This window comes from Actinopolyspora mortivallis (assembly GCF_003001495.1).
Lineage (GTDB): Bacteria > Actinomycetota > Actinomycetes > Mycobacteriales > Pseudonocardiaceae > Actinopolyspora > Actinopolyspora mortivallis_A.
In genome coordinates, this window is the sequence record NZ_PVSR01000003.1 from 1 (window position 1) to 56925 (window position 56925).

At 68.6% G+C, this 56925-nt stretch carries 56 protein-coding genes, 2 tRNA genes and 1 pseudogene; 18 read left to right on the forward strand and 41 right to left on the reverse strand.

All coding sequences use genetic code 11. The features are described from left to right. Positions 1 to 260 precede the first annotated feature (260 nt). The 8 genes from CEP50_RS03770 to CEP50_RS03805 form a co-directional block, all read right to left on the reverse strand. The gene (locus tag CEP50_RS03770) at positions 261 to 1154 is read right to left on the reverse strand and encodes a DegV family protein (protein ID WP_106112533.1); all 894 of its coding nucleotides are present in this window, start codon (positions 1152 to 1154) and stop codon (positions 261 to 263) included. A gap of 67 nt (positions 1155 to 1221) precedes the next feature. Beyond that, entirely contained in the window at positions 1222 to 1836 is a 615-nt protein-coding gene (locus tag CEP50_RS03775) for a histidine phosphatase family protein (protein WP_106112534.1), read from the reverse strand. Beyond that, positions 1833 to 2243: a ribosome silencing factor gene (gene rsfS / locus CEP50_RS03780; protein WP_106112724.1), complete on the reverse strand. Its 411-nt coding sequence runs from the start codon at positions 2241 to 2243 to the stop codon at positions 1833 to 1835. The genes CEP50_RS03775 and rsfS overlap by 4 nt, the downstream gene beginning before the upstream one ends. Positions 2244 to 2400: 157 nt before the next feature. Continuing rightward, complete coding sequence (gene nadD, locus CEP50_RS03785; protein WP_106112535.1) at positions 2401 to 3027, reverse strand: nicotinate-nucleotide adenylyltransferase; 627 nt, start codon at positions 3025 to 3027, stop codon at positions 2401 to 2403. Between the two features lie 135 nt (positions 3028 to 3162). Then, positions 3163 to 3384, reverse strand: a complete 222-nt coding sequence (locus tag CEP50_RS03790; protein WP_106112536.1) for a ferredoxin — start codon at positions 3382 to 3384, stop codon at positions 3163 to 3165. A gap of 36 nt (positions 3385 to 3420) precedes the next feature. Next, positions 3421 to 4623: a cytochrome P450 gene (locus CEP50_RS03795; RefSeq protein ID WP_106112537.1), complete on the reverse strand. Its 1203-nt coding sequence runs from the start codon at positions 4621 to 4623 to the stop codon at positions 3421 to 3423. Positions 4624 to 4730: 107 nt separating this feature from the next. Beyond that, positions 4731 to 5327, reverse strand: coding sequence for a TetR/AcrR family transcriptional regulator (locus tag CEP50_RS03800; RefSeq protein WP_106112538.1), 597 nt, complete (start codon positions 5325 to 5327; stop codon positions 4731 to 4733). Between the two features lie 116 nt (positions 5328 to 5443). Beyond that, positions 5444 to 6739: a glutamate-5-semialdehyde dehydrogenase gene (locus tag CEP50_RS03805; protein WP_106112725.1), complete on the reverse strand. Its 1296-nt coding sequence runs from the start codon at positions 6737 to 6739 to the stop codon at positions 5444 to 5446. A 191-nt stretch (positions 6740 to 6930) separates the two neighbouring features. On the opposite strand from CEP50_RS03805, the gene CEP50_RS03810 reads away from it, so the two are divergent. Next, positions 6931 to 9021: a RecQ family ATP-dependent DNA helicase gene (locus tag CEP50_RS03810; RefSeq protein WP_106112726.1), complete on the forward strand. Its 2091-nt coding sequence runs from the start codon at positions 6931 to 6933 to the stop codon at positions 9019 to 9021. A 33-nt stretch (positions 9022 to 9054) separates the two neighbouring features. On the opposite strand, the gene proB is transcribed toward CEP50_RS03810, so the two are convergent. The 9 genes from proB to CEP50_RS03855 all read right to left on the reverse strand — a co-directional run bounded on the left by proB (position 9055) and on the right by CEP50_RS03855 (position 16973). Further along, complete coding sequence (proB, locus tag CEP50_RS03815; RefSeq protein WP_106112539.1) at positions 9055 to 10194, reverse strand: glutamate 5-kinase; 1140 nt, start codon at positions 10192 to 10194, stop codon at positions 9055 to 9057. Beyond that, a complete protein-coding gene (gene obgE / locus CEP50_RS03820) occupies positions 10191 to 11681 on the reverse strand; it encodes a GTPase ObgE (RefSeq protein WP_181188200.1) in 1491 nt (496 codons plus the stop codon). Before obgE ends, proB begins: the two co-directional genes overlap by 4 nt. Before the next feature lie 86 nt (positions 11682 to 11767). Then, complete coding sequence (gene rpmA, locus CEP50_RS03825) at positions 11768 to 12025, reverse strand: 50S ribosomal protein L27 (RefSeq protein WP_106112541.1); 258 nt, start codon at positions 12023 to 12025, stop codon at positions 11768 to 11770. A gap of 14 nt (positions 12026 to 12039) precedes the next feature. Then, the gene (gene rplU / locus CEP50_RS03830; protein WP_019855067.1) at positions 12040 to 12348 is read right to left on the reverse strand and encodes a 50S ribosomal protein L21; all 309 of its coding nucleotides are present in this window, start codon (positions 12346 to 12348) and stop codon (positions 12040 to 12042) included. Positions 12349 to 12638: 290 nt separating this feature from the next. Next, on the reverse strand, positions 12639 to 13493 hold the full coding sequence (locus tag CEP50_RS20290; RefSeq protein WP_219905305.1) for a hypothetical protein: 855 nt from the start codon (positions 13491 to 13493) through the stop codon (positions 12639 to 12641). After that, the gene (locus CEP50_RS03840; protein ID WP_106112542.1) at positions 13490 to 14047 is read right to left on the reverse strand and encodes a DUF6114 domain-containing protein; all 558 of its coding nucleotides are present in this window, start codon (positions 14045 to 14047) and stop codon (positions 13490 to 13492) included. The genes CEP50_RS20290 and CEP50_RS03840 overlap by 4 nt, the downstream gene beginning before the upstream one ends. A gap of 48 nt (positions 14048 to 14095) precedes the next feature. Continuing rightward, positions 14096 to 14725, reverse strand: coding sequence for a DUF6230 family protein (locus CEP50_RS03845; RefSeq protein ID WP_106112543.1), 630 nt, complete (start codon positions 14723 to 14725; stop codon positions 14096 to 14098). Between the two features lie 1067 nt (positions 14726 to 15792). After that, positions 15793 to 16005 (reverse strand): DUF397 domain-containing protein, encoded by a 213-nt coding sequence (locus tag CEP50_RS03850; protein WP_106112544.1) that lies wholly within the window; start codon positions 16003 to 16005, stop codon positions 15793 to 15795. Further along, positions 16002 to 16973: a helix-turn-helix domain-containing protein gene (locus CEP50_RS03855; protein ID WP_181188201.1), complete on the reverse strand. Its 972-nt coding sequence runs from the start codon at positions 16971 to 16973 to the stop codon at positions 16002 to 16004. The genes CEP50_RS03850 and CEP50_RS03855 overlap by 4 nt, the downstream gene beginning before the upstream one ends. Between CEP50_RS03855 and CEP50_RS19765 the strand changes: the two genes are divergently transcribed. The 3 genes from CEP50_RS19765 to CEP50_RS03865 are packed head-to-tail and all read left to right on the forward strand — an operon-like array spanning position 16947 to position 18879. Continuing rightward, complete coding sequence (locus tag CEP50_RS19765) at positions 16947 to 17390, forward strand: hypothetical protein (protein WP_181188202.1); 444 nt, start codon at positions 16947 to 16949, stop codon at positions 17388 to 17390. The two genes, CEP50_RS03855 and CEP50_RS19765, sit on opposite strands and share 27 nt — an antisense overlap. Beyond that, a complete protein-coding gene (locus tag CEP50_RS03860; protein ID WP_106112546.1) occupies positions 17387 to 18124 on the forward strand; it encodes a coenzyme F420-0:L-glutamate ligase in 738 nt (245 codons plus the stop codon). Before CEP50_RS19765 ends, CEP50_RS03860 begins: the two co-directional genes overlap by 4 nt. Continuing rightward, the gene (locus CEP50_RS03865; RefSeq protein ID WP_106112547.1) at positions 18121 to 18879 is read left to right on the forward strand and encodes an NAD-dependent epimerase/dehydratase family protein; all 759 of its coding nucleotides are present in this window, start codon (positions 18121 to 18123) and stop codon (positions 18877 to 18879) included. Before CEP50_RS03860 ends, CEP50_RS03865 begins: the two co-directional genes overlap by 4 nt. A 308-nt stretch (positions 18880 to 19187) precedes the next feature. Here CEP50_RS03865 and CEP50_RS03870 read toward each other — a convergent pair whose 3' ends face one another. From CEP50_RS03870 to ndk, 5 genes are all read right to left on the reverse strand, one after another. After that, on the reverse strand, positions 19188 to 22187 hold the full coding sequence (locus tag CEP50_RS03870; protein ID WP_219905318.1) for a translation initiation factor IF-2 N-terminal domain-containing protein: 3000 nt from the start codon (positions 22185 to 22187) through the stop codon (positions 19188 to 19190). Between the two features lie 301 nt (positions 22188 to 22488). Then, positions 22489 to 23286 carry a TIGR03936 family radical SAM-associated protein gene (locus CEP50_RS03875; RefSeq protein WP_106112549.1) on the reverse strand — a complete coding sequence of 266 codons (798 nt, stop codon included), beginning with the start codon at positions 23284 to 23286 and terminating at the stop codon, positions 22489 to 22491. Positions 23287 to 23387: 101 nt separating this feature from the next. Further along, entirely contained in the window at positions 23388 to 25355 is a 1968-nt protein-coding gene (locus CEP50_RS03880; RefSeq protein WP_219905319.1) for a TIGR03960 family B12-binding radical SAM protein, read from the reverse strand. A 201-nt stretch (positions 25356 to 25556) separates the two neighbouring features. After that, the gene (locus tag CEP50_RS03885; RefSeq protein ID WP_106112551.1) at positions 25557 to 26093 is read right to left on the reverse strand and encodes a GNAT family N-acetyltransferase; all 537 of its coding nucleotides are present in this window, start codon (positions 26091 to 26093) and stop codon (positions 25557 to 25559) included. Then, positions 26090 to 26506 (reverse strand): nucleoside-diphosphate kinase, encoded by a 417-nt coding sequence (gene ndk / locus CEP50_RS03890; protein WP_106112552.1) that lies wholly within the window; start codon positions 26504 to 26506, stop codon positions 26090 to 26092. Before ndk ends, CEP50_RS03885 begins: the two co-directional genes overlap by 4 nt. Positions 26507 to 26758: 252 nt before the next feature. Here ndk and CEP50_RS03895 point away from each other — a divergent pair, with 252 nt between their 5' ends. Next, positions 26759 to 27874, forward strand: coding sequence for a zinc-binding dehydrogenase (locus CEP50_RS03895; RefSeq protein WP_106112553.1), 1116 nt, complete (start codon positions 26759 to 26761; stop codon positions 27872 to 27874). 121 nt (positions 27875 to 27995) lie between these two features. Here CEP50_RS03895 and CEP50_RS03900 read toward each other — a convergent pair whose 3' ends face one another. From CEP50_RS03900 to CEP50_RS03910, 3 genes are read right to left on the reverse strand one after another with little or no spacing between them, the layout of a single operon-like run. Beyond that, a complete protein-coding gene (locus CEP50_RS03900; RefSeq protein ID WP_106112554.1) occupies positions 27996 to 28436 on the reverse strand; it encodes a DUF4233 domain-containing protein in 441 nt (146 codons plus the stop codon). Then, a complete protein-coding gene (gene folC, locus CEP50_RS03905; protein ID WP_106112728.1) occupies positions 28433 to 29800 on the reverse strand; it encodes a bifunctional tetrahydrofolate synthase/dihydrofolate synthase in 1368 nt (455 codons plus the stop codon). The genes CEP50_RS03900 and folC overlap by 4 nt, the downstream gene beginning before the upstream one ends. Positions 29801 to 29857: 57 nt before the next feature. After that, positions 29858 to 32506, reverse strand: coding sequence for a valine--tRNA ligase (locus CEP50_RS03910; RefSeq protein ID WP_106112555.1), 2649 nt, complete (start codon positions 32504 to 32506; stop codon positions 29858 to 29860). 88 nt (positions 32507 to 32594) lie between these two features. On the opposite strand from CEP50_RS03910, the gene CEP50_RS03915 reads away from it, so the two are divergent. Together CEP50_RS03915 and CEP50_RS03920 are read left to right on the forward strand one after the other, a co-directional pair. After that, positions 32595 to 33272, forward strand: a complete 678-nt coding sequence (locus CEP50_RS03915) for a maleylpyruvate isomerase family mycothiol-dependent enzyme (RefSeq protein ID WP_106112556.1) — start codon at positions 32595 to 32597, stop codon at positions 33270 to 33272. A gap of 274 nt (positions 33273 to 33546) precedes the next feature. Next, positions 33547 to 33879 (forward strand): DUF6247 family protein, encoded by a 333-nt coding sequence (locus tag CEP50_RS03920; RefSeq protein ID WP_106112557.1) that lies wholly within the window; start codon positions 33547 to 33549, stop codon positions 33877 to 33879. Positions 33880 to 33897: 18 nt separating this feature from the next. Here the strand turns inward: CEP50_RS03920 and CEP50_RS03925 are convergent, their stop codons facing one another. The 4 genes from CEP50_RS03925 to CEP50_RS03940 form a co-directional block, all read right to left on the reverse strand. Next, complete coding sequence (locus CEP50_RS03925; protein WP_181188203.1) at positions 33898 to 34491, reverse strand: DUF3558 domain-containing protein; 594 nt, start codon at positions 34489 to 34491, stop codon at positions 33898 to 33900. Positions 34492 to 34493: 2 nt separating this feature from the next. Next, entirely contained in the window at positions 34494 to 34922 is a 429-nt protein-coding gene (locus tag CEP50_RS03930) for a hypothetical protein (RefSeq protein ID WP_258174810.1), read from the reverse strand. Between the two features lie 137 nt (positions 34923 to 35059). Beyond that, on the reverse strand, positions 35060 to 35278 hold the full coding sequence (locus CEP50_RS03935; RefSeq protein ID WP_106112558.1) for a DUF397 domain-containing protein: 219 nt from the start codon (positions 35276 to 35278) through the stop codon (positions 35060 to 35062). A gap of 17 nt (positions 35279 to 35295) precedes the next feature. Then, on the reverse strand, positions 35296 to 36189 hold the full coding sequence (locus tag CEP50_RS03940) for a helix-turn-helix domain-containing protein (RefSeq protein WP_258174812.1): 894 nt from the start codon (positions 36187 to 36189) through the stop codon (positions 35296 to 35298). Between the two features lie 104 nt (positions 36190 to 36293). Between CEP50_RS03940 and CEP50_RS03945 the strand changes: the two genes are divergently transcribed. Continuing rightward, positions 36294 to 36614 carry a hypothetical protein gene (locus CEP50_RS03945; protein ID WP_146134732.1) on the forward strand — a complete coding sequence of 107 codons (321 nt, stop codon included), beginning with the start codon at positions 36294 to 36296 and terminating at the stop codon, positions 36612 to 36614. Between the two features lie 231 nt (positions 36615 to 36845). Beyond that, positions 36846 to 37307 carry an Imm1 family immunity protein gene (locus CEP50_RS03955; protein WP_106112562.1) on the forward strand — a complete coding sequence of 154 codons (462 nt, stop codon included), beginning with the start codon at positions 36846 to 36848 and terminating at the stop codon, positions 37305 to 37307. Positions 37308 to 37466: 159 nt separating this feature from the next. Here the strand turns inward: CEP50_RS03955 and CEP50_RS20840 are convergent. After that, positions 37467 to 37688: pseudogene (locus tag CEP50_RS20840) on the reverse strand (type I restriction-modification system subunit M N-terminal domain-containing protein); the annotation flags it as partial. 244 nt (positions 37689 to 37932) lie between these two features. On the opposite strand from CEP50_RS20840, the gene fdhD reads away from it, so the two are divergent. Next, a complete protein-coding gene (gene fdhD, locus CEP50_RS03965) occupies positions 37933 to 38820 on the forward strand; it encodes a formate dehydrogenase accessory sulfurtransferase FdhD (protein WP_106112563.1) in 888 nt (295 codons plus the stop codon). On the opposite strand, the gene CEP50_RS03970 is transcribed toward fdhD, so the two are convergent. The 5 genes from CEP50_RS03970 to tig all read right to left on the reverse strand — a co-directional run bounded on the left by CEP50_RS03970 (position 38794) and on the right by tig (position 44214). Continuing rightward, positions 38794 to 39423 carry an RBBP9/YdeN family alpha/beta hydrolase gene (locus CEP50_RS03970; protein WP_106112564.1) on the reverse strand — a complete coding sequence of 210 codons (630 nt, stop codon included), beginning with the start codon at positions 39421 to 39423 and terminating at the stop codon, positions 38794 to 38796. The two genes, fdhD and CEP50_RS03970, sit on opposite strands and share 27 nt — an antisense overlap. Positions 39424 to 39566: 143 nt before the next feature. Further along, the gene (gene clpX, locus CEP50_RS03975) at positions 39567 to 40859 is read right to left on the reverse strand and encodes an ATP-dependent Clp protease ATP-binding subunit ClpX (protein ID WP_019855089.1); all 1293 of its coding nucleotides are present in this window, start codon (positions 40857 to 40859) and stop codon (positions 39567 to 39569) included. 230 nt (positions 40860 to 41089) lie between these two features. Continuing rightward, a complete protein-coding gene (locus CEP50_RS03980; RefSeq protein ID WP_106112565.1) occupies positions 41090 to 41722 on the reverse strand; it encodes an ATP-dependent Clp protease proteolytic subunit in 633 nt (210 codons plus the stop codon). A gap of 49 nt (positions 41723 to 41771) precedes the next feature. Continuing rightward, positions 41772 to 42398, reverse strand: coding sequence for an ATP-dependent Clp protease proteolytic subunit (locus tag CEP50_RS03985; RefSeq protein WP_019855091.1), 627 nt, complete (start codon positions 42396 to 42398; stop codon positions 41772 to 41774). A 406-nt stretch (positions 42399 to 42804) separates the two neighbouring features. Next, the gene (tig, locus tag CEP50_RS03990; protein WP_106112566.1) at positions 42805 to 44214 is read right to left on the reverse strand and encodes a trigger factor; all 1410 of its coding nucleotides are present in this window, start codon (positions 44212 to 44214) and stop codon (positions 42805 to 42807) included. 196 nt (positions 44215 to 44410) lie between these two features. Here tig and CEP50_RS03995 point away from each other — a divergent pair, with 196 nt between their 5' ends. Beyond that, positions 44411 to 45334, forward strand: coding sequence for a sucrase ferredoxin (locus CEP50_RS03995; RefSeq protein WP_106112567.1), 924 nt, complete (start codon positions 44411 to 44413; stop codon positions 45332 to 45334). A 56-nt stretch (positions 45335 to 45390) separates the two neighbouring features. On the opposite strand, the gene CEP50_RS04000 is transcribed toward CEP50_RS03995, so the two are convergent. Beyond that, positions 45391 to 45464: transfer RNA gene (locus CEP50_RS04000), tRNA-Pro, on the reverse strand. A 120-nt stretch (positions 45465 to 45584) separates the two neighbouring features. Here CEP50_RS04000 and CEP50_RS04005 point away from each other — a divergent pair. The 3 genes from CEP50_RS04005 (at position 45585) to CEP50_RS04015 (ending at position 48129) form a co-directional block, all read left to right on the forward strand. Further along, positions 45585 to 45656, forward strand: a tRNA-Gly gene (locus CEP50_RS04005). 255 nt (positions 45657 to 45911) lie between these two features. Then, positions 45912 to 47363, forward strand: coding sequence for a DHA2 family efflux MFS transporter permease subunit (locus CEP50_RS04010; protein WP_106112568.1), 1452 nt, complete (start codon positions 45912 to 45914; stop codon positions 47361 to 47363). Between the two features lie 142 nt (positions 47364 to 47505). Then, positions 47506 to 48129 (forward strand): 2'-5' RNA ligase family protein, encoded by a 624-nt coding sequence (locus CEP50_RS04015; protein WP_026449191.1) that lies wholly within the window; start codon positions 47506 to 47508, stop codon positions 48127 to 48129. Between the two features lie 106 nt (positions 48130 to 48235). On the opposite strand, the gene CEP50_RS04020 is transcribed toward CEP50_RS04015, so the two are convergent. Both CEP50_RS04020 and CEP50_RS04025 read right to left on the reverse strand, forming a co-directional pair. Continuing rightward, a complete protein-coding gene (locus CEP50_RS04020; protein WP_106112569.1) occupies positions 48236 to 49042 on the reverse strand; it encodes an Fpg/Nei family DNA glycosylase in 807 nt (268 codons plus the stop codon). 118 nt (positions 49043 to 49160) lie between these two features. After that, positions 49161 to 49631: a ribose-5-phosphate isomerase gene (locus CEP50_RS04025; RefSeq protein ID WP_106112570.1), complete on the reverse strand. Its 471-nt coding sequence runs from the start codon at positions 49629 to 49631 to the stop codon at positions 49161 to 49163. Between the two features lie 56 nt (positions 49632 to 49687). Between CEP50_RS04025 and CEP50_RS04030 the strand changes: the two genes are divergently transcribed. Next, positions 49688 to 50437 carry a 2-phosphosulfolactate phosphatase gene (locus tag CEP50_RS04030; protein ID WP_106112571.1) on the forward strand — a complete coding sequence of 250 codons (750 nt, stop codon included), beginning with the start codon at positions 49688 to 49690 and terminating at the stop codon, positions 50435 to 50437. Positions 50438 to 50499: 62 nt separating this feature from the next. Then, positions 50500 to 51327 carry an MBL fold metallo-hydrolase gene (locus CEP50_RS04035; RefSeq protein WP_106112572.1) on the forward strand — a complete coding sequence of 276 codons (828 nt, stop codon included), beginning with the start codon at positions 50500 to 50502 and terminating at the stop codon, positions 51325 to 51327. Positions 51328 to 51444: 117 nt separating this feature from the next. Here CEP50_RS04035 and CEP50_RS04040 read toward each other — a convergent pair whose 3' ends face one another. Next, on the reverse strand, positions 51445 to 52068 hold the full coding sequence (locus tag CEP50_RS04040; protein WP_106112573.1) for a mycothiol-dependent nitroreductase Rv2466c family protein: 624 nt from the start codon (positions 52066 to 52068) through the stop codon (positions 51445 to 51447). A 272-nt stretch (positions 52069 to 52340) separates the two neighbouring features. Between CEP50_RS04040 and pepN the strand changes: the two genes are divergently transcribed. Beyond that, entirely contained in the window at positions 52341 to 54917 is a 2577-nt protein-coding gene (gene pepN, locus CEP50_RS04045; RefSeq protein ID WP_106112574.1) for an aminopeptidase N, read from the forward strand. A 125-nt stretch (positions 54918 to 55042) separates the two neighbouring features. After that, positions 55043 to 55801 (forward strand): response regulator, encoded by a 759-nt coding sequence (locus CEP50_RS04050; protein ID WP_106112575.1) that lies wholly within the window; start codon positions 55043 to 55045, stop codon positions 55799 to 55801. Positions 55802 to 55900: 99 nt separating this feature from the next. On the opposite strand, the gene CEP50_RS04055 is transcribed toward CEP50_RS04050, so the two are convergent. Continuing rightward, complete coding sequence (locus CEP50_RS04055; RefSeq protein ID WP_181188216.1) at positions 55901 to 56386, reverse strand: DUF5130 family protein; 486 nt, start codon at positions 56384 to 56386, stop codon at positions 55901 to 55903. Position 56387: 1 nt separating this feature from the next. Continuing rightward, complete coding sequence (ctaJ, locus tag CEP50_RS04060; RefSeq protein ID WP_106112577.1) at positions 56388 to 56642, reverse strand: aa3-type cytochrome oxidase subunit CtaJ; 255 nt, start codon at positions 56640 to 56642, stop codon at positions 56388 to 56390. Between the last annotated feature and the right edge of the window lie 283 nt (positions 56643 to 56925).

Here is a 56925-nt window from a genome sequence, read left to right on the forward strand (position 1 = left end):
GTTCGGGGGCGGCATCCCCCTCCTCGTTCGGATCCGAATCGGCCATCAGTTCCCGCAACCGTCGACGCGCGGGTGGCTCGGTGGCGTGCCGACCGGGCTCGGCGGACCCTTCGGCGCCACGGCGGGAGAAAGAGTCGGACATGGCGCGAAGCTAGCCCGGCCTCGCGGAGAGGCGGAACGGACGATCCGTCCTCCTGTGCACAACAGCGCTGGTTGTGGACGAACACTTCCCACTCACGGGAGGTTCGGCTGCCGGCTCCTCACCGGTCCTCCGCGCCGGGCGGGCTCTCCGCGTCAGCCCCGTGCCATCCGCCGGGCAGCACGACCACTCCCAACGCGCCGGGGCCGATGTGCGCCCCGACGGTGGGATCGATCTCGGAGACCACGCAGTCGGAGCACGAGGGCAGACGCCGCACCAACGAGGAGGCCAGCTCGTTCGCCCGGCGCGGAGCCGCCAGGTGCTGCACGGCCACCGCCACCCCGGGTTGCGCCCCGGCGGTGGCCACGGCCAGCTCCAGCAGCCTGTTCAGGGCCCTGTTCGTGGTACGGACCTTCTCCACGGCCTCGATCGCACCGTCCCGCACCCGCAGCAGCGGTCTGACCGACAGCGCCGTGCCCACCAACGCCGCCGCCGAGCCGATCCGTCCACCTCGACGGAGATACTCCAGCGTCCGCACCGAGAACAGCACGGCGGCACGCGAGGCGGCGCGTTCCGCCGCACCGGACACCTCGGACACCGTCGCGCCGGAGAACGCCCGTTCCGCCGCCGCCAGCACGGCGAACCCCAGCCCCATCGCCACGGAACGGGAGTCGAGCACGTGGATCCGGACGGGGTCCACCTCGCGCGCGGCGACCCGCGCCGCGTCGCAGGTGCCGGACAGCCTTCCCGACAGGTGCACGGACAGTACAGAGTCCGCCCCCGAGTCCAGGGCCTCGCGGTACACACGGGTGAGCTCCGGAACCGTGGCACCGGCGGTACTCACCCGTCTGCCCTGTTCGAGGGCGGCGGTCAGCTCGTCCGTCGCGAGGATCCTCCCGTCCCCGGCGGGGTGGTCGTCCACCCGGGCGTGCAGCGGTACCACGCGCACGCCGTGGGACTCGGCCCGCTCCGGCGGCAAACCGGCCGCCGAATCCGTGACCACGGCCGTGGTCACGGCAGAACCCGCGCTCGTCCTCGCCCACCGCGGGAAGCCGCACCGGGCCCCGTCTTCGCGGCCGCGGTCATTCCGGCAACCCACCGTTGTAGGTCAGCAGCCGCCATCCCTGTCTGCCCACCGCGTTCCGGGACAGTACCGCCCAGCGGCAGTTGCCCACCCCGCCCAGACTCGGCCACATCTCCGTCGGCCACTCCAGCAGGCTGGCGGTCAGCGCGGTGATCAACCCGCCGTGTGCGCACACCAGCGCCGTTCCACCACAGGACTCGTCGAGTTCGCGTACGACCTCACGAGCCCGTTCGGCCACCTCCACCCTGGACTCCCCTCCGGGGGGAGCCCAGGTCGGCTGGGCCCGCCAGGTTCCCATCCAGCCGGGCCAGCCGTCCTCGACCTCGGCCCCGCTGAGCCCCTGCCACTCGCCGACATGGGTCTCGCGCAACCGCTTGTCCAAGCGAACTTCATGGCCACTGACCTCGGCGAAAGCCGCCGCGGTCGCCCGTGCCCGGCGCAGGTCGGAGCTCACCACCACCTCGGGGGCGAACTCGGCGACCACCGGGGCGGCCCGTTTGGCCTGCTCCAGCCCCACCTCGGTGAGTTCGCTGTCCAGGTGTCCCTGAATGCGGCCGGTCACGTTGAACTCCGTCTCACCGTGCCGCCAGAGCACCAATCGCTGCAGGGTCACGCCTGGTCGTCCTCTTCGTCGTCGCTCCGGGTGAGGTTCGCCGCTCCGGTCTCCTCCTCGAACTCGATGACCGGGCAGTCCTTCCAGAGCCTCTCCAGCTCGTAGAAGGCGCGCTCCTCGGAGTGCTGAACGTGCACGACGACGTCGACGAAATCGAGCAGCACCCAGCGGCCCTCCCGAGTGCCCTCCCTGCGCACGGGTTTCGTTCCCGCCGCGCGCATCTTCTCCTCGACCGACTCGACGATCGCGTCGACCTGCCGCTCGTTCGGCGCGGAGGCGATCACGAAACAGTCGGTGACCACGAGCCGGTCGGACACGTCGAGCAGAATCAGGTCCTCGGCCTTCTTGTCCGACGCGGCCCGTGCCGCCACCAGGGCCAGTTCACGGGCGTCTTCGCTGGCTGCCACATCGCTCCTCTCGGTGGTCACGTGCTGCGACCGCATACCTCGAACGAGGATAACCACTCGGTGTCCGGAACGCGGAATCCGCCGGTTTCCGGAGCACCCGACGGAGGTCGAGAGGACACGCCCCGTCCGCCCCGCGGAGCGGGTGGGGTGTCGCCGCTCACGCGGGTCCCCACTCCGGTGCTGGTGACTGGCCGAAGGGGCGGTAGAGGCCGCGTTTGCTGATATATTGCACGATCCCGTCCGGGACCAGGTACCAGACGGGCAGTCCGGCGGAGACCCGTTGGCGGCACCCGGTGGAGGAGATCGCCATGGCGGGGATCTCCACGAGGGTGACCGATCCCCGCGGCAGGTGCTCGTCGTCGAGTTCGTAGCCGGGGCGGGTGACACCGATGAAATGAGCCAGGTCGAACAGGTCCTGCACCCGGTGCCAGGACAGTATCTGCTCCAACGCGTCGGCGCCGGTGATGAAGTACAGCCGCGCGTCCGGGTACTGGGCGTGCAGGTCGGACAGGGTGTCTATCGTGTACGTCGGGCCGCCACGGTCTATGTCCACCCTGCTCACCGAGAACCTCGGGTTCGAGGCGGTGGCGATCACCGTCATCAGGTACCGGTCCTCGGCCGAGCTGACGTCCTCGTGCTCCTTCTGCCACGGCTGCCCGGTGGGCACGAACAGCACCTGTTCCATGCCGAACTGAGCCTGGACCTCACTCGCGGCGACGAGGTGCCCGTGGTGGATGGGGTCGAAGGTTCCCCCCATGATGCCGATTCGGCGAGGACGCGACATGGTGTCCCAGCCTAACCCGCCGCGACAGGGCACCGGAGGGGCAGGCGCCTGCCCGGTGAGCGAGCCCACGGGCGGTCCCCCGTCCGGTGCGTCCCTCACCCGAGCGGCGGGAGCCTCCCACCGGGGTCGCGGTGTTCACTCCTCGGGGGCCAACTTCCGCCCCGAGGCCCGCTCCCACACCGCGATGGCCTCCACCGGGCAGGACTCCGCGGCGTCCACCACCTCGTCGTTGGGTTCGACGTCGCTGTGCAGCGGACGCGAGACCCCCTCCTCCACCGCGAAGTAGCCCTCCGCGATCGCCGAGCACATTCCCGATCCGATGCAGGTCTGCCCGTCGACCTCTACCCGCCAGCTCATCCCGGATGACCTCCAGTCCGTCTCGTTCTCGGGTTGTCAGTCCCACGCCAGCGGAAGATACTGTGGCCCGCGGACCAGCATCCCGCTCTTCCAGACCACGTCCTGTTCGTCTCCCCCGAGCCGCAGCCCGGGGAACTCGCGCAGCAGCGTCCCCAGGGCCACCTGTAGCTCCATCCGGGCGAGCTGGGCCCCCAGGCAGTGGTGCGGCCCGTGCCCGAAACCGATGTGCGAGTTGGACTCGCGGGCGAGGTCCAGCCCCTCCGGGTCATCGAACACGCTCTCGTCCCGGTTGGCCGAGGCGAGGCTGGCCAGCACCGGCTCTCCGGCGCGGATCAGCACCCCGCCGAGCTCCACGTCCTCTAGGGCGTACCGGGGAAAGGCGGCGTTGACCCCCAACGGCACGAAGCGCATGAGCTCCTCGACGGCGTCGGGAACCCGGTCCGGGTTGTTCCGCAGCCATTCGAGTTCGCTCGGGTGCGTCAGGAGCACGTAGACGAAGTTGGGAATCTGGGTGGCCGTGGTCTCGTGCCCGGCCACCAGGAGGCCGACGGCCAGGTCCACCAGTTCGGTCTCGGAGAGCTTGTCCTGCTCGTCGCGGGCCTGGATGAGAGCGCTCAACAGGTCCTCGGCGGGTTGGGCGCGGCGCTGCTCGATCAGTCCGGTCATGTAGCCCCGCATCTGCGTGATGTAGTCCTCGACCTGCTGCGCGGAGAGTTTGCTCGTGGACAGGAAGGCGTCGGACCAGACGCGGAAGTCCTCCCGGTCGGAGTAGGGCACTCCGAGCAGTTCGCAGATCACGGTGATCGGCAGCGGCAGGGCGAACTCCTCGACGAGGTCCAGCGGCGGGCCCTTCCGGTGCATCCCCCGGACCAGGTCGTCGGCGATCCGCTGGGCACGGGGACGCAGCTGCTCCACCCTGCGTGCGGTGAACGCCTTGGCCACGAGTTTGCGCAACCTGGTGTGCTCGGGAGGGTCCATCGTGAGGATGCCGGTCTGCTGCGCCGTGGGGCGGGCGCGGGGCTCGTCCCGGCCCACGGCGGCGGCCCTGCTGAACCGGGGGTCGGCGAAGACGGTCTTGACGTCGGAGTACCTGGTGGCCAACCAGGCGTCCTCCCCGTAGGGCAGTCGAACCCGGGAGACCGGTTCCTGCCTGCGCAGCTCCGCGTAGAAGGGGTCCAGGCGCAACCTGTCGGGGGTGTTGAAGGGGTAGGTCCGCGGCGTCGGGTCGATCGTGGTCATGTGCGGCTCCCGGACACGAGACAAAAGTAAGCAACCGCTTACCAAAAGTCATGGTAGGAAGCCGCTCCCGGCCGTGCACTCCTCCGAAAAGGTGGAATTCGGCGAGTTCACTCCCCCGCCGGGTCACCGGACTCGGAGTTCTCCAGCAGCAGGGCGACCGTGCGGGTCACGTGCTCGAGAACCTCCCGCTCGTCGGCCTCGGCCAACGGCGACTTGCGCAGCACCGAACGCAGCATCCCGATGCCGAACAACCACGCGAGCACCAGGTCGGCCCTCAGCCGCGCGTCCCCGGCGTCACTGAGCCGGGCCAACCGCCGGGAGTAGGACTCGCCCAACTCGTCCCGCAGCACGCGGGCGGCCCGCTCGTCCCCGAAGGAACGCAGCATCCCCACCAGCGTGTGCTCACCCCCCACCACGGCGTCCTCGGAAAGCACGCTCTCCAGGATCCGCCTCGGCAGCTCGGCCGTGGGCACGGTTTCCAGCAGCGTCTCGCTGTTGCGGCTGAGCACCTCGGCGAACAACTCCTGCTTGGAACCGAAGTAACGGAACAGCAGGGCCTGATTGACCTCGGCCCTGGCCGCCACGTCCCGCACCGTCGTCTGCTCGAAACCACGTTCGGCGAACAGCTCGGCGGCGGCCCGCAACAACGCCGTCCTGGTCGCGCTCGGATCACGTCTGCGCCGTGATCGCCGGTCCTCGCACACACCCGCCTCCCGACACCACACCGAGACACCAGGACACCGACGGTAGAGCATCCGGCCCGTGAGGTCACCGGCAACCGCACCGTGCTCTCGGCGGGGACCAACGCCTCACACGGCGCTCAGTTCGCGGGCCGCACCTGCCCCTCGCCGTAGACCAGCCACTTGGTCGTGGTCAGCTCGGGCAGGGCCATCGGCCCGCGGGCGTGCAGCTTCTGCGTGGAGATCCCGATCTCGGCCCCCATGCCGAACTCCCCGCCGTCGGTGAACGCGGTGGAGGCGTTGACCATCACCGCCGCCGCGTCCACCCGGGCGGTGAACCGCTGGGCGGCACTCAGGTTCTCGGTGACGATCGCCTCGGTGTGCCCGGAACCGTGCGCGGAGATGTGCTCGATCGCCTCCCCCAGGGAGTCCACCACGGCGACGGCCATGTCCGAGGACAGGTACTCGGTGTCCCAGTCCTCCTCCGAAGCGGGCACCACACCCTCGGTGTCCCCCACCAGTCGCGAGACCCGCTCGTCGGCGTGCACGGTCACACCGGCGGTCCGCAGCTCGGCCACCGCCTCCGGAACGAAGGAGTCCGCGAGGTCCCGGTGCACCAGCAGCGTCTCGGCCGCGTTGCACACGCTGGTCCGTCGCGTCTTGGAGTTGAGCAGGATCCTCAGCGCGGTGTCGTGGTCGGCGGCCGCGTCGACGTAGACGTGGCAGTTGCCCACCCCGGTCTCGATGGCGGGCACCGTGGCCTGTTCGACCACGGCCGAGATCAACCCGGCCCCGCCACGGGGGATCACCACGTCCACCAGTCCGCGCGCGGTCACCAGATGGCGCACCGACTCCCGGTCGTGGCAGGGCAGCAGACGCACCGCGTCTTCGGGAAAGCCCTGCTCACGCAGCACGTCGGTCAACACCGTCACGAGGGCGGAATTGGAACGCTCCGTCGAGGCCGACCCGCGCAGCAGCACGGCGTTGCCCGCCTTGAGGGCCAGACCGGCGGCGTCGACCGTGACGTTGGGGCGCCCCTCGTAGACCATGCCGACCACCCCCAACGGCACCCGGACCTGCTGCAGGCGCAGTCCGTTGCCCAGCACACTGCCACGCACCACCTCACCGACGGGGTCGGGAAGTTCCGCCAGGGCACGCAGCCCCTCGGCCATGCCGGCGACACGCCCCTCGGACAGGGTCAGCCGGTCGACCATGCTGGCTTCCGCGCCGGCGGCGCGGGCCGACTCGACATCGGCGGCGTTGGCGGCGAGGATCTCGTCGCAGCGCCGGGGCAACGCCTCGGCCAGGGCGTGCAGCAACGCGTCCTTGGCGTCCCGCGTGGCCGGTCCGAGCTCGGTGGCGGCCGCGCGGGCCCGTCGGGCGTCGGAACGGACACGCTCGCGCAGCCCGTGCTCGTCGTCGGAGGCCCCGACCACGGTGGTCGCACTGTCTACGGCGTTGGTGTGGGTAGTCACACCCCCAGCCTAAGGACTCCTCGGGCGAGGTCCCGCCGGGGTGGTCGGTACCGACACACCCCTCCGCCCCCGGGCGAGCCCCACGGCCCGTTCCCGAGGCCCGAGGGGGACTGCGCAAGAATCCCCCCGTGGACGAACAGGCACTTCGCGAGATGGCCGAGCAACGACTCCGCGCTCTGGCCGGGCCGGAGGCCGCCCTCCGGGAGGACCAGTGGCGCGCGGTGCGCGCGCTGGTCCTGGAGCGCCAACGGACCCTGGTGGTGCAGCGGACCGGCTGGGGCAAGTCCGCGGTGTACTTCGTGGCCACCGCGCTGCTGCGGGAACTCGGAGAGGGCCCCACGGTCATCGTCTCCCCGCTGCTGGCCCTGATGCGCAACCAGGTGGAGGCGGCGGCCGCCGCGGGGGTGCACGCCGCGACGATCAATTCCGCCAACCCTGAGGAGTGGGCCTCGATCGAGGAGGAGGTCGCCGTGGGGGCGGTGGACGTGCTGCTGGTCAGCCCGGAACGGTTGAACAATCCGGAGTTCAGGGACAACGTCCTGACGGAGCTGACCCACACCACCGGTCTGCTCGTCGTCGACGAGGCACACTGCATCTCCGACTGGGGACACGACTTCCGTCCCGACTACCGCAGGCTGCGCAGCCTGCTGGCCGAGCTCCCCGAGGGCGTGCCGGTGCTGGCCACCACGGCCACCGCCAACGACCGCGTGGTGCACGACGTCTCCGAGCAGCTGGGAGTCACCGGCGACGACGGCGCCACCGAATCCCCGTTGGTGCTGCGCGGCGAACTCGACCGACAGAGCCTGCACCTGGGGGTGCTCGACCTGTCGGACACGCCGCGCAGGCTGGCCTGGCTCGCGGAGAACCTTCCCACGCTGCCCGGCTCCGGCATCATCTACACGCTGACGGTCTCCACCGCCGAGGAGGTGGCCGACTTCCTCACCCGGCAGGGGTTCACGGTGGCCGCCTACTCGGGACGGACCGGGGCGGCCGAGCGCGGTTCCGCCGAACAGGCCCTGCTGAACAACGAGGTGAAAGCCCTGGTGGCCACCTCGGCCCTGGGAATGGGGTTCGACAAGCCGGACCTGGGTTTCGTGGTCCACCTGGGGGCGCCGCCCTCCCCCATCTCCTACTACCAGCAGATCGGCCGGGCCGGCCGCGGAGTGCGCCGCGCCGAGGTCCTGCTGCTTCCCGGTAGGGAGGACCAACGGATCTGGGACTACTTCACCTCGCTGACCTTCCCGCCGGAGTCGACCGTGCGGGCGGTGCTGAACACCCTCGAACAGGCCGACGGTCCGCTTTCCACGGCCGCCCTGGAACCCCACGTGGAGCTGAGCCGCTCCCGCATCGAGATGGTCCTCAAGGTGCTCGACGTGGACGGGGCGGTGCGCCGGGTCAAGGGCGGTTGGACCGCCACCGGCCGGCGGTGGGACTACGACGCGGAACGCTACCGGCGGATCGCCGAGCAGCGGGAGCACGAGCAGCGGGCCATGCTCGACTACCTGACCACCACCGGGTGTCGCATGCAGTTCCTGCGCTCCGCGTTGGACGATCCCGGGGCACGGCCGTGCGGGCGGTGCGACAACTGCACCGGCCGGGGGTTCACCGCCGAGGTCTCCGCGGAGACGCTCACGCAGGCCGAACACCAGCTGCGGCGGGCCGGAACCACCCTGACGCCGCGCAGGATGTGGCCCGCCGGGATGAAGGAGGTCGGTGTCGACGTGGCCGGGCGGATTCCCGCAGGGGAACAACACGAGCCGGGACGCGCCCTCGGCAGGTTGACCGACATCGGCTGGGGGAACCGGCTCCGGGAGCTGCTCTCACCGCAGGCCCCGGACACCGGGGTTCCCGAGGAGCTGGTGCAGGCCTGTGTGGGAGTGCTGGCCGACTGGGACTGGTCCCGGCGGCCGGCCGGGGTGATCTCCGTGGGCTCACTGCGTCGGCCGGAACTGGTGTCGAGCCTGGCCGAACGGATCGCCGCCATCGGCAGGCTTCCCCTGCTGCCCCCGGTCTCTCCCGTCTCCGGGCACGCGCCCACGGCCGGGCCGAACAGCGCCCGGAGGCTGGCCGAACTGTGGAACCGCTTCGAGGTTCCCTCCGGCGGGGACCTCTCCGGGCTCGGAGGGCCACTGCTGCTGGTGGACGACTACACCGACACCGGATGGACCCTCACGGTCGTGAGCCGACTGCTGCGTCGGGCGGGTGCCGTCGGGGTGCTTCCCCTGACCCTGGCCACCACCTGAACCGGAGCACACCGAACCGGTCCGGCGGTTCCGTCAGTCGAGCGGGGCGAGGTCGTCGGCGTGCACCACCTCACGCCGCTGTTCGGCGGGCAGTTCGTGGCTGGACCTGCCGATCAGCTCCGGCAGCTCGGAGGCGTCATAGGCGACCACCCCTCGGGCCACCACCTCCCCGGAGGGACCGATCAGCTCGACCACGTCGCCCCCTTCGAAGGAACCCTCCATGCCGGTGATGCCGGCGGCGAGCAGGGAACGACGGCGCCGCACCACGGCGGAGACCGCACCGGCGTCCAGGTGCAGCCTGCCCCGGGCGCTCGCCGCGTGGGCCAGCCAGAACCTCCTGGCCGAGAGTCGGGGGCCGGTGGTCCCGAACACGGTTCCCACCTCGGCCTCACCGAGAGCCTCCTCGGCCAGTTCCGCCGAGGTCAGCAGGGCGGGGATTCCCGCCGAACAGGCCACCCGCGCGGCCTGCACCTTCGAGGTCATCCCGCCCGTTCCGAGCCCGGAGGAACCGGTTCCCCCCACCGAGATCCCCTCCAGGTCCTCGGCCGTGGCGATCTCACGGACAACCCGCGCCCGCCCGTGACGGGGGTCCCCGTCGTAGAGGGCGTCGACGTCGGAGAGCAGCACCAGCGCGTCAGCCTCGACCAGGTGGGCCACCAGCGCGGCCAGACGGTCGTTGTCCCCGAAGCGGATCTCGGCGGTGGCCACCGTGTCGTTCTCGTTGACCACGGGCACGGCACCGAGGTTCAGCAACCGCCGCAGGGTCCGGCGCGCGTTGCGGTAGTGCGCTCTGCGCACCACGTCGTCGGCGGTCAACAGCACCTGCCCCACCGTCAGCCCGAACCGGGCGAAGGACGCCGCGTAGGCGTGGGCCAGGGCCTGCTGACCGACACTGGCCGCGGCCTGCTGCGTGGCCAGATCTCCGGGGCGTCCGCCCAGCCCCAGTGGGGCGAGGCCGGCCGCGATCGCACCGGAGGAGACCAGCACCACCTGGCTTCCCTCCGCCGCCCGACGGGACAGCGTCTCCACCAGCGTGTCCAGTCTCCGCCCGTCCAGACCGCCCTCCGTGGTGGTCAGCGAGGAGGAGCCGATCTTGACCACGATCCTGCGGGCGGTGGCCACGGCCCGCCGTGTGGCGGAGAGTCCGGCGGTGACAGTCTCGGAGCTCGTCACAGGTCGTCCTCGTCCGTCTCGGTGTCCTCGTGGTACTCGCCGCTGTCGGCGGGAAAGCCCGCCTCGTCGGTGGTTCCGGCACGGCGGGCCCGCTTGGCGGCCTTGCGTTCGTCCGCGCTGACCCGACGAGGCCCGGAGGCGAGGTTGCCCTCCGGGGTGGTGGGTTCCCAGTCGAAGGTCACGGAACCGATGGTGACCTGGCTGCCGGGGCGAGCCCCCTGTCGGGCCAGCTCCTGTTCCACGCCCAGTTTGGCGAGTCGGTCGGCCAGGTAGCTCACGGCCTCCTCGTTGTCGAAGCTGGTCTGCCTGATCCACCGTTCCGGTTTCTCACCGCGCACCACGTAGGCGTCCTCGGCCTCCGGATCCGGCTCGACGACGAACCCACCGGAGTCGACGGGGCGCGGACGCACCGTGGCTCGCGGCGGCTCGGGGGCGGGCAGGTTGGCCCGGAAGTTCTCCACTTCCTCGGCCAGGGCGAAACGCAGTTCCCGCAGGCCGTCGTGGGTGGCCGTGGACACCTCGAAGACGGGCCAGCCCCGTTCCCGCACCTGTTCGCGCACCAGATCCGCCATGGCGCGCGCGTCGGGGATGTCCATCTTGTTCAACACGACCAGGCGTGGACGTTCGTTCAGGTCCACCGCACCCTGCTCCCGGCTCAGAGCCGGGGTGTACTCGGCCAGCTCGTGTTCGAGGGCGTCGATGTCGGAGAGGGGGTCGCGCTCCGGCTCGAAGGTGGCGCAGTCCACCACGTGCACCAGCACCGCACAGCGCTCGATGTGGCGCAGGAACTCCAGCCCCAGTCCGCGCCCCTGGCTGGCTCCCGGAATCAGACCGGGCACGTCGGCCACGGTGAACACCTTGTCGTCGGCGTTCACCACTCCGAGGTTGGGGGTCAGCGTGGTGAAGGGGTAGTCGGCGACCCGGGGACGCGCCGCCGACAGCACCGAGACCAGCGAGGACTTGCCGGCCGAGGGGAAGCCGATCAGCCCCACGTCGGCCACCGACTTCAGTTCGAGCACGAAGTCACCGCTCTCGCCGGGCTCCCCCAGCAGGGCGAAACCGGGGGCCTTGCGTGCCTTCGAGGCCAGCGCCGCGTTGCCCAGGCCGCCGCGTCCGCCGCGGGCCAGCACGAACCTGGTGCCCTCGCCCACCAGGTCGGCGACCACGTTGCCCTCCGCGTCGGAGACGACGGTTCCCTCGGGGACGGGCAGCTCCAGGTCCGTGCCCGAGGCCCCGTTGCGCATGCTGCCCCGTCCCTGTTTGCCCCGTTCGGCCGTCACGTGGGGCCGGTAGTGGTAGTCCAGCAGCGTGTGCACGCCGGGATCCACGACGAGAGTGACGTCCCCGCCCTTGCCCCCGTTGCCGCCGTCCGGTCCGCCGTAGGGCTTGAACTTCTCCCGGTGCACCGAGGCACAACCATTACCTCCGTCACCTGCGGTGACATGAATCGTCACACGATCGACGAAGCGCGACACGGGAACCTCCAAGCGGGGCTGAAACCAGTCGAGGGGCGGGTTCGGTACGTGACCGACCCCGCCCCTCGCGGAAAAACACGGGTGTGCCCGAAGCCGGTTCAGGCCTCGCTCGGCACAACATTGATGTACTTGCGGCCGCGCCTGTGGGCGAACTCCACAGAGCCGGCGGAGAGCGCGAACAGCGTGTCGTCACCGCCGCGTCCCACGTTACCGCCGGGGTGGTACTTGGTACCGCGCTGCCGCACCAGAATCTCGCCAGCGTTCACTCGTTGGCCGCCGAAACGCTTGACTCCCAGGAACTTGGGATTCGAGTCACGGCCGTTCCGAGAGTTGGACGCACCCTTCTTGGTCGACATGTCTTCTCACGCCCTCACTTGGTGATGCCGGTGACCTCGACGCGGGTCAGCTGCTGCCGATGCCCCTGCCGCTTGTGATAGCCGGTCTTGTTCTTGAACTTGTGGATGCGGATCTTGGGACCTTTGGTCTGCTCGAGCAGCTTACCGGTCACCGAGACCTTCTTGAGCGCGTCGGCGTCGGCGGTGACTTCGGAGCCGTCGACGACCATCAGCGCCGGGAAGGTGACCTCGGAACCCGGCTCGCCCTCGAGCTTCTCGACCTCGACGACGTCCCCGACAGCCACCTTGTGTTGTTTGCCGCCGGTCTTGACGATCGCGTACATGAGTCGGAAGTCTCCTGCTGCTCGGTTTCGCTAGTTCACCAGTCTGCGACGTACGCACATCCCCGTTCGCACGGGGATTCCCAGTACGCCGACCAGGCGGCGCCACAGTGGGTTCCTGCCTCCACGACGGCGGCCGACCTTACCGGGCGGACCTCGTCTGACAGACGCCGAACCCCCTCCGCCCGTCCGGCGGCGAGAAATTCCACACCATCATACAGTGCGGTGTCGCGCGCCTTCCGCGCAGGGGCCGTGAGGCCCCGACCCGGGATCCGCACCCATCGCACTCTCCGTCACTCCGGTGCGATGTTCGCGCCCGGTATGAACAGTTTACCCCCGTCCAGTTCGACGTTGCGCACCACCGCGTCCGTGAAGGTCAGCTTCGGCAGTTCGAGGAAGCCGAGGTCCAGATCCGGGATCAACAGCGACTCCGGGGACAGCTCCATCGGGACCAACGGATACCCGGCGACGTTGAGCGTGCCGGTCAGTTTGCGCGTGTACAGCTCTATGGGGCCTTCGGTGATGGTGGAGACGGAACCGGGGCGCGCGGCAACGCGCACACTGTCGTCGCCGGTCAGTCCGCCGCGTTGCACCAGATCACCGATGCGCAGCGTGTCGACGGTGAAGTGCATGGTGCGCACCTGCTCACCGTCGACCTCCTTGAGCGCGAAGCCGTTGTAGCGCACCCCCTCCAGGGTCAGCGTGCTGGCCGTCAGCGTCCAGACACGCCCCGGCCCCGGCCGCACGTCGGGAGGCTGGTTCGGAGCCGGCGGCAGCCGTTCGGCGGAGGGGGAGTCGCTCGGTGACTCCTCCGTGTCCGTGTTCGCCCCGTCCTCCTCCGGGGGAGCGGGTTCCGTCGAGCTCTCCGGTGTCGCCGTGCCGGACGGCTCCTGCGGGGAGGAAACGTCGGTGCTCGGCCGATCCGGTTCCTCCGGGGAGGAGGTGCTCGTGGGCAGCTGGAGCGAACCGCTCGGTTCGAGCTGCTGAGCCGCCACGAGCGGAGTCCCGACGAAGCCGGTCGTGCCGACGGCCACGATCAGGCCGGTCATCAACGAGGTCACCGCGAGCACCCGCGCGGAGGCGACAGGACCTCCGCGGCGACCTCCGCCGACCAGCGGGGAACGTGGACGGCACCGTTGTTGGCTCACGCCTCTCCTCCCTCGGTTCCTACGGCCTCACCCGTGGGGACCTCCTGCCGGGAGTGGTTGGGGCGTTCCCGGGGAACCGGGGAGGGTTTCGGCCTCTCCTGTGCTCGCCCGGAGGCGCCCGTCCGGTCGGTTCCGTGTTTTCCGGGGCGTTGGCGGGGCGACCACGCGATCGCCAGCGCACCTCCGATCAGACCACTGAGGGTGCCGGTCAGGAGGGATCCCAGGTTGACGGTGACGATGGCCACCACGGACAGCACCAGGGTCACGACTCCGGCGGGGAGCCTCCATTCCGGGCGGAACCAGAAGGACGCCCCCGCGGCGATCAGCACCATGCCGATCACGAGACCCGTGATGCCGGCGGTGGTGCGCAGCGCGATCTGGATGTCACCGAACTCCAGCGAGGCGTACGGGGGGTACAGCAGCAGCAACGCGGCCACCAGGGTGAACACCCCACCCCAGAACGGTCTGGTTCTGCGCCAGCTCCGGAAGGCCCTGCGGGCCGCCGACAGCCGGGCCCTGGTGTTTCCTCGGAGAACCTTCGTCGACTTCTCCACGAGCGCCCCTCCTCTGCTCGTGTGTCACGGCCTGCGATCGCGGCCGGGTCAGAAACAGGGCTTGTCGCCCGGCACGACGGAGATGTTCACGTCGTTGAGGTTGAGCGTGGAAGCGGTGGTCGACCACGCCTGCTGGCGCAGGTCGTCGATGGTCGCTCCGCTGGCCTGGATCCCGAATCCTCCCGGGGCGCCCTGGGCGCCGTCCGGCCCCGCGCTCAGCTCGGAGGCGTCCCTGCCGATCTCGACGTTGTTGAGTGTCAGGTCGCCGTCGACCTGGTCGATTCCGAGGACCAGGTTGTCGGCACTCATGCCGTCGGCGGCCTTGATCCGGACCGTGGCGTCACCGAGGCCGGGGAGGTCGGTGACGTGGATGGACTGGCAGAAGTTGGTCAGTTTCGCGTGCTTGAAGCCGTTGACCAGCACCGGGTGTGCTTCGTCGGCGCTGCGGTCCACGGAGCCGAACTGCACCACGCCCTCTCCGGTGAGCTTGTCGGCCGAGGCCTTGTAGCTCGTCCCGGAGACCGTGAAGGAGGCCGCCACGGCCCCCTTGGACAGGCCGGTGAGCATCACGGCCACTCCGGAGAAGCCCGCGGCGAGCACGAGCGCGAAAACCTTCCAGCGGGTGCGTCCGCCCGCCGTGTTGCCGTCTTCGGTGTCGACCTTGCGACCAGTGGCCATGGTTCACCTCGGTGGCTCGGGGACTGGGTGACGGTGTCACTCCTGCCGTGGGAGAAAAAACACACGGAGTGACGTCCATTACTCTTACCGGGCAGTAACCATAGACGTACATCACAGGGAACGCCATACCGTGATGACAAACACGAAGCTTATTCGTGAAATTAGTCACTCCGAGCCACTCTGGGAGCGGTCACGGAGGTAGTTCCCCCTCACCCACCGCGAACGACCGAACGCGGAAAAGAACCGGCGAACCTCGGGAGAACCGCACGACAGTGCCCGTCGCACCCCACGGGAACGGAGCCGGAGGGGCCCGTAGTCCCCGTTGCTTTTTGTTGATTCCACTCGGTTTCCGATCGAGCAGTTCGACCGTCGTCTCGTAGGAGCCAGAGGTGATTCATGAGCAGCGACACGTGACTGGTCTCCGCATCCACCGATGCGGACCTGACACAGCGTGACACTTAGATCGCGACGATCCGACGTCGTCGTTCCGAGGGAGCTGTGTGACCGTGAAGGGACTATCCATGTCTGGACAGACACCACTAACCAGGACGCACCTGGATTTCGATGGTGTCTTGTTCGGCGATGCCAGCAGATGTTCGTTATCGAGTACGCAGCACGTCGACGTTGACTACGGAGAGACAGAGGGCGCACTCATCCAGAACGGTCCCGATATGTGTTTGGGGCTTCTCCTCAGACACATCGCACTGCGTCCGCTGTAGCCGCCCCGGAGCACCAGAGGGACATTCTTCCCACCACAGCAGTCAGGAAGACACGGGGGAGGTTCTCGGCCAGTTCGGAGAGTTGGCCCACGCCGTTGGCATCGTCACTCATACGGTAGCCGCGGGCGGTGCAAGTGCCGGTTTTCGTTCGGATGTTCCTCATGTCCCGCTATGCACGTCACCATGTATCCATTCATGACATCAGGGACTGAGCACAGTACGTACTGCCGCGATGCAGTGTGTGGTGGCATCATCTGTCATGAGCCTGCGGAGCTCACTCTGCCCTCCCGGCCACCGTGTCTGGCCGGGAGGGCAGTCCAGAGTGGGGACACGTCTGCGAAATGGTGGCTAGTCGAACTCGCCGTCCTTCACTCCGGCGACGAACGCCTGCCACTCGGTCGGCGTGTAGTAGTGCGCCGGCCTGGTGCGATCCTTGGTGTCACGCAGCCGCCGGCCACCGTCGGCGGCCACGGCGACCTCGACACAGCCTTGGTGGTCATTGCTGTAACTGCTCTTGTAGAACTCGGCGTCTGAGGGGACGTCGAGCGGATAGTGCGTCACTTGTGTACCTCCTGTGCTGCTTGGCGCAACATCGCCTGTGAGTCTTCCTGGTTCGCGGCCTGGACGCGTAGGCGGGTCAGAGCCCGTTCATACAGTGCGACCTCGTCAGGTTTCTCGTAGTAGCGGCCTTCGACCAGCCCTTCCAGGTATACGACCCCGGGATCTCCTGCCATCTCGCTGGGAAACTTCAGGATCTGGAAGCCACCGGACTGTGCCAGATGCGCCCCCGCCTTCAGAGGCAGTATCTGCAGGTCGATGCGAGGGCGCTCACAGAGTTTGATCAGATGATTGAGCTGCTCTGTCATCACCTCAGTGTCGCCACGTGGGCGGTGCAGTACCGATTCGTCGATGATGGCCCACAACCGGACCGGGTCCTCGTTGCGGTCCAGGATGTTTTGACGTCCGAGTCGAAGCTCGACACGTTGCTGGACCTGCTCGTCGGTGAGTTCGGGGTCGGCTCGGATCACGGCTTCGGCGTAGGCGGGTGTCTGCAGCAGTCCGGGGACGACGTAGGGGTCAAAGCTGAACACCTCGGCGGCTCCCGCTTCCAGGCCCAAGAACAGGTCGAACCACGGCGGTACGGCGCCACTGAGTCTGTCCCACCAGTTCTTGCCTTTACGAGCCGCTTCGACGATCCGCAAGAAGTCCGGGAGCCTGTCGGGCTTGCCGTAGAAGTCGAGCAGGATCTCCAAAACGGGTTTGGAAGGGAGCCGTTCCCCAGTCTCGAGATGGCCCACCTGGGCACGCGACAACCCGAGCCGCTGCATGACCTCGGAACGCTCCTTACCCGCTTCTTGACGAAGCTGGCGCAGGTTGAGACCGATCCAGCGCTTAAGCAGCGCTGGGCGAGTCTGTCTCCGGACCTCGCCCGCTGCGTAGGCGGCTACGGCATCGACGCTTTCCTGCTGTGCACCGCCGCAGCCGTCGGCCCCGTGGCCACCGTGCCGATCACCACTGTCAAACAGCACGCCCCCTCGTTCCCCCACCTGCCCACGATCTTTCACGAAGCCGTGCCGATCCTGCTGCACCCAGCTCGAACCGCACACCCCACCCCGGTCTCACTCTCTCCGCCCCGACTGGCCGACCGAGACGTGCCCGACAGCGAGCTCACCCGCCGTGACCACCGACTGGCAGAACTCGCCCCCCAACCACGCTCGACCACTCCGCCGCCGTGGCCGGAGGCCGTGGCCACGGCGTGGCGAGCCGTCACCCACGGCACACCTGCCGAACACGCCGCTGCTGACCTGTGGCCGCACTACCTCGCCCGAGTTCGCGGTTGGCTCGCCCACGCCAGCACCACAAGCCCCTCCGAACGCCCGCACCTGCTATACCTCGCCATGAATCATGTCCTGACCGCGCTCACCCGGAATCGGCACCTCTCATGAGCACACCACCCACCCAGCAGGTCACCGTCACCGCCCTGGAACCGTTTCCCACCATCACCGCCGGTGACGACCTCGCCCACGCCATCACCACCACCCTGGCCGCCCAGAACTTCCCCCTGGTCGAGGACGACGTTCTCGTCGTCGCCAGCAAAATCGTGTCCCTGTCGGAACACCGCTCGGTCGACCTCGACGAGGTCACCCCCACCACCCGCGCACACGAGCTGTCCCAGGCCACCGGCAAACCCCCCGAGATCATCCAAGTGATCCTCGACGAATCCGTGGACTATCACCTGGCCACCCCGACAGGACCGATCATCGCCCTCCACCGACTCGGCTACGAACTCACCTCCTCCGGAGTGGACCGTGACCGCACCACCCGCCAAGCCTGGCTGCTGCCAGCCAACCCCGACGCCTCAGCCCGCGCGCTGCGCGACACGCTGACAGCAGCCACCGGAGTACGGCTGGCCGTGATCCTGGCCGACTCCGACGGACGACCCGACCGGCACGGATCCACGGTGATCGCCCTCGGAGCCGCGGGCATCCACCCCCTGCGTACCACGGAACACGCCGAGAAAACGCACCACGAAACCCTGACCGACCTCGCCGCCGGCGCCGCCGGAATCACCCTCGGACAACGCGGCCGCGGCGCCCCCGTCACGGTGCTGCGCGGTCTGCACTACCACCACAGCGACGCCGGCATCGGCAGCATCCTGCACCACGGGCAGCCACGATGAACATCACACTCACCGGAGGATCCGGCACCCTCGGCAGTCACCTGACCCCCGCCTTCGCCGCAGCCGGACACACCGTCACCATTCTCGACAAACACCCACCCCACACCCTGCCCACAGGGTGCGACTACCACAACATCGACCTACGCGACCCCGACGCCACCAGGAACGCCACCCACCACACCGACGTGATCATCCACGCGGCCGCCGGAATCACCCACACCGACGCCCCACTACCCGACATCTACGAACACAACCTGCTGCCGACCTACCACGTCCTCGAAGCCGCCCGAAAACACCGCACCTCCCGCGTCGTGCTGGCCAGCAGCCACCACACCATCGGCTTCACCCCCACCAACCAGACCATCACCAGCACCGACACCGCACCCAACCCCGACAGCATCTACGGCGTCGGCAAAATCACCGACGAAGCACTCGCCTCGCTGTACGCCCACAAACACCATCTCGACATCGCCGCCATCCGTATCGGCAGCCTCCGCACCACCCCGACCGAGGCCCGCCACGCCGCCACCTGGCTCAGCCCCCCCGACGCCATCACCCTGTTCACCGCCGCAGCCACCCAACCACTCCCACACCCCTTCACCCTCCTCTACGGCACCAGCGACAACACCCCTCAATGGTGGCCCCACAACCACTGGACCGACCTGAACTACCACCCCCACGACAGCGCCACCCGCCACCCACTCCCACCACTGACCGATCACTGGCACGGAGGCCCCTACACGGAGATCGAATAACGACCAAACAGGCCCTCAGCCCTCGGCGAACCAACGAGTACCACGGCCCCGGGTCGCCCCACACATTCGCTCGTCCGTGTCCTGAAAGTTCATGAGTATCTTCTACGAGTCCGTCAAGTTGTTCACCTCAACGTCCCGGCTATCGGCGGAACTCTTCTCCTACCTCATCGGCTGCTTCGGCTCGGGGCACCTTCCGGCCCCACCCCCGGCAGCGCTCTCCGCAGCCGCCGCCCCTGGCAACCGGCACCCGGCGGACACAAAAAACCGGCCGGGAGCACGGGTGGCGCTCCCGGCCGGGAACCGGAGTCTCACTCCTCGGTGTAGTGCACCGGCGGTCCCGTCGCACGTCCGGCGGCGCGCCGCCCGGAACGCCGCGCCGGGCCCACCGAGACGACGGAGGAGTCCGAGGACGGCACCGTCCGCTCCGCGGCCTCGGAGGCCGAACCGCTCACCACCACGGGCTGCGGGGCCTGCCCGGCGCTTCCGGCGGGCCTGCTGGCCTTGCGCCGTCCCCTCCCGGAGGAACCACTCGACACACCGACCTCGTTGCCCTGGGCGGGCTGTTTCCGCTGTTCTTCCCCGGCAGGCTCACCGGAACCGGTGGCCGCCTCCGCCTCCCCGACGGGAGCCGTCCCGTTGGTGGACGCCGCGGCCGCCGGGGCGGCCTCCGCCTCACCGGAATCCGCCCCCTCGGACACCTCGGCGGGGACCGTCTCGCGTTTCCAGCCCGAGCGGGAGGACGACTCCTTCCGGGAAGTCGACTTCGCGGCGGGGGCCTGCTTGCCACCCCCGGACTCGGACGCCGGAGCGGCCTCGGCCGTGGCCTCCGCCTTCTCCGTCCGCTGCTGCCCGCCGGAGCTCTCCTGCTGGGAGGAGGACTTGCCCCGCTGCTTGTTGCGCCGCGAACCACCGCCACCACCGCCGTGGTGACTGTGGTCGATCGGCTCGGTGGAGACCAGCACACCGCGCCCCCGGCAGTGCTCGCACGTGCTGCTGTAGGCCTCCAACAGGCCCGTGCCGACCCGCTTGCGGGTCATCTGCACCAGTCCGAGCGAGGTGACCTCCGCCACCTGGTGACGGGTCCGGTCCCTTCCCAGGCACTCGGTGAGCCTGCGCAGCACGAGATCGCGGTTGGACTCCAACACCATGTCGATGAAGTCGATGACCACGATCCCGCCGATGTCGCGCAGCCGCAGCTGGCGCACGATCTCCTCGGCGGCCTCCAGGTTGTTCCTGGTGACCGTCTCCTCCAGGTTCCCCCCGGACCCGGTGAACTTGCCCGTGTTGACGTCGATCACCGTCATGGCCTCGGTGCGGTCGATCACCAGGTACCCGCCGGAGGGCAGCCAGACCTTGCGGTCCAACGCCTTGGTGATCTGCTCGTCCACCCGGTACTCGGTGAACACGTCGGTGTTGCCCACGTGCTTGTGCAACCGTCCGAGCAGTTCGGGGGCCACGTGCTGCACGTAGGCCTCGATCGTCTCCCAGGCCTGGTTCCCCTGGACGGTGAGCGCGGAGAAGTCCTCGGTGAACAGGTCCCGCACGACCTTGACCAGCAGGTCCGGCTCGGCGTAGAGGAGCTGGGGCGCCTGGGCGTTGGGGGTCTCGGCCTTCTCCTTGATGACCTCCCACTGCGCCTGCAACCGTCGCACGTCCCGGTCGAGGGCCTGCTCGCTGGTGCCCTCGGAGGCGGTGCGGATGATGACCCCGGACTCGTCGGGGACGATCCGCTTCAGGATCTCCTTGAGGCGCTTGCGCTCGTTGTCCGGCAGCTTCCGGCTGATCCCGGTGGCCCCGCCCCCGGGGACGTACACCAGGAAACGCCCGGGCAGGCTGACCTGGGTGGTCAGCCTCGCTCCCTTGTGCCCCAGCGGGTCCTTGGTGACCTGGACCAGCACGCTGTCGCCGGTGGAGAGGGCCTGCTCGATCCTGCGGGACTTACCGGCCAGTCCGGCGGCCTCCCAGTCCACTTCCCCCGCGTAGAGCACCGCGTTGCGTCCACGACCGATGTCGACGAAGGCGGCCTCCATGCTCGGCAGCACGTTCTGCACCCTGCCGAGGTAGACGTTGCCCACCAGCGAGTCACTGCCCGCCGAGGTCACGAAGTTCTCGACCAGGATGTCGTCCTCGAGCACGGCGACCTGCGTCTGACCGTCGTTCTCCCGCACGATCATCTTGCGGTCCACCGACTCGCGCCGGGCGAGGAACTCGGACTCGGACAGCACCGAGGCCCTCCGCCGACCCGCTTCCCTGCCGTCACGGCGCCGCTGGCGCTTGGCCTCGAGGCGGGTGGAGCCCTTGATGGCGCGGACCTCGTCCTCGGCCTCCTGCCGGGAGCCCTCTCCGGTGCTCTCCCGGACGTGCACCACCGTGTTCGGCGGATCGTCCTCACGGGTGAGGTTGTCGGACTCTGTCGAGCTCTTCCGACGCCTGCGACGCCTCCTCCTGCTCACGGAAGTCGCCTCCGTCTCCTCCTCGGCACCGGGGCTCTCGGAGCCGGAAGCGCCACTGGCGGTCTCCCCCTCGTCCTTGGCGGAGGTCTCCGCGCCGGGGTCGACGTTCTTGTCCTTCTTGGCCTTGCGGTCCTTCCTGTCCTTCTTCGTGGACTTGCCGCTCTTGGCCGTCTCCTCTCCCGTGGCGGTGGAGCTCGCGGCGGCCTCACCGGCCGAGGAGGTTGCCTCCTCGTCCCCGCCCCGGCCACGTCCGCGGCCCCTGCGACCGCGTCGCCGCCTGCGGCGTGTCGAGGTTCCGGTCGAGGACTCGCCGCCGCTCTCGTTCCTCTCGGTGGACTCCGGAGCAGCGGCCTGCTCCTCGGCGGGGACGGACTCACCGGTCTCCTCGGTAGCGGTGCCGGTCTCCCCCGCGGTCTCCGACTGCCTGGGAGGCAGGAACATGGCCTGGGGCGGCGCGAAGGTGGGGGCGAGGGCCTCCTGCGCGGCACCGGACTCCCCCTCGTCGCCCTCCCCGGCCGGGGCCTCGTCGGAGGAGCTCCGTCGTCCTTCGGCGCCGGAGGTCCCGTTCACCGCGTGGTCCGAACGCGCCCGCTCCTCCGAGCCGGGTGCGGTGGCCGTTTCCTCACGCGCTCCCGTGCCGGCGCTCTCGCCCCGCCGGACGTCCCGCTCGGCGGGCTGTCCGCCGTTCGCGGTGGACTCGACGCCTTCGGGGCGCAGCGACCCCACCACCTCGAGCGCGACCTCCCGGGTGATGTTCGCCTGCGCGCTGCGCACCGAGTGCCCCAGCTCCCCCAGTTTGGCGATCACCTCGCGACTGGTGACCTCCAGCATCTTCGCCAAGGCGTGCACCCGCATCTTGGGGGGCAGTTCGAAGGTCCGCTGGGTGTTTTCCCCCTGCGCCCGTCCATCCCGTCGGGATGCCACTGATTGTCCGCCGGAGTCCCCAGCGGACGTCTCCCTGTTCAACATTCAACTCCTTCACCCCCGGGCGCGTCCGTGACGGACGCGGCCACACAGGGGTCTACATACGTTGTCGGCCCTCCGCCACTCGGTGGCGGTAATTCTGTTGGATCCCTTGCGCCCTGGCCAAGCCCCAGGCGATCGCATGGTGAGTCGACGGCGCCCGTCGATCCCGTCACCCGAAGGAGGCAAACACCTAGCGGGTTCCGGCCGCCGCCCTGTCCGGGGCCAGCGGATCGACGATCGTGCCTCCGTCGTCGAGCCGACCCTGCTCCAACCTGGTGGCTCGCGCAACCTCCGGCGTGGGCAAGTCGGCGACGACGCGAAGGGCCTTGAGTACGTCGTCGGGTCGCACAACCGGTGTCGTGTGCCGTACGACCATGACGATTATCCCATATCGCTGTACACGATCCGGGCAATCGTCCACGCGTGGGACATCACTCGCCCCGGAAACACTCTCCGCATCCGGACTGACACCCGACGTCGAGTCCCCGTGCAGACGGATGTCGACCAGAGCCGCCCGTGCGTCCAGGGTACGACGGCCCTTCTTCGTCATTCGTTCGACCTCGACCGACTCGGAGGCCGTCAGCAGCTCCACCGCACGCCGCAGGTCGGAGAGGTCGATCCCCTCGACCTCCACCCGCCAGGTGCTGGCCTCCAGCCGGTCGGGCAACGAACCCGTCCCCGCGGGCACCACCTCGGCGATGTCCATACCCGCGGGAAGGGTGGAACGCAGCTCCTCGTGCAACGTGGTCAGGGGAACCTCCCGGGCCAGTTGCATCTCGGCGTACTCCGCCTCACTCGCGACCCCGGTGGGAGCGGCCCCCGCCCAGGAGATCCGCGGGTGCGGGCTGTAGCCCTCCGAGTAGGCCACGGGCACACCGGCACGCCGTAACGCGCGTTCGAAGACCCGGGCCAGGTCACGGTGCGAGGTGAACCGCAGATGGCCACGCTTCGTGTAGCGGAAACGCACCCGGTGGCCACTCGAAAGCACGGGATGAGGCTGGTGTTGCTGACTCAGAGCATCCTCCGTGGTCGTGTCGAGGGCGAACCGCCCCGGCGGACACCAACCGGGACATCCCGCACCATACGGTCTCAGTCGGCTCCGCCCGCTGATTCGAACGCCGTGTTCCGTACCGGTGTACCACTGTTCACCGGGGTGATGGGCAGCAAAGGCCGGTCGGAGGGCCCCACCTCGATGTCGGTGCCCATGGTCGGGCACACCCCGCAGTCGAAGCAGGGAGTCCACCGACAGTCGTCCTGCTCACGCGCGGCGAGGGCGTCCTGCCAGTCCGTCCAGAGCCATTCCTTGTCCAGGCCGGAGTCCAGGTGGTCCCACGGAAGGATCTCGTCCTCGGAACGCTCCCTGGTGGTGAACCAGTCGAGGTCCACTCCCAGCGGCGGCAGCACCTCGGCGGCGGCGGAGACCCACCTGTCGTAGGAGAAGTGCTCGTTCCAGCCGTCGAAACGACCTCCGGACCGCCACACCCGCTCGATCACGTGTCCGACGCGACGGTCGCCCCGGGAAAGCAGTCCCTCGATCAACGAGGGCTTGCCGTCGTGGTAGCGCACACCGATGCTCCGTCCCAGGCGCCGATCGGAGGTGATCTCCTTGCGCAGCTTGCGCATCCGCTCGTCGACAGTGTCCGGATCGGCCTGGCTGGCCCACTGGAACGGGGTGTGCGGTTTCGGCACGAAACCACCGATGGAAATCGTACAGCGGATGTCCTTGCGCCCGGACACCTCCCGGCCCGCCCGGATGACCTCCTTGGCCATCGCGGCGATCTGGAGCACGTCCTCGTCCGTCTCGGTGGGCAGCCCGCACATGAAGTACAGCTTCACCTGGCGCCAACCGCTGGAGAACGCGGTGGACACGGTCCGGATGAGGTCCTCCTCGGAGACCATCTTGTTGATGACCCGGCGGATGCGCTCGCTGCCTCCCTCCGGGGCGAAGGTGAGCCCGGAGCGGCGGCCGTTCCGCGAGAGCTCGTTGGCCAGGTCGACGTTGAACGCGTCCACCCTGGTGGAGGGCAGGGAGAGCCCGGTGTTGCTTCCCTCGTAACGGTCGGCCAGCCCCTTGGTGATCTCGCCGATCTCGGAGTGGTCCGCCGAGCTCAGCGACAGCAGACCGACCTCCTCGAACCCGGTGGACTCCAGGCCGCGCTGCACCATCTCGGTGATCCCCCGGTTGGAGCGCTCACGCACCGGCCGGGTGATCATCCCCGCCTGGCAGAAGCGGCACCCCCGGGTGCAGCCGCGGAAGATCTCCACGCTCATCCGCTCGTGGACGCTCTCCGCTGTGGGCACCAGCGGCTGTTTCGGATACGGCCACTCGTCCAGGTCCATGGTCGTCCGTTTGAAGACCCGGTGCGGGGCCGAGGGGTGGTTCGGCACGACCTCCTCGATGTGGCCGTCCTCCCCGTAGTGGACGTCGTAGAAGCCGGGGACGTACACCCCCTGCGCGGCCAGTCGTGCCAGCAGCTCCGCGCGTCCCCCGGGGGTGCCCTCCTCCTTGAAGGCGCGGATCAGCTCGGTGATCTCCAGCACCGCCTGCTCTCCGTCACCGAGCACCACGGCGTCGACGAACTCGGCGACCGGTTCCGGGTTGAACGCGGCGTGCCCACCGGCCAACACGATCGGGTGCTCGTCCGTGCGGTCCCGCGCGTGCAGCGGGATGCCGGCCAGGTCCAGTGCCGTGAGCAGGTTCGTGTAGCCCAGCTCGGTGGCGAAGCTGACTCCCAGCACGTCGAAGGCTCCGACCGGTCGGTGCGCGTCCACGGTGAACTGGGGAATCCCGTGCTCGCGCATGAGTTCTTCCAGGTCGGGCCAGACCGAGTAGGTGCGCTCCGCGAGCACGCCGGGCTGCTCGTTGAGGATCTCGTAGAGGATCATCACGCCCTGGTTGGGCAGCCCGACCTCATAGGCGTCCGGGTACATCAGGCACCAGCGGACGGTCGCCTCGTCCCAGTCCTTGACGGAGGAGTTCAGCTCACCCCCGACGTACTGGACGGGCTTGGATACCTGAGACAGCAGCGGTTCCAGGCGGTCGTATACGGATTCCACAGGCACATTCCCCAGCGTAACGAGCGGATACGGGCAGCAGGGCGACGTGGGCACTTTCGAGTGTTCGGTTTCGGCAACCGGCGACGCACCGTCTACCCGACCGTTCGGTCAGGGGACGGCGCCACCGGGACCGGTGCTCACCGCACACCCGCCCACGAACTCGTCCCCGGGGCACGAACCGTGCGCCCGGGGACCGGTCGGTCACAGGTCACGGGTCAACCAGATCTCGTCGCGGTACTCGCCGTCACCCGCGTACCGTGCCCGGGGCCAGCGTCCGCGCTCGACCCAGCCCCGGTCGGTGTAGAACCGTTCCGCACGGCCGTCGGCACCGACGCGCAGCGTCAACTGGGTGAGTCCGAGCGCCGTGGCGTGGGACTCGGCGGCGTCCAACAGCTTCCCGGCGACGTCACTCTCGGAGACCTCGGGATCGACCAGCAACCAGTCGAGTTCGGCACGGTGCTGTTCCACCGGGAACTCACCGAGGCGCAGCACCACCGCTCCGGCGAGGGTGTGCTGCTTGCCCGCCGTCAACACGTGCCGCCGCTTCGGGCTCGCGGAGGTGTCGTCGACGATCCGCTGCGCGGTGGCGGTGAGCGTCTCCAGCTCGGTGTCGGCCGTGAACCCCGTGATCCCACCGGCGACGGTCACCCGACCGAGCAGGTCCGCCAGGGCCCGGGGAAGATCGGGGTGCGGCTGGTCCACACGGTGCGGTCCGGTGATGAATTCCTCGTCGCTCATGCCTGGAGATCCGGGAACCAGAGTTTGAGTTCGCGTTCTGCCGATTCGGGGGAGTCGGAGCCGTGCACGAGGTTGTACTGCACCTCCAGGCCGTAGTCGCCCCGCAGGCTGCCCGCGTCCGCCTTCTCCACCGGGTCGGTGCCACCGGCGATCTGGCGGAACGCGGCGACGGCCTTCGGCCCCTCCACGACCGCGGCGACCACCGGGCCGGAGGTGATGAACTCCAGCAGGGACTCGAAGAAGGGCTTGCCGTCGTGCTCGGCGTAGTGCTGCTCGGCGAGCTTCCGGTCGACGTGCCGCATCTCGAGGGCGACGAGCCTGAGCCCCTTGCGCTCGATCCGACTGATCACCTCACCGATCAGCCCCCGCTCCACACCATCTGGCTTGACGAGGACGAGTGTGCGCTCGCTCAACGGGTTTCTCCTTGGAATCCGGGGTCACCGCGGACCCGGTCGGACTAGTCCGGTTCTTCTTCCGGTCAAGGGTATTCGCCACACTCCCGCCCACCCCGCTGGGGGCACCGCCGCCGCCGGATCTCCGCGCCTCCGGGACCCGCCCCGCCGGCGGTTCGGCTGTCAAGTCTGTTACGCGGCGGGGTCGCGCGATAACTTCGGCGGCAACGTACCGACCGGCTGGTCTGTCGTCCGAGTGGGAGGAGCTCACCCATGCGCGCCGCCGTGCACACCGCCCCCAACGAACCGTTGCGGCTGGAGAACGTCGAACACGCCGATCCCGCCGACGACGAGGTGCTCGTCGAGGTCACCTCGTGCGGGGCCTGTCATTCGGACCTGCACGTCAACAAGGGTGAACTGCCCTTCCCCACGCCTGCCGTGCTCGGGCACGAGGTGGCCGGGGTGGTCGCCGGAACAGGGCGCGCGGTCAGCGGGCTCTCCCCCGGTGACCGGGTGGTCACGAGCTTCATCATGCCCTGCGGAAGGTGCGCTCAGTGCGCGGCGGGCAACGAGGAAATCTGTCTGGAGTTCTTCGCCCACAACCGAGCGAAGGGACAGCTCTACGACGGTCGGAGCAGGTTGTCCTTCCCGGACGGCACCCCGGTGTGGATGTACTCGATGGGCGGGCTGGCCGAGCGGGTGGTCACCCCCGCCACCTCGGTGTACCGGGTGCCCGAGGGGGTGGAGCTCTCCGACGTCGCCGCGGTGGGGTGTTCGACCATGACGGCCTACGGCGCGCTGCGCCACGCCGCGGACATCCGGGTGGGGGACACGGTGGCCGTGATCGCCGCCGGAGGCGTGGGCTCCGCCCTGATCCAGCTGGCCCGCGTGTTCGGCGCCTCCGAGATCATCGCGGTGGACATCGGCACGGAGAAACTGGACGCGGCCGTGCGCCTGGGTGCCACGGCCACCGTGAACTCCGCCGAGGTCCCGGACCCCGCCGAGGCGATCCGGGAGCACACCCGGGGGCGTGGCGTCGACGTGGCCTTCGAGGCGCTGGGATCGACCACCACCTTCGAGATCGCCAGGGACTCGGTGGTCGAAGGGGGGCAGGTCGTGGTGGTGGGCATCGCCCCACCCGGCTCTACCGGGGAGCTGAACCTGGCCACGATCGCCCGGCGCAAACTGCGGGTGCAGGGCTCCTACGGAGCCAAGCCGCGCCGGGACATGCCGGTGCTGCTGGACCTGGTCGCCCGTGGCCTGCTGCGGCCGCAGGACACGGTGAGCAGGCACTACTCCCTGGACGAGGTGAACGAGGCCTTCGGCGCGCTGGACCGCGGGGAGATCCGGGGGCGGGCGGTCATCGACGTGGCTCGGCACTCGGGGTGAACCCTCGCGGGCCGTGTTCGCCGCGACGACCGCGAGGGCGAGGACCAGCGGGCTTCTCTCCGCCGCCTCGCCCTCGCGACCCGCGCGGGTGAGCCCGTTGGTCGGGAACGCGGGGGAGGACTCACCTCCGGGGCGGATGACCGGGCGGATGACCGAGCTGGTCGGCCAACCTGCCCTCCCGCATCCGGGTGGCGACGTCGTGGCGCAGATACAGGATGTAGCCCCAGACACCGGCGAAGAGCAGCCCCATGATCCCGATCGCCGGGTGCACCGCGAAACACCCGATCAGCGCGAGCTGCAACGCCAGGGCCACGCCGAGGCCCCACCGGCGCCGCTGCACGAACCCGGCCAGCAACAACAGCACGGTCAGCACGGCCACCACGGCGAAACCGACGCTGCCGACGCCCGAACCGAGCTGCCAGACCACCGGCAGTGCCAGACCGAACACCACGAACTCCAGCACCAGGGTGCCCGCCATGACCCCGCGCAGCCCCTTCCACGGGTCGCGGACGTCGGGCGGGGCCTGCGGCAGTCCCCGATCCCTTCCGTCGGAGGAGGTCACGAGGGCTCCTTGCCGAACAGGGCGCGGGCCTCCCCGGCCGTGACCACCGAACCCGTGATCACGATGCCCGCACCGGAGAGGGACTCGTTCGGGTCGGTGGTCTGCTCGGCGAGGGTGATCGCCGAGGCCACCGCGTCGTCCAACCTGGGCTCCACGTGCACCCGTTCCCTGCCGAACAGCTCCTCGGCCAGACTCGCGAGTTCCTCGGGGGCCGTGGAACGCGGCGAGGAGTTGCGCGTGACCACGAGCTCCTCCACCACCTGTTCCAGTTCGGTGAGGATGCCCCGGGCGTCCTTGTCACTCATCACCCCGACCACGCCGACCAGTTTACGGAAGGAGAACTCGGCGCTGACCGCGTCGGCCAGTGCCCGCGCCCCGTGGGGGTTGTGCGCGGCGTCCACCAGCACCGTGGGGGCCGTGCGCACCCGCTCCAGCCGGCCGGGGGTGACCATCCCCGCGAAGGCCTCCCGCACCTGTTCGATGTCGAGCTGCCGTTCGGCCCCCGCACCGAAGAACGCCTCGACCGAGGCGAGCGCCAGGGCCGCGTTGTGGGCCTGGTGTTCGCCGTGCACCGGCAGGAAGACGTCCTCGTAGATGCCGCCCAGTCCCTGCAACCGCAGCATCTGGCCGCCGACCGCGACGGAGCGCTCCAGCACCCCGAACTCGTGACCCTGACGGGCGACGGTGGCGTCCATCTCGGCGACCCTGCGCAGGATGGGCTCCTGGGCCTCCTCGCTCTGGGAGGCCATCACGACCACGGAGTCCTTCTTGATGATGCCGGCCTTCTCCGCGGCGATGCCCGCGATGTCGGAGCCGAGGTACTCGGCGTGGTCCAGCGAGACCGGGCACAGCACGGCCACCTGGGCGTCGGCCACGTTGGTCGCGTCCCAGCTGCCCCCGAGTCCGACCTCGAGCACGGCCGCCTCCACGGGCGCTTCGGCGAAGGCCGCGAAGGCCATCCCGGTCAGCACCTCGAACTTGCTCATCGGGACCTCGCTGTTCGAGTCCACGATGGACACGTAGGGGGCGATGTCCCGGTAGGCCTCGACGTAGGACTCGGGGCTGATCGGCCCCCCGTCGATGTTGATCCGCTCGGTGACCAGTTGCAGATGCGGGCTGCTGTAACGCCCCACGCGCAGACCGATCCTGCTCAGCAGGGCGTCGATCATGCGCGCCGTGGAGGACTTGCCGTTCGTCCCGGCGACGTGCACCACCGGGTATCCCCGCTGGGGCTCGGCCAGCAGGTCGGTCAACGCCCGGATCCGGTCCAGCGAGGGCTCGATCCTGGTCTCCGGCCAGCGCTCGTTGAGCTCGGACTCGACGACCCGCAGCTCGCGCAGCTCGGAGGGTTCGGAGTCGGCCACGTACAACACTCTCCTCCCGGGTGCGGGAACCGCGCGGGCCCCCGCACCGCGACACGCTCACGACTCCGGAAGTGACTCCAGTCGGGTGTTGATGCGCTCGATCTCGGCGAGCGCCGTCTCCCTGCGCGACCGGATCTTGTCCACGACCTCGGCCGGAGCCTTCTCGGTGAACGACGGGTTGTTCAGTTTCTTCTCGGTGCCGTCCAGTTCCTTGCGGGCCGCCTCCAGGTCCTTGGTGAGGCGCTTGCGCTCGGCGGCGACGTCCACGGCCCCGGAGAGGTCGATCCCCACGGTGACCTCGCCGTCGGCCAGCCCCACCCGCATGGAGGAGGAGGCGTTGAAGCCCTCGCCGGGCGCCTCGAGCCTGGCCAGGGAACGGATGGCGGGCAGGTGCTCGACGAGACCCACCGTCTCCAATCCCTCCAGGTCGGCGGCCACCCGCTGGTTCGGTTTGACCCCCTGGTCGGCCCGGAAACGGCGGATCTCGGTGACCAGACGACGGAACGCGTCGATCCGCCCCGCCGCGGCGGCGTCCGCCGGTTCCCCGGTGGGAACCGGCCACTCGGCGACGACGACCGACTCCCGTCCCGTCAGCGCCGTCCACAGCACCTCGGTGACGAAGGGGGTGATCGGGTGCAGCAGGCGGAGCAGCACGTCGAGCACGCGCCCCAGCACGGCCCTGGTGTGCTCGGCACGCCGACCGCCCTCGTCGAGCTGGACCTTGGACAGCTCCACGTACCAGTCGCAGAACTCGTCCCAGGTGAAGTGGTACAGCGCCTCCACCGTCTTGGCGAACTGGAAGTCCTCCAGCAGCTCGTCCACCTCGGTGACCAACGCGTCGCACCGGTCGAGGATCCACCGGTCCGCGTCGGTGAGTTCGGCGCGGTCCGGAAGCCGTTCGGGAGCGAAGGCCTCCTTGCCCAGCGCGAACCTGGTCGCGTTGAACAGCTTGGTCACGAAACTGCGTGCCCCGGCGACCCACTCGTCGCTCATGGGGGCGTCGGCACCGGGGTTGGCGCCCCTGGCAAGGGTGAAGCGCACGGCGTCGGTGCCGTAGGTGTCGATCCACTGCAGCGGGTCGACGGTGTTGCCGGAGGACTTCGACATCTTCTTGCCGTGCTTGTCCCGGACGATGCCGTGCAGCGCGATCCTGCGGAACGGCACCGCCTCCTCCGGCGAGCGGTCGGACATCCCGTACAGGCCGAGCATCATCATCCGCGCGACCCAGAAGAACAGGATGTCGTAGCCGGTGACGAGCACGCTGGTCGGGTAGAACCTGCGCAGGTCGGCCGTGTCGTCGGGCCAGCCCATCGTGGAGAACGGCCACAGCCCGGAGGAGAACCACGTGTCCAGCACGTCCTCGTCCTGGTGCCAGCCCTCCCCGGTGGGCGGTTCCTCGTCCGGTCCGACGCAGACGACCTCCCCGTTCGGGCCGTACCAGATCGGGATGCGGTGGCCCCACCACATCTGCCGGGAGATCGCCCAGTCGTGCAGGTTGTCGATCCAGTCGAAGTAGCGCTTGGCCAGTTCGGGCGGGTGCACCTCCACCCGTCCGTCACGCACGGCGTCCCCGGCCGCCTTGGCCAGCGGCCCCACCCTGATGAACCACTGCATGGACAGCCTGGGCTCGATCGGCTCCTTCGACCGGGAGCTGTGCCCGACGCTGTGCACGTAGGGGCGTTTCTCCGCGACGATGCGCCCCTGCTCCCGCAGGGCCTCCCGCACCGCCTCGCGGGCCTCGAACCGGTCCATCCCGTCGAACCGGGTGCCGGTGTCCGCGATACGCCCCCGCTCGTCCATGATCGTCGGCATCGGCAGGTCGTGCCGGCGTCCGATCTCGAAGTCGTTGGGGTCGTGGGCGGGGGTGACCTTCACGGCACCGCTGCCGAACTCGGGATCCACGTGTTCGTCGGCGATGACGGGGATCGTCCGGCCCGTCAGCGGAAGTTCGATCTCGGTGCCGACCAAGTGCTTGTACCGGTCGTCCTCGGGGTGTACCGCGACCGCGGTGTCACCGAGCATGGTTTCGACGCGGGTGGTGGCGACCTCGAGAGCGGAGTCCCCGTCGCCGTAGCGCATCGTGACGAGCTCGCCCTCGACCTCGCGGTGCTCGACCTCGATGTCCGAGATCGCGGTGCGCATGTTCGGCGACCAGTTGACCAGCTGTTCGGCACGGTAGATCAGCCCGTCCTCGTAGAGCCGCTTGAACATCGTGTTCACGGCCCGGGACAGCCCCGCGTCCATGGTGAAACGCTCGCGGGACCAGTCCACGCCGTCCCCGAGACGGCGCATCTGGGACAGGATCGCTCCCCCGTGCTGTTCCTTCCACTGCCACACCCGTTCCAGGAAGCCTTCCCGGCCGAGCTCACGGTGGTCGATGCCCTCCTCCTGCAGCTGGCGTTCCACCAGGGCCTGGACCGCGATGCTGGCGTGGTCCATGCCCGGCAGCCACAGGGCCTCGTAGCCCTGCATCCGCCGGCGACGCGTGAGCAGGTCCATCAGCGTGTGCTCGAACGCGTGGCCGATGTGCAGGCTTCCCGTGACGTTCGGCGGGGGGATGACGATCGAGAACGGCGGGCGGTCGCTGTTCGCGTCAGCCTCGAAGTAGCCGGCATCCACCCAGCGTTGGTACAGCTCGGCCTCTACGTCGGCCGGGTTCCAGGTCGACGGAAGTTCACGGCGCTGTGCTGGGCTGGTCTGTGTCACACCGGGATTCTACGAACCGCTTCGGGCATCCTTGTACGGTGCTAGGCCTCAACGGCGGATCCGAGTGTGGGAAGGCGGCTCGCGAACCATGGACGACACTGTTCTCGACCGGGTGAGGGACGGCCACCACACCCTGTTGGACCTGGTCAGCGAACTGGAACCCGCCGAGTTCCGCGCGGACTCCCGACTGCCGGGCTGGTCCCGCGCACACGTGGTGGCCCATCTGGCGAACAACGCCATCGCCCTGGCGAACATGACCAGCGCCGCAGGCCGGGGGGAGCTCGTCGACCCCTATCCGGGCGGGGACCGGGACGAGGCGATCGAGCGCGACGCGGCCCAGGAGAGCATCGCGCTGGTGCAGCAGTTGGCGACCTCACAGGCCCAGCTGGAGATCGTCTGGGACTCGGTGGCCGAGCGGGACTGGCAGCGTCCGGTGCGTTTCCGCGACGGCACCGTGGCGGACCTGGTGCTGTGCCGCTGGCGCGAACTGGAGATCCACACGCTCGACCTCGATCTCGACCACACCGAACAGAACTGGACGCCGGAGTTCTGCGAGCACGCGATCGACTTCCTGCTGCCGCGTCTGGAGGGCGCCGGGGTGGTGCTCGCCCCCGAGGAACTCGGGCGGACCTGGCAGCTCGGTGACTCCCCCATCCGGAGGATCACGGGTTCGTGCCGTGCGATCGCGTGCTGGATGGCCGGGCGCACCCCGCAGCGGCTCCCCGACGGCGACGGTCCGCTGCCCGAGCTGGGACCGTGGCCGTGAGCCGTGCCCGGGCTACGGCCACGGCGCCCGGATCCCCCACGAACGTTTCCCTCGCGCGAACCGACCAGCGGGATTCACAGGCCGGTCCTGCGGACCCCTCGTGATGCCGACTTGCCCCGAGTTCAGAACTAGTTCTTAATTCGAGTGTGACTACCGAAGTCCAGTGGAGTGAGCTGCAACGTGATCCTCGTTCTGTGGCGGAACGAGCCGAACAGGGAACCTTCGAGTTCGCCGGAGGGGACGTACCCCCTTACTGCTTCTGAGGGAGGAAGACATGACGGCGGGCACCGAAGGCGCGGCCACGGAGGCGAGAGCGATGCGGAGCATGCTTCACCAGCTGGACTCGGCCGGAATCACCGAGGTGCTCGAGGAGACCTTCCCTTGGACCGACGTCCTCCCAGAGGAGGAACGTCAGCGGTTCGCGACCGAGTTCACCAGGACCTTCGAGACAGCGGCCGAACTCGAACGATGGAACGTACTCGCCCAAACGATCCGGGAGTGGCGTGCCACGGCGGCCGTACACGCCGACCCCGACCTGCACCGGACCCTCTCCGAACCGGTGGAGGAGGACCACGGTGCCGTGGAACCTCCCGAGGCCCGACACTGAACCGACCGTGCCCCTGAGCTACTCAGCGGGCAGGTTGTCCAGCACCATGCCCGCGATCCTGTCCGACATGGCACACGGTTCCGAATACCTCGGATCGTTTCTGCCGTCCGTGCCGACCGTGTACGAAACCGAGACGACGTCCCTCTTGGAAACGCCTACGAAGGTAGTGCAAGTCAGGTCAGTGGCTTTCGGGCTCACAGCGGGGTAACCGTTCACTTCGTGTGTGGGTTTCCCGTCTTCGGTGTTCGTGAAAGCAGCGAACTCGAGCCCTTCGGGCTGTGTCGTGTCGGGCGCGATACTGAAGTTCATTCGCTGGTTACGCCATCTGCACTGGTCTTCTCCCCACGGGGACTTCCCGTCCGCTTGAGACCGGCCCGCTCCGAGGCGCTGAACCTGCTGTTGGGTGAGCAACTCGCACGGATCGGAGACAGCGGACAGATCCAGCGCTCGGGGGACGGCGAAGGGATCCCCGGAAGGAGTCTCAGAACTGTCCGCGGTCGCACCGCCGGAACCATCCTTCACACCCTCGGAGGGATCCCCGACGGCACAGGAAGCCACCGTGAACAACCCCACCACGGCCAACAGCGCGCGAATACTACGATACGATATCACGATCAGGCCATCCTGTTGGCTTCCTCGACACGTTCGGTGTCCGTGATCGCCTGCTGCACGGCGGCCTTGAAGTCGTCGATCCACTTGATCATGCCTTCGGCCGTGTCGAACAGACTGTTCTCCCCACCCTGAGCACGCTGAGCGATGCTTTTGGTGATCTGTTTGGTCACCTCGTCATAAGCAGGCGGCTGTACATAAGAAAGCCGCTGGGCAAGCTGTTGAGCCTGCGCATATTCATCCCGCACCCGGTCCAGCCCAGCGAGCAGTCGAGGCAGCATGTCCGGGTGCACCTCGAAGGTCTGGTTCCCGTCCACGGTTCCGGCCGTGATCATGGCTGCCCCTGTGACTGGGTTGAACGGGGTCATTATCAAGCCCAGCCGAAGCATCTCCTCCGGGCTCATGTACTTCCCCATCGCCAGCGCTCCCTTCACGAACGTGTGGGTAGTTCACACTTTCGTGATCCTGACACATCACGCCGTGTCCGTGGGCCAGGACTGTCGAACCGCTCGTCGAGCACGGTGTCCCCGCTCACGGTCCGACCCCGCCTCTCCCCCGGTGTACCCCCGGGTCAATGCCGACGGTGATCCGCACACACCGCGTCCAAGAAGGACTTCCAGGCAGAACGGGAAGTGGTCAGGACCCCACCAGCGGGGTCCTTCGAGTCCCGCACGGCGGCGAAACCCTCACCGAAGGCGACCTCGACGCAGGTGGTACCGCCGTTGCTTCCTCCGGTGGTGTAGCTGCTTCTACGCCAAGTAAGAGCCTCTAACTTGCGCTGCGTACTCATCTCGAAACCTTCAAGGATCAGTAGGCTTTCATTGCTCGGTCGATTTCCGCCACCGACTCTGCCGGTGACAGTGCCAACTCCGTCAACACACCGAACCGCAGCGTGCACGTACGGACATGTTCGCGCTCTTCGATGTACACACTACCCGCGGGACCCTCTGTGTAGCCGATGTCCGGTATCGGATCAGGCAACGTGAGGATCGAGAACGGTCCTTCCAAGCCGGGACCAGCGTGGCTGCTCTTGGAGAGCACCTGAATGGTGATGTTCGGATGCTCGGTGAGTTCGAGCAAGCGGCACAGTTGATCCCGCATGACCCTCGGTGTTCCAAGAGGGCGTTCCAGAATCCCTTGATCCATGATGAAGTGCATACGCGGTGGATCGTCGCTGTAAACGACCTGCTGGCGCGTCATGCGAGCCGCGATCCTGCGCTCCACTTCCTCCGGGGTGAACATCCCCGGATTGACCGCGTTGATGAGCGCCCGAGCATAGTCACTGGTCTGAAGCAGACCATGGATGAGCTGGTTCTGAAAGTCACGCATGGCGACGAGACCGCTCTCGATACTCAGCAGCGGACGCAGGTCTTCCGGAAGTTCGCTGTTGAAGCTGACCCACCACCCCTGCTCAGCAGACTCGTTGGCCAGTTGAACCAACTCGTCACGGGCGTTCACATCGGTCACGCCGTAGGCATCGAGAATCTGCTCCACCTCCCGGGGTTTGAGTGTGTGCTCCCGGTTCTCGATCCGAGACAACTTGGAACGCGACCAACGCCCAGGACCGCGCTTCAACAACTCCACTGCCCGCTCCTGCCTGATACCAGCATCCTCGCGTAGCGCTTTGAGAGCGGCGGCAAGTTGCCAACGCCGTACGACCGAACCACCGTCCGACACAGCCCAACGCCTCCCGATTCGCACATTCGCATGAATATTGGACAGTCCAGTTGACTAATTGGACTGTCCACCAAGACTCTGGTTATTGCACCAAGTAGTCGCAAAGTTACATACAGCGGGAGGCAGCGATGCGAGCAGGACCGAACGAGACAACGCCCCCGGACACGAACGTGTCCACGGAGGACGCCAGTGGGATCACCGCCCTGGATGCGGCTCTCTACTGCACACACCGGCCCCGCGTGTTCGCCCTGCTGGAGAGAACCGACCCCGAGACCGAGGAGCTGGAGCTGTTCGCCTGGGGCGTGGAAGTGGGTGGGAGTGCCAACGTGTTCCGCGCCGACGGTCACGTGCTGGCCCACTGCGGCTCGGCCGAGGCCGCACAACGCATGTTCGGCATCATCCGCGACGTCGTGCTCGCCTGGCCCGAAGAAACCAATCGGATCGAGTGAAGTCCGGCGGAAGCGTCTTCCACGTCGAAGCCCACCCCCACGGAGACGCTGGACCGCCCGACGACTCCGGAACAGCGGAGATCGCCGGGCTGGTTCACCGCCAACCATCGCTGTACGGCCAGAACTGTCCAGTGGGCGGGCGCATCGACCGAAAGTCCCTCCTGATCGGACGCAGCTTACGTACGAAGCAGTACGAACGGAACCGACGGTGATTCAGGGGGTCGATGCGACATGATCAGCGTATTCGTCGAGCGTGTTCCCACCCGGCTCGTCGCCGGAACGTCCGACGAGCTCGAACGCGTAGTCGAAAAGCTGCTGTCGGGACCCGAGGACTGTCCGGTCGGAACCGTGGAGGATCCCCACGTCATCGCGGACCTGTATCCCGGCGACGTGGACAGCGAGGAGGATGAGGACGAGCAGCAGCTTCCGCTCGGATGGCTACACGTCAGCGTCCAACCACACGACGGCCTCGGCGCGCTCAACTACATCTGGACCGACGGGACGACGATCGACTCCTGGGAATCCTCCGGCTCCGAGCACAGCCCGGGGCTGCTGTACTCGACCCACAGCGGCAGCCGGTTCAACACCGACGCCGCCCTTCCGGTGGACACCGTCGCACGAGCGGTCCGCGAATTCGCGGAGACCGGCACACGACCAACGTGCGTGACCTGGCGACAGGGAACACTCGTCTGAAAGCACGAGGCCGCCCCTGGATCGTTGATCCCAACCGACCACCCTCGCGTAGCCGGGAATACCGGCGAACTCGCCGGTCAGGAACTCGTAAGCCGCCCCCAACAGATCCGAGAACTCGAAATCCTCGTTACGCAGCCGCAGCTGGCCGAAATGCCGGATCAGATCCCGCAACTTCTGGCCCGAGAGTTTGGTCTGACCCACCTGCCGAGTGAAGTCGACGTGCTGGACCACCCCCTCCAGCGAGGGATTGTACTCCTCCAGCTGTTCCAGTGCCGTGTTCAACGCGTCACCGACCCGGGGGTGCACGTGGTCGGCGAGACAGAACCAGCGGGCCGGATCCGACACGAAGAACGACTCGGTGTAGGAGAGCGAGCGGTTCAGTCACCTCTCGATCTGCTCGTCGTCACGCCCCCGCTGACGCTCGGCCGCTTGAATCCGCTCCCGCTCCTGCCGACACACACCGGCCGGCTCCCGGGGCACGGCTCGCAGAACCACGTTCTGCTTTCGTGAACGAGCCGAACCGCACTGTCACTCGGCGCGGTGATCACCGCATCCTCCACGTCGAGGAGTAACCTGACGGCCGGCGTGCTACGCGGGTTCCACCACACCGGGCGCGGGGAGAAACATGGGACGGATCACGGTCCGCAGGAGAGTACGGCGCATCGACCCGCACGGCGGGCGCGAGCGCCCGGACACCCTCGCCGCCGAGGAACCGCTGGAGATCCGGCTGAACGGCGCCCCGTTGACCGTCACCATGCGCACCCCCGGCCACGACGTGGAACTGGCCCACGGGTTCCTGCTCACCGAAAGCGTGATCGACGACCCCGGTCAGATCTCCGGGGCCCGCTACTGTGACAGTCCCGGCCCCGACGGCCGCAACACCTACAACGTGCTCGACGTGCGCCTGGCTCCGGGCGTCGCCCCACCGGACAACTCGGTGGAACGCAACTTCTACACCACCTCGTCCTGCGGGGTGTGCGGCAAAGCCGCTCTCGACGCGGTACGGCTGCGCAGCAGCCACCCGCCGGCGGCGGACCCGATGCGGGTGCGGGCGGAGACGGTCACCGAGCTTCCCGAGGCGCTGCGCCGTGCCCAACGCGTGTTCGACAGCACCGGCGGTCTGCACGGGGCCGGGCTGTTCACCCCCACTGGGGAAGCGCTGGTCGTCCGCGAGGACGTGGGGCGGCACAACGCGGTCGACAAGGTTCTCGGCCGGGCGCTGCTCGACGGCAGCGTGCCCCTGCGCGGCACCGTGCTCATGCTCTCGGGACGGGCATCCTTCGAACTGGTGCAGAAGGCGGCCCTGGCCGGTGTGCCGCTCGTGGCCGCGGTGTCCGCACCCTCCTCACTGGCCGCCGAACTCGCCGAGGAGCAGGGGATCACGCTGGTCGGCTTCCTGCGCGGCTCCTCGATGAACGTCTACACCGCCCCCGAAAGGATCTCGGAGGGAGGGGGAACCCCCTCGGAGGTCCCCCGAGGCTCCCCCTCAGACCAGCCGGAAGGCACCCGGTGAGGCCCCGAAGGTGTTCGGTTCGGTCTCGAACCTGTCGGCCAGCGGAGCCGTGCCGTGCAACACCCAACGCAGCGCGGCGGGCCACGGGCCGTAGCCCGCGTCGGTGTTGAGGTGCTCCCCGTCCGGGATCACGTCCATCTCCACCCGCAGGGTCTCCGCCAGGTAGTGACCGTCCTGCACCGACAGGTACGGGTCACCGGAACCGATCACCAACCGCGTGGTTCCCGCCGCACGCCGGAGAGCGTGCGCGTCCACCGGATACGGCGCGACGCCGCGTACGTCGGGATGGCTCCACTCCGGCCCCGGAGGGGCCACCAACAGCACCCGGTCCGCGCGCCTGTCCCTGCCGCCGATCGTCGCCGCGTGGTGCAGCCAGAGAGCGGCACCGCACGAGTGAGCGGCCACCACCAGCTCCGCGTCCGCCGGAACCCGTTCCAGCCGCCGCCGCAGCGTGCTCAACCACGTGTCCAACTCCGGATGGTCGCGGTCCGGCAGCTCGGGAAAATCACAGCTCACCCCGAGTTCGCCCAACCGTCCGTCGAGCCACTGCTGCCAGTGCCACGGCCCCGACCCCCCGAATCCGTGCACGAGCAGAACGCGCATATCGCTCACGGTGCCGCCTCCCAACATCGACGATCACGACGGTCGCACCGCGTCAATGATCGCCGATACCCGGCGGCCGGACGGGCAGCACACGCGGAGCCGCACACATCAGCCGGAGATCACCCCGGCGGGGGAAGAGGAGGTCAGGCGGACTTCTCCCTGCGTTCGTGCCGACTGCTCTGGCGGGCGACGATCGTGGGGTTGACGTTCTCCTGAACGGTCTGCTCGGTGATGACCACCTTGGCCACATCGGACCTGCTCGGGATGTCGTACATCACCGGAAGCAGCACTTCCTCCAGGATCGCCCGCAGCCCCCGGGCACCCGTACCCCGGGCGATCGCCAGCTCGGCTATGGACTCCAGCGCCGCCTGGGTGAACTCCAGCTCCACCCCGTCGAGCTCGAACAGCCGGATGTACTGTTTGACCAGCGCGTTGCGCGGTTCGGTCAGGATCCGCACCAGGGCGGGCTTGTCCAGGTTGGTGACACTGGCCACCGTGGGCAGCCTGCCGATGAACTCGGGAATGAGACCGTACTTGATCAGGTCCTCCGGCAGCACCTCCGCGAAGTGGTCGGCCGAGTCGACCTCCTCCTTGGAGCGCAGTTCGGCGCCGAACCCGACACTGTGCTTGCCGATCCGGTCCTCGACGATCTCCTCCAGACCACCGAAGGCCCCCGCCACGATGAACAGCACGTTGGTGGTGTCGATCTGGATGAACTCCTGGTGGGGATGCTTGCGTCCGCCCTGCGGCGGGACACTGGCGGTGGTGCCCTCCAGGATCTTCAACAGGGCCTGCTGCACGCCCTCCCCGGACACGTCCCGGGTGATCGACGGGTTCTCGCTCTTGCGGGCGATCTTGTCCACCTCGTCGATGTAGACGATGCCGGTCTCGGCCCGTTTGACGTCGTAGTCGGCGGCCTGGATCAGCTTCAGCAGGATGTTCTCCACGTCCTCGCCGACGTAGCCCGCCTCGGTCAGCGCCGTGGCGTCGGCGATGGCGAACGGGACGTTGAGCATCTTGGCCAGGGTCTGCGCCAGGTACGTCTTGCCGCAGCCGGTGGGGCCGAGCATGAGGATGTTCGACTTGGCCAGCTCGACCTTCTCCTCGCGGCCCTCGCGGCCGCCCTCCCGCTGGTGTTCACCGGCCTGGATCCGCTTGTAGTGGTTGTAGACCGCCACCGAGAGGTTCCGCTTGGCGCTGGCCTGACCGATGACGTACTGGTCGAGGAAGTCGTGGATCTCACCGGGTTTGGGAAGCTCGTCGAGCTTGACCTCGCCGGACTCGGCGAGCTCCTCCTCGATGATCTCGTTGCAGAGGTCGATGCACTCGTCACAGATGTACACGCCGGGGCCGGCGATGAGTTTCTTCACCTGCTTCTGGCTCTTCCCGCAGAAGGAGCACTTCAGCAGGTCGCCGCCGTCACCGATACGTGCCATGCCGCTGACCTCGTCCCCTCCGGCGCACCGCCCGGCACGCCTAGCCTGTCGTCGACGTCGGTTCCGCACCCGACGGTACCCGCCATGTCCCCGGCACGGGGAGTTCTCCTCGCCCGCTCGCCCACGCGGACGACCCTCCGGGCACCGGCGGATCCGTCGAGCTGATCAACATCCTGCCCCGCCACGGCCGAGCACGCCGACACCCCGACGTGCTCGGCGTGTCGAGATCCTCAGGACTTCTGCTGCGAAAGCTTGCGGTAGGGCATGACCTCGTCGATCACCCCGTACTCCTTGGCGTCCTCGGCGGGCAGGATCAGGTCCCGCTCGACGTCCCGGTGAATCTGCTCCTCGGAACGGCCCGTGTGCTTGGACAGGGTCGTCTCCATCAGTTTACGCATCCGCTGCACCTCGTTGGACTGGATCTCCAGGTCGGAGACCTGCCCGTAGATGCCCTCGGTGGCGGGCTGGTGCAGCAGAGCACGGGAGTTCGGCAGGGCCATCCGCTTGCCGGGGGTGCCCGCCGCGAGCAGCACGGCCGCCGCCGAGGCCGCCTGCCCCAGGCAGACCGTCCGGATGTCCGGACGGACGTACTGCATCGTGTCGTAGATCGCCATCAGGGCGGTGAACGATCCCCCCGGCGAGTTGATGTAGACCTGGATCTCCCGGTCCGGGTCGTCGGACTCCAGGTACAGCAGCTGCGCCATGATGTCGTTGGCCGAGACGTCGTCGACCTGCACCCCGAGGAACACGATCCGTTCCTCGAACAGCTTGTTGTACGGGTTCGACTCCTTGACGCCGTACGTCGTGCGCTCCACGAACGACGGCAGCATGTACCGGGATTGGGGGAGCTGGAATGAGCTCACTGCGGTGACTCCTCGTGACTGTGCCGACAGGGCTCGCTGTACGGAGCGATCAGTTGCTCGGCAGGTTTGCGCGGTTGGCGATGTGGTCCACGAAGCCGTACTCGAGCGCCTCGTCGGCGGTGAACCAGCGATCGCGGTCGGAATCCTCGATGATCTTCTCGACCGTCTGGCCGGTCTGGGCCGCGATCAGCTCGGCCATCTCCTGCTTCTGCCTGGAGAACACGTCGGCCTGGATCGCGATGTCCGAAGCCGTTCCCCCCAGACCCGCGGACGGCTGGTGCATCAGCACCCGCGCGTGCGGCAGGGCGAAGCGCTTGCCCTTGGCCCCGGCCGACAGCAGGAACTGCCCCATCGAAGCCGCGAAGCCCATCGCCACCGTGGCCACGTCGGGCTTGATGAGCTGCATCGTGTCGTAGATCGCCATCCCGGAGGGAACCGAACCACCGGGAGAGTTGATGTAGAGGGCGATGTCGCGTTCGGGGTCCTCGGCGGCCAGCAACAGCATCTGCGAGCAGATCTGGTTGGCGATGCTGTCCTCCACCTGCGAGCCGAGGACGATGATGCGTTCCCGCAGCAGCCGCTCGTAGACCGAGTCGTTGAGCGAGAGCCCGTTGCTACCGGTCCTCATCTGCGGTGACTGTGCGTCGAACGCCTGAACAGTCTCTTGCTGGGTCACGTCTCCCTGCCTTCTTCCACAATGGACCCGGTAGGCACGTCGTCTGACCGGGCCGTCCGAAAGTGTTGCCCGTTACCGGAGTGCCGGAGTCCGGGTGATCCTTACAACCGACCCTAACGAACGTGGGCGGCACCAGCTTCCCGGTGCCGCCCACGTTCGCTGAGAGCTTTAGGAGTCCTGACTCGCGGCCCGCTCGGGTGTCCGGTCAACCCGCACGTGCGGCGGATCCGAACCCCCGGCGACCGTCCCGAGCCGTTCCACGAGGACCCCCGGGGAACCGCTCGTGACGTCCCGACCGGGCCGCCGGGGATCACCTGAGCGACCGTGGTCCCCGCGTCCCGCCGGGACGGCCGCACACGAGCCCGGAGCGGCCGTGGAGTCGTTCGACCTCACAGACCGCGCACGCTCACTGCTGCGCGGAGCTCTGCTCGGACTGTTCCTCCGTCCGGTCGGCCGTCTCACCCTCGACCTGCTCCGGCTGCTCCTGGTCCTCCTCCTGGGTACCGAGCAGCTCGTCCATGTCCAGGGTGTTGCCCTCGGAGTCCGTGACCGTGGCCTGGCGGACGACCGAGAACAGGGCCTTGCTCCTCCTGATGTCGGAGTAGATACGCCCCAGCTGCCCGGACTGCTGGACCTGCTGGATGAACTGGTCCGGGCTGATCCCGGACTGCTGCGCCTGGTAGATGATCCGCTCGGTGAGCTCGTTGTCCGAGACCGAGATCTCCTCGCGGTCGGCGACGGTGTCCAACACCAGCTGGGTCTTGACCGCCTCCTCGGCCTCGCGCCGCGTCTCGGCGTCGAAGTCCTCCCGGGTCTTGCCCTGCTCCTGCAGGGCCTCGGCGAAGCGCTGCTCGTCGTGGTCGTACGGGTGGATCGCGTCGTGCTCGCGCATCTCCACCTCGGACTGGACCACGCTCTCCGGCAGCGGAACCTCGACCCGTTCCAGCAGCGCCTCCAGGACCTTGTCCCTGGCCTGCATTCCCTGCTGCATCCGCTTGACGCGACCGAGCCGCTGCCGCAGGTCCGCGGTGAGTTCCTCGATGGTGTCGAACTCACTGGCCATCTGGGCGAACTCGTCGTCGGCCTCGGGAAGCTGGCGCTCCTTGACCGAGTTCAGCGTCACCTCGACCTCGGCGTCCCGACCGGCGTACTCGCCGGCGACGAGGCGGGTGGTGAAGTTCCTGGTCTCCCCGGCGCTCGCGCCGATCAACGCCTCGTCGATGCCCTCGACGAGCTCACCCGAACCGATCTCGTAGGACAGTCCGCTGGTCTGGGCGTCCTCGACCTGTTTGCCGTCGACGGTGGCCGAAAGATCGATGCTGACGTAGTCACCGTTGGCCGCGGGGCGGTCCACCCCGGTGAGCGTTCCGAAACGGGCCCGCAGTTCGTCCAGCTGCTCCTGGACGTCCTGCTCGGTGACCTCCTGGTCGTCCACGCTCACGGCCAGCTCGTCGAAAGCGGGAACGGTCAGTTCCGGCCGCACGTCGACCTCGGCGGAGAACTCGATCTGCTCGCCGTCGACGATGTTGGTGACCTCGATCTCCGGTCGACTCAGGGGCTGGACCTCGTTGCTGGTGACGGCCTCCGTGTACTTGGAGGGAACGGCCTCGTTGACGACCTCGTCGAGCACGGGTCCACGGCCGATCCTGCTCTCCAGCACCTTGGCCGGAGCCTTGCCGGGACGAAAGCCAGGGATCCGGACCTGCTTGGCCAGTTCCTTGTACGCGCGGTCGAAGTTCGGCTTGAGCTCGTCGAACGGCACCTCGACGTTGAGCCGTACGCGCGTCGGGCTCAGGTGCTCGACGGTGCTCTTCACGTGGTCTCCTCGTGCGAACGTTCTTGAAAGACTCCCGGCTGGTCCGTCGGAGGGAAAACCCCACGACACACCGTGGAGGGGCTCCCTCAATGCCGGGCTGACCTCCGATTCTATGGCCCGAACTCGCGGACGGCCCCTCCGGGTGCCAACGCGCCCGAACGGGCGAAGTTCGGCGGGCCCGTGCTTGAGTGGGGACGTGCAGGAATCGCAGGAGGAGCTCGGGGGCGCACCGCGCACCTGTGCCGCGTGGTCCGAGACGTTGGACGAGCCGATGGCGGGCACGGCTCCCGTGGCCACGAGCTGGCTGTGTCTGGAACAGCCGGGGCCCTGGGGCCACGACGCGCTGCTGCGAAGTCACCTGGACCCGGAGTTGGGGAGGTGCCTGGCGGAACGGGCCTCCGCTCACGGGGTGCGCATCCAGCTGATCCGGGGCACCGGGCGGCATCCCGACCCGGGCAGGGAGTTCTCCCGCACGGTCTATCTGGCGCACACGGCCCCCGGGGCGAGCTGGCTGCGCGGCACGGAGCTGACCGACCCCGAGCAGCTGCTGGACCTCGACTTCGCCGCGTTCGCCGCGGGCGAGCACGGAGGGTGGGGCAGCCCGTGCACGGAACCGGTGCTACTGGTCTGCACCAACGGGCGGCGGGACCGGTGCTGCGCCCTGCGGGGCAGGGCGTTGCTCGAACAACTCGCGGGCAGACACGACGGGCAGCTGTGGGAAACGACACATCTCGGCGGGCATCGCTTCGCCCCCACCGCCGTGGTGCTGCCCGCCGGATACGGCTACGGGCGGCTCGACCCGCACACGGTCGACGCGGTGCTGGCGGACGCGACCGTGGGCAAGGTGACCACCACGCACTGCCGGGGACGTTGCGCGCTGAGTCATCCCGCGCAGGTGGCGGAGCTGGCGGTGCGCGAGGCCACCGGCGAGCGCGGCGAGGACGCCCTCCGGGTCCGCGCGCGAACCCCGGAGGGGGTGGCCCTGGAGCATCGGGACGGGCGGAGCTGGCACGTCGACCTCGACGAGGTGACGCTCTCCCCGGCGCGCCCGAACAGCTGCGGCAAGGCGGCCGTCGAGATCGGCGCGTGGACGGCACGACGGGTCCACCGACTGAGCTGAGCACGTCGTGACGACGGAGGCCGGACGTCCTCGCCCGGGACATCCGGCCGGAAACGTCGGGGTGGCGGGATTTGAACCCACGGCCCCTCGCACCCAAAGCGAGTGCGCTACCAAGCTGCGCCACACCCCGATGGGGTCCTCGCAGGACCCTACCGCTGTCGGCTAGAGTACGACAGCAGCGTCGCCGCGATCGACGGGGACCCCCGGGGGATCTTCCCCCTTCGCCGTGCTGTAGCATGGTGGCCGTACTGCGGGTGTAGCTCAATGGTTAGAGCCCCAGCCTTCCAAGCTGGTTATGCGGGTTCGATTCCCGTCACCCGCTCGGTTTCGGACGGTGCCCGCCCTTCTCGGGGCGGGCACCGTTTTTCGTCGGTTCCACGGGCGCTCCCTCCGCGCCCGGAACGCCCCACGCGGCGCGGCCACCCCCCGTGCGGACCCGTGAATTCGACTGGCCATCGACCGAGTGAACACCCATCCTGGTGACTCGCGCCCACTGTCGGTGAAAACTCTTCGGATCCAATTCCGGACCCGTCCGTGCGGCAGCACAGCTCGACACGTTTACGGAGGCGATGCGCCGTTGCGACGGCTCGAATACAAGTGGCTGGTCGGGATCACCTTCGTACTGGCCCTGGTCATGCAGATCCTGGACATGACCATCCTGAACGTGGCCCTGGCCACCCTGGGCGAACAGTTCGACGTCGGCGCGGGAACCCTGCAGTGGGTGCTGACCTCGTACATGATCAGCCTGGCCGTGTTCATCCCGGCCTCGGGATGGATCTCCGACCGTTTCGGAAGCAAACGGACCTTCCAGTTCGCGGTGTCCACCTTCACCGTGGCTTCGGTGATCTGCGGAGCCGCCCCCGGTGTCGGAACCCTGATCGCCGCGCGTTTCCTGCAGGGAGTCGGCGGGGGAATGCTGGTTCCCGTGGGACAGGCGATGTTGTTCCGCGCCTTCCCCGCGCAGGAACGCGCCAAGGCCTCGGCGGTGCTGGCCATCCCGATCACCGCGGCTCCCGCTCTGGGGCCGGTCCTCGGAGGCGCGTTGATCGAGGCCGCCAGTTGGCGGTGGATCTTCTTCATCAACGTTCCCGTCGGTGCGCTGGCCCTGCTGTGCTCGGCGCTCTTCCTCGTGGAGGAACGCGGGAAACGCCCCGGCGGGTTCGACCTGCCCGGTTTCCTGTTGGCCGGTACCGGACTGGCCACGCTGCTGTTCGGACTGGACAGAGCCGCCGAACTCGGATGGGCGAGCCCCGTGGTGTGGCTCTGCCTCGCCGCGGCCGCGGTGCTCGTGAGCGGGCTCGTCTGGCGCGAACTGAGCACCACGGAACCGATGTTGGAACTGCGCCTGCTCGGCAACAGGATCTTCGGCACGGGGAACCTGCTGCTGTTGTGCCAGACGGGTGCGATGTTCGGAACGCTGTTCCTCGTCCCGCTCTATCTGCAGAACCTGCGGGGGTTCTCGGCGTTGCAGGCCGGGGCCGTGCTCATGCCGCAGGCACTGTCCATGCTGCTGGTCACCCAACTCGTCAGCAGGATCTACGGGCGTGTCGGTCCCAGGAGGCTGATCGCGGGTGGCTTCGTGGTGCTCGTCGCCGCGTCGGGCACCATGCAGTTCGTGGGACTGTCCAGCCCCCTGTGGGCCCTGATCGGTTCCCTGCTGCTGCTCGGATGCGCCATGGGACTGGTGATGACCCCGCTGCAGACGGCGGCGTTCGCGCAGACCACGGGCGCGGACATGGGACAGGCCACCTCCCTGTTCAACGTGAGCCGCCAGGTGGCCACGGCGCTGGCCACAGCGACGGTGGCCAGCGCGCTCGTCATGTTCACCGACGCCGCCACCAGCGGCCTGGCCGGGAACCCCGGGGCGCTCGCCGAGGCCAGGATGACCGGCTTCCACGGGGCCTTCCTCGTGCCGGTGGTGTTCGGCCTGCTGGGACTGGCCCTGACCTCCCGGGTGCGGGACGGGGACGCCGCGGCCACGCTCGACCGGCGGAACACGGACCACCGGCGAGGCTCCCCGGTCACCTGACCGTGACCGCCCACCCGGCGCCGGGACGGCAGACTTGGAGACGATGACCGACGGCCGAAGCGGGAGCAGTTCCCGCTTCGGAACAGCCGTTACCGTCTCGGGCCCGCCTCGATCGACGGTGCACTATCCGGGAGTGAACGACATGGCACACGCCGACCAGGTCCGCAAACACGTTCCCCGGGGGAACGGGACACGTCCGGAGGAGAGCACGCTGGCCTGGCTGCTTCCACTGGGCAACAGTCCCGAACTGCGCGGGCTGGCCAACCAGTACCAGTACTCGCTGCGTGACCTTCCCGGGTTCGACCCGGTTCCGCTGGAGTGGATGCACATCCTGCTGCAGGAAAGCGGCGGTTACGAACAGGCCCCGCAGGGGCGGGTCGAGGCGCTGCTGGAGGCCGCCCGTCAGCGCCTGTCCTCCTTCGCCCCGCTCTCTCTGTCCTTCCACGGCGGAGTCGTCCTCTCCGAGTCCCTGGCCCTGCCCGCCGAGCCCCAGGCCACCCTCACGGACCTGCGTGGCCGCCTGCGGGAGGCCACCGCCGAGGTGCTGGGAACGCAGCCTCCGGAGGAACCGGAGGAGATCGACCGCCACGTGAGTCTGGCCTACGCCACGGCCGACGGACCGGCCGTGTTCGCCAAGGCGACGCTGGAGGCGACCCAGGTCGAGCCGGTCACCCTGACCGTGCCCGGCATAGCGCTGGTGCGGCTCTACCGGGACCACTCGGGCACCGAGTGGTCCGTGCTCGGCGAGGTGGAGCTGGCTGGCTGAACCGAGCGGGCGGACTCACTCCGGGGCACGGCGGGAGGAGTCACTCGGTGGTCGGGAGCGGGTCCGCGCGCACCGCCACGAGCTCCCGCCGGACGGAGTCCCCCGGTCAGTCCGCCTGGCACGTGGGGCACCAGTAGAGATTGCGTCCGTGTAGCCGGGCGACGGAAACCGGGGTCCGGCACACCAGGCACGGGCTACCGCCCCGGCGGTAGACGTAGACCTCCCCGCCGTGCCGGTCCCGGCGAGGCAACCGACCGGTCACCTCCGGAGAGTGCTCGTGCCGCACGGTGTCGATCCGCCCGGTGCGCAGTCCCTCCGACATCAGTGCCACCAGGTCCCGCCAGATCGCCTCCCACGTGTCCCGGAGCAGCGACCTGCCCGGCAGACGGGGCGGAACTCCGTGGCGGAACAGCACCTCGGCACGGTAGGCGTTGCCCACACCGGCGAGCACGGACTGGTCCATCAGGAGCGCGGCCACGGTGGAACGGGAACGGCTGATCCTCTCCCACGCGCGGTCGGGATCGGCGTCCTCCCGCAGCGGATCGGGACCGAGTCGGTCCCGCTGCGCGGCGACCTCCTCCGGAGTGAGCATCTCGCAGGCGGCGGGACCACGCAGATCCGTGCCGTGGGTGGGGCCCACGATCCGCATCCGTACCTTGCCCCGGGGCTGTTCGAGGGGCACGGGGGACTCGGTGAACGTTCCGTACAGCCCCAGATGAACGTGCACCACACGGTCGGAGTCGTAGAAGTGCCAGAGGTGCTTCCCGTGCGCCTCGGCGGTCTCGAAAACCGCGCCGTTCAGTACCTCGGCAGCGGTGAACCGCCCCTGGGGGCTGCGCACCTCGACCGGGTTTCCCCCGAAACGCCGTCGGTGCAGCCGGGCGAGTCCGTGGAGTACGTGTCCCTCCGGCACGGCAACGGCACCAACCAATCACGCTCTCTCGGAGACGAAGGACGGGCTCCGTCGGAACACGTGGGGGAACCGTCGTCCTCCCGCGGCCGAGACCGCGGAGGCCGGTTCCCCCGGGAGTTCACTGCTGGGGAAGGGCGGGGGCTTGGCCGCTGCGTTCGTAGTCGGCCAGCATGTCGATACGGCGCTGGTGCCGTCCCCCCTCGAACTCCGTGGTCAGGAACACGTCCACGAACCGTTCGATCTCGGCGGCCTCGTGCATCCGGGCCCCGATGCCGGCCACCAACGCGTTGTTGTGCCGCCTGGCCAGTTCGGCGGTCTCCTCGTTCCACACCAGGGCGGCCCGGGCACCCGGAACCTTGTTCGCGGCGATCTGCTCGCCGTTTCCGGAGCCGCCGATGACCAGCCCCAGACTTCCGGCGTCGGCGACCACACGGCGGGCGGTCTCCACGCAGAACGGCGGATAGTCGTCCTCCGCGTCGTAGACGGAGGGTCCCACGTCGACCACCTCGTAGCCGAGGTTGGTCAGTCGTTCGTTCAAACGGGTCTTCAGGTCGAAACCGGCGTGATCGGAACCAAGGTAGACGCGCACTCTTGTAGTGTGCCAAACCGTTTCGCACGGACCCGTCACCCGGTCAGGGGGTAGACATGCGGCAGGAGCGTTCGAACACGTCCCTCGTACAGTCCGGTCACGCGGTGCGTTTCGACTGGGGGATCGACGGGTTACGAAGACTCGGGCAGGAATGCGCCGTACTGGTCGTGGTGGACGTGCTCTCCTTCGCCACGGCGGTGGACATGGCCACCGGCGCCGGCGCGCACGTGTTACCGCTTCCCCAGGAGGACGACAGGGCCCGCCAGGCGGCGGAAGCGGCCGGCGCGGTCCTCGCGGGGCCTCGTGGGGAGAGCGACCACTCGCTGAGCCCCTCCACGCTGAGCGACGTCGCCGAGGGAACCCTGATCGGATTGCCCTCCCCGAACGGGGCCCGCCTGTGCTCGGTCGCCGCCGAGCTCGGCGCGATCGTCTTCGCCGGCTGCCTGCGGAACGCGAGTACGGTGGCCGGGGCCGCCGGTGCGGCCGCGCGTAACGGCCCCGTCGGTGTGGTCGCCGCCGGCGAACGACGCGGAGAGCACACCCTCCGGTTCGCCGTGGAGGACGTGCTGGGGGCGGGAGCGGTCATCTCGGCGTTGCCTCCCGAGGTGGGCAGCAGGTCGGTGGAGGCCGAGACGGCCGCGCGGAGCTATCGGAACGTGAGCGACCTGCGCGGAGAGCTGCGCGACTGCGAGTCCGGACGCGAACTCGTCGAGTGGGGTTACGGACAGGACGTGGAACTGGCCTGCCTGGCGGACGTGAGCGCGGCCGCCCCACGGCTGCGCGCCGGCGTGTTCAGTCGCCGGTGACCACACAGAGGCACGAGGGACGTCGTGAGGAACCCGCGCGCACGGCACCGTGAACAGAGGGGATGGCTGTCACCGTGGACTCCGAAGGAACCGGTCACTGGAGGGAACTCCGCCCGGGAGTGCTGGTTCGGCGCTACGCCGAGCTGGACCTGACCGTGGGACTGGTGCTGGGCGACGAGCAGGCGCTGGTGATCGACACACGCGGCGACCGCCGGCAGGGAGCGGAACTCGCCGAGGCGGTGCGCGGTCTCACCCGGCTGCCCGCCCAGGTGGTGCTCACCCACGCCCACTTCGACCACTGTTTCGGCACCACCGCGTTCACCCCGGCACCGGTCTGGTCCCACGTGGACTTCACCGCACACCTCACCGCCACGGCGGAGCTCCAGCGCGAGGCCTGGACGAGGCACTACCGCGCCGTGGGCGAGACGGAGACGGCCGCCGCGCTGGCCGAGACCGTGATCGAGTTCCCCGACCGTTCCGTGGACGAACCGGTGGTGCTCGACCTGGGAGGGCGGACGGTGCGCCTCTTCCATCCGGGGCCGGGACACACCGACCACGACCTGGTGATCCGGGTGGAGGACGCCGCGGTCTCCTTCGTGGGCGACCTGCTCGAGAACGGCGCCTGCCCCGACTTCGAGGACGCCCACCCGTTGCGCTGGCCCGACTCCCTCGGGCAAGTGCTGGGGCACTCCGACGAGCTGTTCGTCCCCGGCCACGGGGATCCGATGTCCCCGGAACAGGCCGCGCGGCAGCACACGGAACTGCGTTCCCTCGCCGAGCTGTGCGCAGGGGTCTCCCGCGGAGAAATCGGTGAACGGGAGGCCGTCGCGCAGGGACCGTACCCGGAGGAGACCGTCCGCGCCGCCCTGAGCAGGGTCGGCGGCGGGTGACCCCGCCACCGATCCCTTCGCCCGGCCCCCGGGGGCCGGGCGCGGACAAGAATGCGCGGTCTTCCGAGAACCGCCTTCCGCGAACGCGGGGGACGCGTCCGCGGCGAAGACGGGCTGTCAGTCGAACCGGGGATCCTCGGTCCTGGTCCGCTTGAGCTCGAAGAAGTACGGGTAGCCCGCCAGGGTCCTCGCGGCGTCGAACAGCTCGCCCGCCTGCTCCCCCCGGGGGATCCGCGTGGTGATCGGCCCGAAGAAGGCCACCCCGTCCACGTGGATGGTCGGAGTGCCGACCTCGTCGCCCACCGGATCCATACCCGCGTGGTGGCTGGCACGCAGCTGTTCGTCGTACTGGTCGCTGTCCCCCGCCTCGGCGAGGTTCGCGGGAAGACCGACCTCGGCCAACGACTCCGAAATCACCTGATCGAAGTCCTTGTAGCCCTTGTCGTGGAAACGCGTCCCCATGGCGGTGTACAACGGCGCCAGTACCTCGTTGCCGTGGTTCGCGGCGGCGGCGATCGCCACCCGGACCGGCTTCCACGCCTTGTCCAGCAACTGCTTGTACTCTTCTCCCACCTCGCGGCCCGAGTTGAGCACGGCCAGACTCATGACGCGGAAACGCAGGTCTATGTCCCGGACCTGCTCGACCTCGAGCATCCACCGGGAGGACACCCAGGCGAACGGGCAGACCGGATCGAAATAGAAGTAGACCTCCGGGCGGTCGCTCCGCTCGGCAGTGGCCATGAACGCACCTCCGTGGTTGTCCCCCGACAGGGGGAGATTTCCTGTCCCGCCGGGTCAACCACACGCGGGCGCACGATGTTCCCGGCTCGTCCACTGCCGGAGGAGCGGACACGTGTGCCACTCCCCTCCGGGGAGATCGTCCTGTTCCTCGGAAGAACCGGCACCGCCCCCGCCACGCACCGCCTGCACGCCCGGCGAACAGCATGATTGACTCTGGTTCGGGCGTTCGAGCGCCCTTACAGCCTTTCCCACGACTACTGACGAGGTGATCCGTGGCTCCGCCGAACCTGACCCGTCAACAGGCGAGCGAACGCGCCGAGGTGCTGGCGGTCCAGTCCTACGAGATCGAGCTGGACCTGTCCGACGGCGCGGGCGGTGACGACGTGGAGGTCTTCGGCTCGAAGACCACCGTGAGGTTCACCACCACCCGACCGGGTACCTCCACCTGGATCGATCTGATGGCGGCACGGGTGCACAGTGCCGTGCTCAACGGCGTGGAGCTGGACCTCTCCGACTACGACGAGGAGAAGGGCATCACCCTGCCCGATCTCGCCGAGCAGAACGAACTCGTCGTCGACGCCGAGTGCCACTACACCAACACCGGCGAAGGACTGCACCGGTTCGTCGACCCCGTCGACGGCGGGGTGTACCTGTACAGCCAGTTCGAGACCGCCGACGCCAAGCGGATGTTCGCCTGCTTCGACCAGCCGGACCTCAAGGCGAGCTTCCGGCTGACCGTCACGGCCCCGGACAGCTGGAAAGTGATCTCGAACTCCCCCGGGGAGATCACCGCCTCCGCCGAGGGCAGCAGCACGCACGTCTTCCAGCCCACTCCCCCGCTCTCCACCTACCTGGTCGCCCTGGTCGCCGGGCCCTACGCGGAGTGGCGTGACGTCTACAGCGGGCCGGAGGGTGAGATCCCGCTCGGCCTGTACTGCCGCGCCTCCCTGGCCGAGCACTTCGACCCCGAACGGCTGTTCACCGAAACCAAGCAGGGATTCGGTTTCTACCAGCGGGCCTTCGGCGTGCCGTACCCCTTCGCCAAGTACGACCAGTGCTTCGTGCCCGAGTTCAACGCCGGTGCGATGGAGAACGCGGGATGCGTGACGTTCCTGGAAGACTACGTCTTCCGCTCCAGGGTCACCGGCTACCTCTACGAGCGTCGCGCGGAGACGGTGCTGCACGAGATGGCCCACATGTGGTTCGGCGATCTCGTCACGATGCGGTGGTGGGACGACCTGTGGCTCAACGAGTCCTTCGCCACGTGGGCCAGCGTGCTGGCCCAGTCCTCGGCCACCGAGTACACCCACGCCTGGACCACCTTCGCCAACGTGGAGAAGTCCTGGGCCTACCGCCAGGACCAGCTGCCCTCCACCCACCCCGTGGCGGCCGACATCGTGGACCTGCAGGCCGTGGAGGTCAACTTCGACGGCATCACCTACGCCAAGGGCGCCTCGGTGCTCAAACAGCTGGTCTCCTACGTCGGTCTCGACAACTTCCTGCGGGGACTGAAGATCTACTTCGACCGCCACGCCTGGAGCAACGCCGAGCTCTCCGACCTGCTCACCGCTCTGGAGGAGGCCTCGGGGCGGGATCTGTCCTGGTGGAGCGCCCAGTGGCTGGAGACCACGGGGCTGAACTCGATGCGCCCCGAGTTCGACACCAACGAGCAGGGACGCTTCAGCAGCTTCGCCGTGGTGCAGGGCCCGGCCACACCGGGAGCGGGCGAGTACCGCACCCACAGGCTCGCGGTCGGCGTCTACGACGAGGACCCGGACTCCGGCAAACTCGTTCGCACACACCGCAGTGAGCTGGACGTGTCCGGCCAGCGCACCGAGGTCGACGAACTCCGCGGAGTGCCGAGCGGCAAACTGGTGCTGGTCAACGACGACGACCTCACCTACTGCTCGATGCGGCTGGACCGAAGGTCGCTGAACACCCTGGTGGAGCGGATCGCCGATGTCGACGACTCGCTGCCACGCGCCCTGTGCTGGTCCACGGCCTGGGAGATGACCCGCGACGCCGAGATGCGCCCACGGGACTTCGTCGACCTCGTCGTCGGCAGGAACACCGCGAGCGGCATCGGAGCCGAGGCCGAGATCGGAGTGGTACAGCGCGTTCTGCTCCAGGCCAGAACCGCGCTGGGCTCCTACGGCGACCCGGACTGGCAGCCGGAAGGCTGGCGGCGCTACACCGGCCGACTGCTCGAACTGGCCCGCGCCGCCGAACCCGGATCGGACCACCAGCTCGCCTTCGTCAACGCGCTCGTCGGTGCGCGACTCGACGAGGACACGTTGACGGTGCTGCGTGGGTGGCTGGACGGAACCGCCCCGCTCGACGGTCTCGTGGTGGACGCGGACCTGCGTTGGCAACTGCTGCAGGCCCTGGTGGCACACGGCGCCGCCGGGGAGGACGAGATCGACGAGGAGTTCGCCGCCGACCCCACGGCCACCGGCAGGAGGCGGGCGGAACGCGCCCGTGCGCTGATCCCCACCGCCGAGGCCAAGGAACGTGCCTGGCAGCGCGCCGTGCACGACGACGAGCTTCCCAACGCGATCAACGAGGCGATCATCTCCGGCTTCCAGCACCCGGCGCAGCAGCACCTGCTCACCCCCTACGTGGAGCGCTACTTCGCCGAGATCGACGACGTCTGGCGGAGGCGCTCCAGCGAACGCGCCCAGCCGACGGTGATCGGGCTGTTCCCGTCCTGGTCGGTGGACGAGGAAACCGTCCGGGCCGCCGACGCCTGGCTGGCCGAGGAGCACCCTCCCGCCCTGCGTCGACTGGTCTCCGAGGGGAAGGCGGGCGTGGTCCGCGCGCTGGCCGCCAGGGAGTGTGACCGCTCCTGACCCCATCGGGTGCCGGAGTCACCGCACCTCCTTTGGGGTGGTGACTCCGGCGATCCCTCTCTGGGGGACGATCACCGGGCGTAGGCTTGTGCCCACGAAACGCCCACCGTGTCGTGGAGCCGCCCATGGCCGAGCTGATCACCGCGATCGCCACGCTGATGTGGCCGCTGATCACGCTGTTGCTGTTCCTGATGTTCCGTCAGGCCATCGGACGGGTGCTGCGCACCGCCGAAAAACGGGAGCTCGACTTCGAAATAGGCGGTCAGCGGCTGACCTTCCGCGAGCTGAACGACCAGCAGAACGAGATGATCCAGGACCTGCAGCGTCAGCTCAGCGTGTTGAACGAACGTCTCGACGAACAGGACCGCACGTCCGGGGAGGCGGTCGGCTCCGCCGGGCCTGCGCAGCAGCTGCCCGAGGAGGAGCTTTCCCCTCAGGGAGTGCGCCCCCAGCGGGAGGAACCGGTGGGGGCGGAGCACTTCCCACCGGTGCAGGCCCCGAGCGGTGCCGAACCCTTCGCGGTGCTGTGGGTGACCGACCGGGCCCAGAGTCACGCCCTGCTGGTGGAGCAACTCCGGAACAACGGGGTGCGCGTCACCATCACGGCCACCACCTCCGAGGCGGTGGCCGAGATCTCCGAGAGGCCGTACCGGCTCGTCGTGACGGACATGGCTCGGCGGGAGGACGGTCGGTGGCGCAACGACGCCGGCCTGACCCTGTTGCGCGAACTCCGTGATCTCGGGATGGAGATACCGGTGATCGTCTTCGGAACACAGCGCGGACAGGTTCAGCACGCCGACCAGGCACGTCAGCTGGGAGCGGTGGCCGCCACCCATTCGGCCTACGAGATGTTCCGCCACTTCCAGAACTTCGGGCTGCTGTGAACGGGGTGCCCGTGTTCCGCGGGTCCGGCACCGTCGGAGCTAGCCCGCGTCACCCGGAAGCTCTCCGAGCACGCCGCCCGCCGGGCTCAATGCCGGTGATCACTCGTGACCGGACTCGAAGTCGGTGCCGGCCGTGTCCGAGAGCATCCGCAAGGCACTGATCAGTCCTTCGATGAGGTCTCCCTCCTTGAAGGAGGCGACCATGTTCATCACGGCGAGGTTGCAGGCTCGGTCCGGAACACGCCGGTGGGAGTACTCACCGGTGACGACCTCCACCTGCCGCTGGGCCGGCGAGACCGCGATCAGCACTCCGCTGGGGGCGCGGTGCCCGAGCTCGGCGTGTATCTGTTCGGCCCGCTCGCGGGTGTCCTCCCCGAGGTCACCGAGGTAAACGGCGAACTCCAGGCCGGTCGTACGGGTCGACAGCGTGAGCGCCTCGTCCAGCCTGGCGAGTTGACCGGGCGTGAACGGCAGTTTGGGGCGTTCGGGTTCGACACGCCGCGCGATGGACAGTCGTCCACCGGCGGTGAGCGCCTGGCCCGGCTCCAGTTCGCCCGGATCCGTGTTCCTCGACGTCTCGGCCATCTCACCAGTTGCCACGAGCGCCTCCCCTCGCGGTGCCGGATTCGGAGCCCGGCGCGACTTCCGCGTCCTCGGACAGTGGGCTGCTCGGACTCACACCCGCCGGATTGGCCACCCACAGCACCGGGGGGAAGTCCCACTGCTGATTCGCCCGTCGGCGTGAACGGACCAGTCTCGGCCACAGCACGAGCAGCATGACGAGTCCGTAGACGGCCGCCGGGATCACGGCCAGGAAGAGTACGGTCTGCAGGACAGTCACACCAGCACGGTATCCGATCCCCGTGGGGGATGGTCCACTACCTGGCTCACGCGCGGGCGCTGCCGCGGTGGGAGGGGCCGAGCACGTCCCCGCGCCCCACCCCTCCAAATATATGAATCTTTTTCATTTCATTTTCCCTCCCCTGACCCGCACCGGAGTCGTGTCGAACGGTCACACGGAGGGGCGAGCTGGTGGCTTGTATCGGACAGTCGCCGATTCTAGATTTCACCTGTATGGATCTTGCACGGCTGAGCTGATCCACGACATGAGCAGTTCTGACCAC

Coding starts and splice junctions, on each gene's coding strand:
- rplU (WP_019855067.1), bottom strand. CDS start 12,348: ATGTACGCGATCGTCAAGACCGGCGGCAAACAACACAAGGTGGCTGTC.
- CEP50_RS03810 (WP_106112726.1), top strand. CDS start 6,931: ATGGCCGAGCAACGACTCCGCGCTCTGGCCGGGCCGGAGGCCGCCCTC.
- CEP50_RS03970 (WP_106112564.1), bottom strand. CDS start 39,423: ATGCGCGTTCTGCTCGTGCACGGATTCGGGGGGTCGGGGCCGTGGCAC.
- CEP50_RS04050 (WP_106112575.1), top strand. CDS start 55,043: ATGGCCGAGCTGATCACCGCGATCGCCACGCTGATGTGGCCGCTGATC.
- nadD (WP_106112535.1), bottom strand. CDS start 3,027: ATGTCGCGTCCTCGCCGAATCGGCATCATGGGGGGAACCTTCGACCCC.
- CEP50_RS03845 (WP_106112543.1), bottom strand. CDS start 14,725: ATGGCCACTGGTCGCAAGGTCGACACCGAAGACGGCAACACGGCGGGC.
- CEP50_RS03870 (WP_219905318.1), bottom strand. CDS start 22,187: ATGCGGGTGCACGCCTTGGCGAAGATGCTGGAGGTCACCAGTCGCGAG.
- CEP50_RS04040 (WP_106112573.1), bottom strand. CDS start 52,068: ATGGCCACTGCCGAGCGGAGCGACCGCCCGGAGGTCTACTTCTATTTC.
- CEP50_RS03865 (WP_106112547.1), top strand. CDS start 18,121: ATGAACATCACACTCACCGGAGGATCCGGCACCCTCGGCAGTCACCTG.
- CEP50_RS03795 (WP_106112537.1), bottom strand. CDS start 4,623: ATGACCACGATCGACCCGACGCCGCGGACCTACCCCTTCAACACCCCC.
- CEP50_RS03915 (WP_106112556.1), top strand. CDS start 32,595: ATGGACGACACTGTTCTCGACCGGGTGAGGGACGGCCACCACACCCTG.
- CEP50_RS03920 (WP_106112557.1), top strand. CDS start 33,547: ATGACGGCGGGCACCGAAGGCGCGGCCACGGAGGCGAGAGCGATGCGG.
- CEP50_RS03885 (WP_106112551.1), bottom strand. CDS start 26,093: ATGAGCGACGAGGAATTCATCACCGGACCGCACCGTGTGGACCAGCCG.
- CEP50_RS04035 (WP_106112572.1), top strand. CDS start 50,500: ATGGCTGTCACCGTGGACTCCGAAGGAACCGGTCACTGGAGGGAACTC.
- CEP50_RS03895 (WP_106112553.1), top strand. CDS start 26,759: ATGCGCGCCGCCGTGCACACCGCCCCCAACGAACCGTTGCGGCTGGAG.
- CEP50_RS03945 (WP_146134732.1), top strand. CDS start 36,294: ATGCGAGCAGGACCGAACGAGACAACGCCCCCGGACACGAACGTGTCC.
- rpmA (WP_106112541.1), bottom strand. CDS start 12,025: ATGTCGACCAAGAAGGGTGCGTCCAACTCTCGGAACGGCCGTGACTCG.
- CEP50_RS04030 (WP_106112571.1), top strand. CDS start 49,688: ATGCGGCAGGAGCGTTCGAACACGTCCCTCGTACAGTCCGGTCACGCG.
- CEP50_RS03955 (WP_106112562.1), top strand. CDS start 36,846: ATGATCAGCGTATTCGTCGAGCGTGTTCCCACCCGGCTCGTCGCCGGA.
- fdhD (WP_106112563.1), top strand. CDS start 37,933: ATGGGACGGATCACGGTCCGCAGGAGAGTACGGCGCATCGACCCGCAC.
- clpX (WP_019855089.1), bottom strand. CDS start 40,859: ATGGCACGTATCGGTGACGGCGGCGACCTGCTGAAGTGCTCCTTCTGC.
- CEP50_RS03935 (WP_106112558.1), bottom strand. CDS start 35,278: ATGAGTACGCAGCGCAAGTTAGAGGCTCTTACTTGGCGTAGAAGCAGC.
- CEP50_RS03790 (WP_106112536.1), bottom strand. CDS start 3,384: ATGAGCTGGCGGGTAGAGGTCGACGGGCAGACCTGCATCGGATCGGGA.
- CEP50_RS03860 (WP_106112546.1), top strand. CDS start 17,387: ATGAGCACACCACCCACCCAGCAGGTCACCGTCACCGCCCTGGAACCG.
- CEP50_RS04015 (WP_026449191.1), top strand. CDS start 47,506: ATGGCACACGCCGACCAGGTCCGCAAACACGTTCCCCGGGGGAACGGG.
- CEP50_RS04055 (WP_181188216.1), bottom strand. CDS start 56,386: ATGGCCGAGACGTCGAGGAACACGGATCCGGGCGAACTGGAGCCGGGC.